This window comes from Nitrospirota bacterium (assembly GCA_040757335.1).
GTDB lineage: Bacteria > Nitrospirota > Nitrospiria > 2-01-FULL-66-17 > 2-01-FULL-66-17 > JBFLXB01.
Genome location: JBFLXB010000030.1, coordinates 1 through 47,755, shown reverse-complemented (window position 1 = coordinate 47,755; position 47,755 = coordinate 1). Strand labels below are relative to the sequence as shown.

Sequence of the window (47,755 nt, the reverse complement as noted above, 5' to 3'; positions counted from 1 at the left end):
TCAAGCTCTTGACCACCTGTCGCTTCTCCTTTAACGAGTGCCGGTCCGGCAAATGAAGCTCGATCCGACAGACTCCAATGATCATTCCCATCCGAGCGGGGCCACCCCCTCCCTTACCCTCCCCCCGTGAGGGGGAGGGATGGGTGGGGGGGTCAGAGTTTCGCCGCGATCTTCTCCATCGAGAACGCCTCGATGATGTCGCCGACCTTCAGGTCGTTGAAGTTCTCGACGCCGATGCCGCACTCATACCCGGACTGCACTTCACGCACGTCGTCTTTGAAGCGCCGGAGCGACCCCAGTTTCCCCTGGTACACCACCACGCCGTCGCGCACCACGCGGACGCCGGAACTTGCGCGGGTAATGACGCCCTGCGTCACGTACGAGCCCGCCACCGCACCGACGCGCGGGATCATGAACACCTGGCGGACCTCGGCACGCCCCAATGACTGCTCTTTGAGGGTGGGCGCAAGCAGTCCTTCCATCGCCGCGCGGACGTCGTCCACCGCCTCGTAGATGATCCGGTAGGTGCGGATGTCCACGTGCTCGCGTTCGGCCACGGCTTGCGCCTTGCTCTCGGGCCGCACGTTGAACCCGATCACCACCGCGTTGGAGGCCGCCGCAAGCAGGACATCGCTCTCGGTGATCCCCCCGATCGCGGTGTGCAGGACGCGCAGACGGACTTGATCCGTCGACAGCTTCTCCAACGAATGTTTGAGCGCTTCCAGGGAGCCCTGCACGTCGGCCTTGAGCACGATGAGCAGTTCCTTCGCTCCGTCCTCGGCGGTTTTGCCGTAGAGATCTTCGAGCGTCATCTTCCGCGGAGCCGCAGCCCCGACCTGGCCGCTCGCTCGGGCTTTCTCGACGCGGGCAGCCACGATCTCCTTGGCCGTGCGGTCGTCCTTTACCACCTGGAAGAGATCGCCCGCCAGCGGCATGCCCTCGAGCCCGATCAGCTCCACCGGCGTCGACGGGCCGGCCTTATCCGTGCGGCGGCCCATATCATCGAGCAAGGCCCGGACTTTCCCGGACTGCACGCCCGTGACGAACAGGTCGCCGATCCGCAGGGTGCCGTCCTGAACCAGAACCGTGGCGACCGGCCCGCGTCCCTTGTCCAGACGCGCTTCGATGATGGTCCCCACCGCAGGCTTGTTGGGGTTGGCTCGCAACTCCAGCACATCCGCCTGTAACAGGATCATTTCCAACAAGGCGTCCAACCCCGTTTTTTTCTTGGCCGACACCTCGACGAAAATCGTCGTGCCTCCCCACGCCTCGGGTATCAGCCCATGTTCATTCAGCTGATTCTTCACCCGATCCGGCTGGGCGTCGGGCTTGTCGATCTTGTTGACGGCCACGATGATCGGCACCTCGCCGGCTTTGGCGTGGTTGACCGCCTCCACAGTTTGGGGCATCACGCCATCGTCCGCCGCGACCACCAGCACCACCAGGTCGGTCACCTTCGCACCCCGGGCCCGTAAGCTGGTAAAGGCTTCGTGTCCCGGCGTGTCGAGGAACGTGACGGACTTGCCGTGGACCGAGACCGTATAAGCCCCGATGTGCTGCGTGATCCCGCCCGCCTCCTCCTCGGTCACTTTGGTGGACCGGATGGCGTCGAGCAACGACGTCTTGCCGTGGTCCACATGGCCCATGATCGTCACCACCGGCGGCCGGGGGACTCGCATCGCGGGCTCGTCCGGGACGGTCTCGATGAGATCCTCCTCGGTTCGCTCCGCCACGCCCTCGGCCTTCACGCCGAAGTGTTCCGCGACCAGTACCGCGGCCTCGAGATCAACGGTTTGATTGATCGTGGCGACCGTACCCATCGCCATGAGCTGACCGAGGACCTGGGCGGCTTTTACGCCCAAGAGATCGGCGAGATCTTTCACGGTAAGGCCGGCGTGCAGTTTGACCGTCTTTTTCCGGGGCTTGGTGGGCTCGAGGTTGGTGGTCCCTTGGTGCGCCCGACGCAACTGCGCGCGCAGGCGTTCATCCCGGCGGTGCAGGGGTTTGAAGTCCTGCCACACCAGCGCGTCCTGCTGGAGAGGGACCGCGGCGGTATCCTCGCCCTTGTCCCGCTTGACCCCCTTTTTGAGTTTCTTGAGTCGTTCCCGTTCCTTCTCTCGCTCTTTGACCCCCACATCGCCCGTCACGGGGCCACGAGGCGGGGAGACGGGAGCGGTCGGCGCCGCGGCCGCGGGCCTGACAGGCTCCGGCTGCGGCTGGGGAACCACCACCGGAGCGTGGGGACGGAACACCTCCGGCCCGGGGCGCACGGGCGTGGACGGTAGCGGCGCGGCCTCCTGTACCGGCGCAGCCGGCGATTCCATCGCGACTTCCGGCGCCGCGACTTCCGGCTGCGGACGCTTCTTGATCAAGACGTGCCCGCGTTTCGGCGCGGTGCTCGCCGCCTCCTTCTTGGGACCGTGTTTCTTCAGCAGGGTCTCGACCACGTCGTCGTCGATCACGCTCATGTGGTTCTTGAGCGCGACGCCTTGTTTGGCGAGGTCCGCCAAGAGTTCTTTACTGGTCTTCTCCAGTTGTTTCGCCAGTTCAAAGACTCTCATCGCCTAATCCTTCTGATCCGACTCACCACGTCTCCTGTCACGACCCAGATCCGGCATCGGGACTCTGGGCCTGCTCACCCTCGGCCGGAGTCGTTGTGGACTCGGTCTCGCCCGACGGAGAAGCCGCCGCGGCCAACCGCGCCTGCTGTTCGTCCTGCAACGCCTGCTCGTGGGCGATCGCCGCGCTGATCTCTTTGTCGCGCTCCTTGATGCGCTCCTTTTCGTATTCGCTCTGACTGATGATATCGATCTTCCAGCCGGTCAATTTCGCCGCCAGCCGGACGTTTTGCCCCTTCTTGCCGATCGCCAGCGACAACTGGTGGTCGGCGACCACGGCGATGGCGGATTTCTCGGACTCGGTGATCCCGACCTTCTCCACCACCGCGGGACTCAGCGCTTCGCCGATGAAGGTTCGCGGGTCTTCGGTCCAGGTGATGATGTCGATCTTTTCGCCGCGCAACTCGCGGACCACCGCCTGAACGCGAACGCCTTTGACGCCGACGCAGGCGCCGACCGGATCGACCGCCTTATCGCGCGACGACACGCAGATCTTGGTCCGATCGCCGGGTTCGCGCACCACCCCGCGGATCTGGACGATTCCCTCGGCCACCTCGGGCACTTCGAGCTCGAACAGTTTCTTGACGAACTCGGGACAGGCCCGCGAGAGAATCAACTGCGGGCCCCGCGAGGAGGGTTTCACCTCCAACAAATAGGCGCGCAGTCGGTCGCCCCGCCGAAAGCCCTCGCGGGGAATCTGCTCGCTGACAGGCAGCAGCGCCTCGGTCTTGCCCAGGTCCACGATATAGTTGCGTCGCTCCTGGCCCAGGATCATTCCGCTGATGATCTCGCCCTGACGCACCGAGTATTCCTTGTACACCGTCTCCAACTCGGCTTCGCGCACCCGCTGAAAGATCACCTGCTTCGCCGTCTGCGCCGCGATCCGCCCGAAATCCTCCATCGGCATGAGGTCCCCGATCTCGTCGCCCAACTCCGCTCCGGGATCGATTTCCAGCGCGTCTTCCAGCGCGATTTCGGCCTTGGGGTTGCTGACCGTCTCCACGATCTTCTTGAGCGACACGACTTCGATTTCCCCGGTCTCCGGGTCGAGCCGGACCTGGATGTTCTCTCCCGCCCCGTAGCGCTTGCGCGCGGCGGTCTGCACGGCGAGTTCCACCGCCTGGAGAATCTTCTCCCCCTTGATCCCCTTCTCCCGTTCAATCTGCCCGATGACCGACAACAATTCACGATTCATGGACTACCCCTTCCCAACCGCGCTTGCGTAGCGCAACGTAGGCGCGGTTTCCAGCGCCGAGGCTGCGAGATGCTGTTGATTCTCGGCTTCCTCCCGCCGAGCTTGCTGAACGCAGCCGTTCACCACTCGACTTCCAACCGGGCGTGGGCGATCGCTTCCCACGGTACGTTCCACTCCCGGTTTCCCTCCCCCTCTTCGAGCCTGACGCCCGCGGCGTCTTGTCCCCGCAGACGCCCGATCAGCAGTCTGGGGCCCTCCCAGGACGGCGAGGTCTTGACGCGGACCAGTCGCCCCACGGCTTGTTCAAAGTCGCGGCGATCCTCCAACGGCCGATCCAGCCCCGGCGACGACACCTCCAGAGCGTACCGATGATCGATCGGTCCCTCCACATCCAACGCGTGCCCCACCGCCCGGCTCAACCGGGTGCAGTCGTCCAGCGTGACCCCGCCCGGCTTGTCGATGGTCAACCGTAACGCGCCGTGGGTTCTGGTCCCTTGGTAGCGCACCTTGATCAGACTCAACCCCATTCCCGACGCAATCGGCTCCGCCACCCGTGCGACGCGCGCTTCAACCTCGCCCTGCACCATCGCCTTCATCCGATCCCGTCTGGTCCTGAAACAAAAAAAGTGGGCCAACCACTGCCCACTTCGCTCCGCCACGCCGTGGGCGTGGGACCCGTCGGATGCCAAAGCTGGCAGACTATACCACACTGAATTCGTGGGCTGCAAGCGAACACGCCCTCACCTCGAGCGCTTCCGTCGACGCGTCGCGGGAGGCGACACGTCGCGCGCGCCGCATTCGGCCTCCACCATGGCGGCAAACCGTCCGGCGAGGCGCCGGGTCACCGGACCGGGCTCGCCCGTCCCGATTTTCTCTCCGTTGACCGACACCACCGGGACGATCTCGATCGTGGTCCCGGTCAAAAACACTTCCTCGGCCGCGCGCAGTTCGTCCAGCGAGAACGTCCGCTCGACGAGCGGAAGCCCGTCGGCCCGCACGAGATCGAGCGTGGCCGCACGCGTGATCCCGGGCAGGATCGACGGATCGGTCGGCGAGGTGGTCACGGTCCCCCGGATCACCGCGAACACGTTACTGATGGCCCCTTCGGTCACGGAACCCTCCCGGACCAGAATCGCCTCGAACACTTTCGCCGCCCGCGCGTCTTCCCGCGCCAGGACGTTCGCCAGCAGGTTCAACGATTTGACGTCGCACCGCCCCCAGCGCAGATCCGGAACCGTGATCACACTCACGCCGTCGCGTCGCAGCGCGGGGTTCAGCGGCTCCAGTTTGCGGACCGTGATCACGGCCGTGGGCCGCACGGTCGTGGGAAAACCGTGTTCGCGCGGCGCGGGTCCGCGAGTCAGTTGCAGATACACTTTGGCGTCGGGGAAGCGGCTCATCCGGTGCGCGCGAACGATCAGGCGCCGCCACTGAGCCAGCGAGTAGCGCATCGGCAACCGAATGGCGCGCGCGCTCTGAACCAGCCGGTCGAGATGCTCGTCGAGCCGGAAGAGCGTCCCGCCATAGCTGCGCACGACTTCGTAGACCCCGTCCCCGAACTGAAACCCGCGATCCTCGACCGACACCGTAGCCCGCGAGATGGGGAGGAACCGTCCGTTCACGCACGCGATCGCGGGCATAAATTCAGGCGCTCCCCCGACCCGGCCGGCTGCCGCGTGAGGTCGCGCGCTTGCGCATCAGCACGTTATGGAACACGTACAACCCGTCCCGATCTTCGGTCAGCTCCAAGAGGTCGAACCACCGGCCGAAGATCGCCGGGAAGTCCGCCCGACGGAAAAAGCGGTCGTAGTGACCCGCGTGCACCAACCAGTCACGGGTTCGACGCTCTCCGGCGTGATGTTTGAACTTGGTGGAGAAACAGGACAGGAGGTAATACCCCCCGGGTTTGAGCAGCGGCACGACCTGATCCAGGTATCGCCGCGTGTCCGGCCGACGTATGTGGTGCAGGCAGCCGTAGTCCACCACGACGTCGAACGTACCTGCGGAAAACGGAAGCGCAAACACGTTGGCCTGAAGGAACGTCGGCCCGTCGGCCGCGCCGTTGAGGGCGGCGCGGGCCCGCGCCAAGGCCTTCGGCTCGAGATCCACCCCCACGGTGAGAAAACCCGACTGTGCGAAGGCCGCGCTGTGGCGGCCTTCGCCGCACCCGATGTCGAGCGCGCGGCCGCCGCGCCCCTTCACCGACCGCAGAAATCGCGCCACCATCGGCGAGACGCCGACGGTCGGCCATCCGTGCCGGCCGGTCTCATACGCGTGCGAGAAATACGCTCGCTGCGCGCGGTAGATGCCTGTCGATTGCCCGCTCACTGCGCGGTAGTCTACTCTCGCGTGCGACTCGAATCAAGCCGTTGACACGCGGCCTCCCCACGGACAGATCGGTGCGTTATACTCGGTCGCGGACCCTATGACACCGAGCCTCGTCATTCTCGACTGCGACGGCACGCTCGTCGACAGCGCCGCGCATATCGCGGTGGTGTTCAACGAAACCATTGCCAGCTTTGGGTACGCGCCGCTGAGCACCGACCGCGTCGCAAGGGTGATCGGGTTGTCGCTCGACGACGCGCTGGGGCGTTTGCTTCCCGACTGCCCCGAGGCGGTCAAACCCCGTATCATCCACGCGTACCGCGCTCGATACGCGGTCGAGGCAGCGGGCCGCGATCCGCTCTTCGCCGGCGTTCGGGACTTTCTCGACGCGGTGCGCCGCGAGGGCCGATGGATGGCGATGGCCACGGGCAAGAGCCGCGCCGGCGCGTTACGGGTCATCGCCGAACACCAATTGGGCGACTATTTCGCGACGATCAGAACCGGGGACGTGTGCCGTCCCAAACCTCACCCCGAGATGCTGTTGCAGATCCTGGACGAGTTGGGGCTCTCAGCCGATCGCGCCGTGATGGTGGGCGACACCACCTTCGACGTGGAAATGGCCCGCGCGGCCGGGATCCGCGCGATCGGCGTGGGTTGGGGCGCCCATGAAGCCGACGAGTTGACCGAGGCCGGCGCCGACCTCGTGGTCCCTCGCCTCCCCGACCTGGGATCGCACCTGCCCCGCCTGCTCCCGGACTGACGCAACTGGTTATACCGCAGCGTGGACGAACTTCGTCCGCACTGCGGAGGCTGTTCAGAAGCGGGCCGGATGCAAGGCGCCGCGAGCGCCCGCAGCGCAGCGTACTGGGTCGTACGTGAGCAGCGGACGCGCAGCGGCAACGCCGCAGACGGCCCCTTATGAACAGCCTCACCCGGAGAAGTCGCGGTCGTCGGCGCGCGCGCCCATCCCCTGCGAAAACTCAATGGTCGTCGTCACCGGCAGGTGATCCGATCCCAGGTTGGGTCCCACGCTTCGGCGAACCACGCGGATGCCCGCAGACACGAGCGTCTGATCGATCGGAATACCCAGCCATCTCCCGAAGGGACTGGGCCAACTCCCGCCCAGACCGAACCCCTCCTGCCCGTCCCGCACGCCCGCGATCGTGGTGAGTTGGGCGAAGAGCGGCGACCAGCGCGTGATGTTGAGATCACCCACCACGATTTTCTGGAGCGCGGGTTCGGCCGCGACGCGCTGGACCAATGCCCTGAGCTGCCGATTCCGAGCCACCGCGTCGCGCGGCGTCATCGGACTCCTCAGATGGGTGGCAATGAGCGCCAGGGGCGACGGCCCGGGCGCCTCGGGGAAATCCAACACAATGGCCGGACACCAGGCGTCGACCAACGGCTCCAACCGCAAAGAGGGTTTGGGGCCCTTCGCGAACACGGCGATACCCGACCCGTCGGGAGGCATACCGACCAACATATGGGGGTACCGCTCCCGCAACGCGGTCAACGATGCGGACCAGGCCCGGTTCACCTCGATCAGCACCGCGATGTCGGGATCCTCCGCGATGACCCACTCGACCACGCGGCGCGGATCCTGATGACGGATGTTGACGTTGAGCTGCGTGATCGTGAGCCGCTCCGGCGCGATTGCCAGCGTCGGCGGATCGGGGTGCGTCCAGAGCGGGGCCAGACGAGCCAGTTGCACCAGACAAATCGCCAGGGCCACTGCGGCCAACCACGGTCGATTCTTCAATGCCAGTCCGAGCGCGAGGATCGCCGCGGCCGCCGCGTACTGGGCCACGAAATGCGAACTGAGTTCCGCCAACCACGCCAGGCGCCCGATCAGGGGGAGACCGATCGCTGCGAGCGCCAACGCCGCCACGGCCCAACCCGCAGGCCCCATCTTGGTCGCGAGACGCGTCACGCCCCGGCTCCCTCGATACAGGTCACCCCGTCCGGGCCGACGGTCGCGCCGTGGCGCGTGCCGGCCGGAAGGATCAGGCGATCGCCGGGCGCGAGCGGCACGTTCACGTCCGAATCGGGAAGGGAAAACGTGATCGTCCCAGCGATGCAGAAGAGCGTCTTGCGATAGGGGTGGTGGTGCACCTGGTAGACGCTGCCCGGCGCGTTGGTCCACCGAGTCGCCGGCACGCCGCGCGCCTCGAAGAACGCCAGCACCTCGCGCTCCGGCAACGCGTGACGGTGGGGCCAGCGCAGGATCTGTACGCCGTCGGCCAGCGTCTCGTGCAACAGCCGTTCAGCCATTGGGTCACTCATTGGGCCCGCGACCCCGGCTGCGCGGCCGGACCTTCCACCACCTTCACCAGCGCCGCAAAATCTTCTTCCCCCAGGCCCTGGTCGAGCCCGGCCGAAAAGAGCATGTCCAGGACATCGCCGACGGCGTGCGGGGCATTCCGTTCCGTCGCTTCGGCGCGCGCCAATCGGATGTCCTTGGCCATGTGTTTGAATGAAAAGTGGGGTTCGAAATCACGGCGCCGAACCGCCTCGCCCTTGAGCGTGAGGAGCGGCGACGCCAACGCGCTGTTGGTCAGCACATCGAGCATCTTCTCGTCGGCCAACCCTGCGCGGCGCCCCAAGGTCAACGCCTCGAAGAGGGCCGCCATGGAACCGGCGATAGCCAGATTGTTCACGAGTTTCATCATCGCCCCCGAGCCCACCGGTCCCACGTGCACCACGTGCTTGGCCATCGGCGCGAAGACCGCCGCCAGCCGGGCCACGACGTCCGCGGCGCCGCCCACCATCAGGACCAATTCGCCCTTTTCCGCGGCCAGTTTGCTGCCGGTTACCGGCGCGTCCACAAACGCCACGCCGCGGGCTCGGCAGGCGCAGTCCAACCCTCTTGACGTGGCTGGATCGACCGTCGTCATGTCGATATAGATCGAGCCCGGCGCGAGCGCCTCGATCAGCCCGCCAGCGCCCAGCGCCACGTCCCGCACGGACGCGGGATCACCCAGCATGGTGATGGCGACGTCGGCGCCGGAAGCCGCCTCCGACGGAGACCGGGTCACCACCGCTCCCTTCTGCTCCAGGACCTGGACGCGGGCCGGCGTGCGGTTCCACACACGCACGCCCCAGCCGGCCGCCAACAGCCGCGCGGCCATTCGGCTCCCCATGATGCCCAGTCCCAAAAACGCGATCGTCCGCATGTCCGAAGCCTCGGTGACGTGGTTCAGCATAGCGAGGTCTTTCTCGTCCCGCAACCGTGATTTGTTATAATTTCGTTCACCGTGACCGATCCCGCCACCGACTTCACCAACGCCGTCCGCCAAATCCCGAAAACCGAGCTCCACCAGCACGTGGACGGGTCGATACCGGTCGAGCTCACCTGGGAGCTGATGACCAAGCACGGGTTGTCCCCGGTCGAGACCATCGCGGACATGGAACGGTTGCTCACCCTCCAGTCCGAGGAAGAAGGCACGTTGATTCGCTACCTGGACAAGTTCCACTACCCGGCCTGGATCACTCAGTTTTACGACAACATCACCCGCGTCGTCGAGGCCATTGTCGGCGAGGCCGCTGGCCACGGCGTGACGGCGCTGGAGTTGCGCTACTCGCCCGTGATCCACACATACGCGGGGCTGACCCTGCGCCAGGCCACCAGCGCCGTGTTATCGGGCCTCAACCACGCGGAAGACCGCTACGGCGTTCGGACCGGCCTGATCATCATCGCCATGCGCCAGCAGGGCCCCCACATCGCCAAGATCCTGGCTCGGCAGGCGATCAGCGAAGCCCAGCACTTGCATACTCGCACCGGCGTGGTGGGCTTCGACCTCGCCGGCGCGGAGCGCGGCAACCCTCCGCGGCTCTTCCGCGACGCGTACGACATCGCCCGCAAAGGCGGACTCGGGCTCACCGTGCACGCGGGGGAAGACGAAGGCCCGGAATGTATCTGGCAAGCGCTGGACGTGCTGGGCGTGACGCGGATTGGTCACGGCTGCTCGGCGGTGCAGGACCCCGCGCTGATCAAGCGCCTGGCTGCCGACCGGGTGCTGGTGGAGTGTTGCCTCACGTCCAACTACCACACCGGCGCGGTCAAGAACGGCCGGCCGCACCCGATTTATACGTTTCTCGAGGCCGGAGTGCCGGTGGCGGTCTGCACCGACAACACCACCGTGTCGCGGACCCACCAAACCGCGGAGAACGTCAGACTCGCCGAGAAGCTCTCGCTCATCGAGATCGCCGACATCCACGACCGGGCGCGCGCCCACTCGTTCTTGCGGGACGTGCGTCCCGCGTCACCCGCCGCGGTCTAGAGCCCGTCCAGGACCGGCCATCTGCGGCGTTGCCGCTGCGCATCCGGTGCTCACGTACGCACCCAGTACGCTGCGCTCCGGTGCTCGCGGCGCCTTGCATCTGGCGCGCTCCTAAACGGGCTCCGCTTTCGCGGCAAGTCCGAGGGTCATAGCTGCTCCAGAAATCCAACCATATAATGGAACAGCGTCGCCTTATGATCGGTCAGGCGATGATCGCCCCCCGCGATGGCCATGAGCTCCAGCGGCCTTGCGGACGATCGCGTGGCAAATTCCACACTGCCGGTCAGCGGCACCGTGGCATCCTCCGTGCCGTGAAGAATCAACGTGGGCGTTCGGTACGCGGCCAGCAGGCGGTCGAGCCCGTAGCCTTCGGCGTCACTGACCAGATACCGGCCTATGGGAGTGGTCACCCATTCGTTGCGCACGATGGCGTACCCCTCGGCCCGCAACCGCGCCATCCCCTCGGCTCCCAGATCGCGCACGCGGTTCTCGTAAAAGGAAAACGCGGGGGCGATCAGCAGATTGGCCGTCACCCGCTTGGGATCGCGCGCCGCGGCCCACGCCGCGAGCTGCCCGCCCAGCGACGACCCGATCACCACGAGTCGGGCGAACCGCGGCTGCGCCCACGCCAGGATCGCCTCCACGTCCGCCAGTGCGCGGGTGACGGTCAGATCGACCATCGACCCGCTGGATGCGCCGTGTCCTCGCAGGTCGAAGGCGAGGTACGCGTCCCCGCGCGCGACAAACCGCTCGCCGAAGTACAGTGCTTTCTCCCCGCGCTGGTGCGAGGCAAAACCGTGGACGTAGATGACGACCGTATCTGGATTCTCACAGGACGGGGGGCAGGCCAGCGTGTAGTCCACGTAGTCGCCGCCCGACCCCACCGTAAGCCGGGCCATGACCGCATCATACCGTGGGAGCCTGGGGCGTGCAATCAAGAGAAAAGCTTGACTCCGCGGCAGAACCGGCATATACCGGGGCCATGTCCAGCCTGGAGGCGCCATGAATATCGTCTTTGATCTCGGTCGAGTGGTGGTCCGGTGGGAACCCGATGTCATCATCGCCGGCGCGTTCGCTGACCCGGCGGTGCGGACCGCGGTGCGCACCGAAGTCATCGATCATCCCGACTGGCTCGCGCTGGACCGCGGCGTCCTGTCTCAACATGACGCAATCGTCCGCGCGGCGGAACGAACCGGACTGCCGATCCAGGACGTCGCGGGCTTCCTCACAGGCGTCCCACACGCGCTGGTGCCCATTCCCGAGACCGTGGATTTGATGTATCGGTTGAAGGCCGCCGGACACCGCTTGTATTGCCTCTCGAACATGCAGGTCGCTTCGATCGAGCACCTGGAACGGGCCTATCCCTTCTGGGACGTGTTCGACGGGGTCGTGATTTCGTGTCGCATCCACCTGATCAAACCGGAACCCGCGATCTACGCCTATTTGTTGGAGAAGCACGGACTCGACGGGGCGGACACAATCTTTGTCGACGACACGGTGGTCAATCTGGAAGCCGCAGCTCGATTCGGAATCCGCACGATTCAGTTCGAAAACACCGCGCAATGCGAACAGCGTTTGACGGCGTTGGGCTGCCTGTAACCGCTCTTTGCAGCAAGGCTCGTTCCGCGAGCGAGAAGGCCCAGCGGTTGCAACAACCTCGCGCGGCCCGATATAGTACGGCCGTGCTGCCCACGGGACTGGTCACCGACCCCGGATTTCTCGCCCACGACACCGGGCCGACGCATCCCGAATCGCCCCGGCGTCTGGAGGCGATCACGCGTCGTCTGAACGAGTCGGACCTTCAGAAACGGATCACTCGTCTACCGGCTCCGCTGGTGGATCGGAAATGGCTGGAGACCGTCCACACGGCGCGACACGTCGACCGGATCCAGTCCGACGCCCCCGATCAAGGGTATGTGTATTTGGATGCCGACACCCCCATGTCGCCGGGCTCGTACCGCGCGGCGCTGCAAGCCGTGGGCGGCACACTCGCTGCGATCGATGCCGTCATGAAGGGTCGCGTGGCCAATGCGTTCTGCGCGGTGCGGCCGCCGGGACACCACGCCGAACCCAGCCGCGCCATGGGGTTCTGTCTCTTCAACAACGTGGCGGTCGGCGCGCGGTACGCGCAGCAACGGTACGGCCTCGCGCGCGTGCTGATTTTGGACTGGGACGTGCATCACGGGAATGGAACCCAGGCGGCGTTCTACGACGATCCCAGCGTACTCTACGTCAGCCTTCATCAATATCCCTGGTATCCCGGGACGGGCGGCGCGGAAGAAGTCGGAGCCGGCCCGGGCGAGGGCTACACCCTGAATGTGCCGATGGCCGCCGGACGCGGAGACGACGAGTATCTCAGCGCGTTCGAGCTGCGAGTTCAGCCCGCGGTACGCGAATTTTCCCCGGACTTTGTGCTCATCTCGGCAGGATTTGACGCCCATCGGGACGACCCCTTGGCGATGATGAACGTCACGGAAACGGGCTACCGCGCCATGACCGAATCGGTGAAGGACTGGGCGTCGACGACCGCGCGGGGAAGGATCGTCTCCTGCCTGGAGGGAGGGTATAACCTGACGGCGTTGGCTGATTCGGTGGACGCGCACGTCCGGTGCCTCGCCGGGTTCGCCGCGTGACGACAAGAACGGATGAAACCGACACATCGGGACTTCTGAACGAATCCAGAGAGGAGATCACGTGATGTCAGACCTGCAGGAGAAGGGCTACAACAAGGAAGAAGAGTATTTCTACAAACAGAACAGAGAACTCATCGAAAAACGGCGGCGGGAACTCGACGCGAAACGCAAGGCCCAACAACAGCAGGTTCACCCGCACTGGATGAAGTGCCCCAAGTGCGGCGCGGACATGACGGAGATCGAGCGCCAGGGCATCAAGGTGGATCAATGTGGTCAGTGCGGAGGGATTTATTTTGACCGCGGGGAACTCGAACTGCTGCTCGATGCGAAGGAGCAGAGAGGGTTTCTCGGCGGGCTGAAGTCGTTGTTCAAATAACCGCGGGCGCTACGGCAGGAGCCGTTCCTTGTGGGTGACGATCTTGGCGCGCCCCTTGAGTTCTTCCACGCGTTTGTTCAATACGCTGCGCTTGATCCCGTTCAGCGATTGCGGATCCAGCGCGTCCAACGGCTCCGGGTCCTTGATTTCAGCGACCTTGATGATGTGGTAGCCGAACTCCGTCTTCACCGGGTCGCTGATTTCATCGACTTTCATGGCAAACGCCTTGTCGGCGAACGGTTTGACCATCTGATCTTTGCGAAAGAATCCCAAGTCACCGCCGTTCTCCTGTGCCGACGGATCGGTCGACACTTCCTTGGCCAGCGCGGCAAAGTCGGGGCTCCCGACCGCGCGTTTCTTCACGTCTTTGGCCTGTTGCTCGGTCTCGACCAGAATATGGCTCGCGCGAACCTGTCGAAACTCCTCCTTGTGGGAGTCGTAGTAGGCTTTGACCTTCTCGTCGGTCACGTCGGTTTCCACGATCTTTTGAAGGACGGATTGGACCAGGATCTGCCGGCGTGCGTCTTCCAGCCGGCTCTTCACCGCGGCATCTTTCTCGACCCCCACCCGGCGACCTTCCTGCATCAGCACTTCCTGGGTGACGAGGTCGTCCAGTAACGCCTCCCGCCCCTCCTGCGTGGTCATCTGACTCTGCATCTGGGGCGGAATCCCGGCCAACGCTTCCTCGAACGCGGCCTTGCTGATGGGTTGGCCGTTCACCGTCGCCACCTCGTCACCAGCCCACGCCGACGCGATCCCCACTCCAAGTACTGCGACCCCGAGAAACGCTTGTTTACGCCACATCTGATTTCCCCCCTGTATCCCAATGCGCGATCTCATCATGCCGTCTTTTTGACGATCGAAGATTGCATCAACCCATCGGCCTGCTCGGGCACAAACCCTTCGTACCCGTTGCGTTCGGCCAACTCCAACACCGTAAATGCCTGGCCGTCGCGCACCTCGGCGGCCGTGAAGATCTGGCGCAAACGCGTGCCCCGCGGCCCCACGATCGATCCGGAGAACTGGATGCCGGCTCGTTCGAGCTCCGCCTTGGCCGCCTCGATATCCGGCACTCGGATCGCGATGTGGTGGAGCACCTGGTCGCCAAAGCGGTCGACCCACGCAGGCAGCAGGCTTTTCCCGCCGCGGGCGTCGTCGTACGCCTGATCGATGAACACCGCCGGCATCCCGGCCTTCCGATACACCTTGGCCCACCACCCTTGATCGGGATACTCGATCAGTTCGTCGCGGTATTGGAAGCCCAGGCGGTGGAATTCCTGAGCCCGCTCATCGACTCGCCGGGTGCGGATAGTGATGTGATCGATCACCAACTCCCGTCCGGCTCGGTTGGCCAGATCCAGCGCCGCGCGAGCGGCCTCATTGTCCTCAAAGTATCGCTCGACCAGCCGCGCCACCGGCGCATCGTACGTTCGGACCAAATCAGCGACGGTCTGCATCAGAGGGACCCTCTCCGTGTATTCCGCAATCGGAGCCTGTTCAGGAATGCGTCAGATGCAAGGCGCCGCGAGCACCGCACCGGAGCGTACTGGGTCCGTACGTGAGGAGCGGATGCGCAGCGGCAACGCCGCAGATGACCATTCATGGACAGGCTCATAGGGCGAACTCCTGTTCGGTGTACCCGAGCAAGCATAACACGGCCGCCAGGTCTTTGACGCTGACCGTGACGGGTGCGGCTTCGCGCACCGCGGGTTTGGCGCAGAAGGCCACCCCCAGCCCCGCACGATCAAGCATCGCCAAGTCGTTCGCCCCGTCGCCGACGGCGACCACACGATCGCGGTCCGTTTGATACAGGTCGGCCAACTCGTCGATGACCAGAGCCTTACGGGACCCGTCGACGATGTCGCCCAGCAGCCGTCCCGTGAGCCGACCGTCCCGGATCTCGAGGCGGTTCGCAAAGGTGTGATCGAGAGCGAGGCGGGTTTTGAGTCGGTCGGTAAAGTAGTCGAACCCCCCGCTCACTACGGCGATGGCGCATCCGACCTTCCGGAGCGTGGCCACCAGGGTCTCGGCTCCCCACGTCAACCGCGTCCGCCCTTCGACGCGCACAAGCGCGTCAGCCGACAGCCCTCGCAGCAACCCCACACGCTCCGTGAGCGCTCCACGGAAGTCCAGTTCGCCGTTCATGGCCCGACGCGTGATCGCGGCCACCTGTTCGCCCACCCCCGCCTCCTTCGCGAGTTCGTCGATCCCTTCGCTCTGGACGAGCGTGGAGTCCATATCCATGACCAACAGTCTGGGAGCGCGGCGCGCCGGGTCCGCGGGGAGGACCGCCAGGTCCGCGCCGAAGCGGGCCTGCAGCGGCCGCAACGCTCGCGTCGCGTCGCGCCACACCAGCGGAGCTGACGCGCGTACGTCGCAGGCGACCCCCTGGAACCGACCGGCCCCGATGGATCGCCGGTCCAGCACCCGGACTCCCTGGCCGCTCAGCACGGCCGTCGCGGCGTCGATGGCGGACGAGGGATCGGACTCAGCGAGAGCGGTCAGGACGAATTGATCGCCGTGGCTCACGTGGGGGAGAGATCTCCCATCCCCATGATGTGGTAACCACAGTCCACATACAGGATTTCCCCGGTGACGCCGGCCGCCCACTCGCTGCACAGGAACAAGGCCGCGCCCCCGACGTCCTGCAAGGTCACGTTGCGGCGCAGCGGCGCACTGCTTTCAGCCCGATGTAACATCTCGCGAAAACCGGCGATACCCGCCGCGGCCAGGGTCTTGATGGGACCCGCCGAGATCGCGTTGACCCGGATGCCCTCCGGTCCGAGATCCGCGGCGAGATAACGGACCCCGGCTTCCAGCGCGGCCTTCGCCACGCCCATCACATTGTAATTGGGGATCACCTTCTCAGCCCCGTAGTACGACAGCGTCACGATGCTGGCGCGGCGGCCCTTCATCAGCGGCAACGCGGCGCGAGCAACGGCGATGAGCGAGTAGGCGCTCACGTCCAGCGCCACGCGAAACCCGTCCCGCGACGTGTCCACAAACCGCTGTTTGAGGTCCTCGCGAGTGGCGAACGCCAGCGAGTGGATCAACAGGTCGAGTCCCCCCAACTCGCCGCCGATCATGTCGAACGCTCGAGCAATCTCGTCGTCGTTGGTGACGTCGCACGGCACGACGGTCTTTGACCCCAGCGATTCCGCCAACGGCCGAACCCGCCGCTCCATCGCCTTACCCGCGTAGGTGAACGCGAGTCGAGCACCTTCTTGGTGCAACGCCTGAGCGATCCCCCAGGCAATGCTGCGTTCACTGGCCACTCCCATCACGACGCCCGTCTTGCCGTCCAACACGCCCATCGCGGTCCTCCACCCCGGTGGCCGATGATACCGGAAGCCCAGCTCGTTTTCAAACGCGCAACGCGCCAAGGGCGCGCCGAGAACCTGATGCCGCGGGCTCTCTGCGCGTAGCGCAGCAACCAGCGTGCGTCTTCGCAGACTTGGTGACGTCGACCTCGTGTTTGTGGTATGATGCGCGCAACGTAAACAAGATGGGGAAGGGGCCATTGGTTACGACGCAGCAGCACTCGGCGAAAACGCTCGACGCCACAGCAGGAGACACCTTCGAGATCACGTTATGGGAAGACCGGACCGCTGGTTACAGTTGGACTCCTCGGTACGACCCCGTTGCCTTTGATCTCATCGATGACGACTATCAGCGCACGGTAAACGTGGATACCGCCGATTACGGACGGCGAACCTTCACGTTTCTCGCCAAGACCCCCGGAGAGCACGCCCTTGACTTGGAATACCGCGTCGGTTGGAAGTTCTCTGCGGGAAATCGCCGCCAGTACCTGATCAGAATTCGCCCAGCCGCCCCATCCAGCCCCCACCCGCTCAATTGACGATCCAGCCGGCTGCGTTAATACTTAGGGCCAGGCGGTTCGGAACGGTTCGGCACGCTTGACAGCGAAGACGGGGTCCCTTATATTCGCCGGAATTTACGATGACCTTGGTCGGTAATCGTGGTCCGGGATCGCACGACTGAACGATTGGAGAACAGAGTGATGAAGGCTACGGAAGCGGTTGAGACTGCGAATACTACACCAACCGGTCGTCAGACCGTGGATTGGGTGAACACCCTGTTTCTGATCAGCACGTTCGCGGTCGCCGTGGTGGGGGTTCCCCTGCATCTCGCGACCGTCGGTTTTTCATGGCCGATCGTGGCCCTTTTTGGTTTCTATCTGGCGGCGACTGGGCTCTCGATCACGGCAGGCTACCATCGCCTCTTCTCGCATCAGGCCTACCAAACGATTGCCCCGGTGCGAGCGTTCTTCTTGGTCTTCGGAGCAGCGGCGTGCCAGAACTCCGCCCTGAAGTGGGCGTCCGACCACCGCGTCCACCATTTGTATGTCGACAAGGAGCAGGACCCCTACAACATCAAGCGGGGATTTTTCTGGGCGCACATCGGTTGGATCTTCTTCAAGAAGCCGAGTTACGACTTCAGTAACGTCCAAGACCTGCAGAAGGACCCCCTCGTCCGATGGCAGAATCGGTACTACGTTCCGATCGCGATTGGCGTGGGCGGCGTGCTGCCGCTGCTTTTCGGGTGGACCGTCGGGGACTGGTGGGGAGGATTCCTGCTGGTGGGCGTCGCACGGACCGTCATCGTGCACCATTCGACCTTTCTCATCAATTCCTTGTGCCACTTCCTGGGCAAGCAACCCTATTCGATCGAGGACTCGTCACGCGACAGCGGGCTCGTGGCCCTGCTGACCTACGGCGAGGGCTACCACAACTTTCACCATCAATTCCAATACGATTACCGAAACGGCATCAAGTGGTACCACTGGGACCCCACCAAGTGGCTGATCAACGCGCTCGCATTCATTGGTTGGGCGCAGCGGTTGCGAACCGCCAAAGCGGCGCACATTTTCCAGGCGAAACTTGAGGTTCAGCGGGTGCTCGCTCAGCGTCAACTCGCGCGGCGCTCGCACGAATTCCGCACCGCGATGGAGCACAAGCTGCACGCCGCGCACGAGGCTTTGGTGGCGGCGCGCTCGAAGTGGGAACATTTGAAAGTGGAATACGCCGCTGCGAAGCGCTCCATGGATGAACGACGCCGGCATCTCGCGGCCGCCCTGAAAGAGGAACTGGCCACCGCTCGCCGCCAGTTTCTTCACACCCACGCGTCGTGGGTCTTGCTGCTCGAAGCCGCGGCGGCCTAGGAGCCTGTCCAGAATAGTCATCTGCTGCGTTGCCACTGCGCTTGCTTCGCCAAGCAAGAGGAAGTGGCCATTGACAGCGCGATAAGTCTGCGCGAAGCGCTTTCCGGTGCTCCAACAGCCAGGGAGTGCGGAGGTCACCGACGCCGGTGGCTCGACTCCCTCCGGGTCTCGTGGCGCCTTGCAGCTGACGCATTCCTGAACAGGCTCCGATCTCGAGGCGTACTGGGCATGTACGCCCTTGTCGGCGTCTCCTGCTAGGCCGGCTCGCAATCCACTCCCACCACGGATCCAGCCGGCAAGCGCGCGATCAGGAACTCGAACGCCGCGTCTACCGTCCCGGCGTCTTTCGACTCCAGGGTGAGCTTGGTTCGGTACTGGGGTCGGGCGATCACTGGGTAGGACCCGAGCGCCACGTTCGGGAAACGGTCGGCCACGTCGTACAGCATTGCGGCGATCGGTTCTTCCCCGACCCGAAGGTAGATCGTTCGCAGATGGAACGGGGCGCTGCGAAAGCGTGACTTGATCGCGTCGAATTTTCTCCGCAAGATCTCCGGAACTCCCGGGAAGATGTAGATCTTCTCCACCGTGATCACCGGGACCCGCATCCCCGCGGCGGTCAGCAACACCGCCCCCTCCGGCACATCAGCCAGGCGATTCACGTGCGGGTTGTCCGAGACTCCGTAGACTTCGCGAACGAGGTCCGCCAACCCAGGGTGGCGCACCAGGGGACGGCCGAGGCCCTGGGCGACACCGGCCAAGGTCACGTCGTCGTGAGTGGGTCCCACGCCCCCGGTCGTGACGATCAGATCCGCCCGATCCCACGCGTTCCGAACGGCGTCTGCGATGACGTCCACCTCGTCCGGGATCACGACCACCCGCCGGACATCCACCCCGAGTTCGCGAAACTCCCGGCACAAAAACGCCGTGTGTTCGTCGGCGACTTTTCCGGAGAGAATCTCGTTGCCGATAATGAGGATTTCGGCTCGAATGATAGGAGGCACGGGGGATGAGTTGGGTGCGGACGCATCACCCACCAGACCTTTGTCGAATGGCAACATCGGATACCCGGATAGCGCCGCGAGTCTACCACCTCGGCGCTGGGACGGACAAGCCGGAGGTTCCAGGGCCGATGAAACGTCGGGTGCGGCCGCTGTCCTTGGCGTGCTAGAATGGGCCATGCGGTACGCACGTTGGTCGGTGTTCGTCGGTCTCATGAGCGCGCTGTGCGCGTGCGGAACAGCCGGAACCGATCTCCCGGAGCAGACCCGCCTTCCTGCGCCAGCCAATCTCACGATTCAGACCGCCGGTCTCAGCGTGACCCTCTCGTGGGAACCGGTTGCGGGCGCCTCATCGTATCTTGTGTATTGGGCGCAAGCCCCCACCGTCACGACAACATCTGGCACGCAAAGCAGAACATCCGCCCCCCCGTATGTTCACCAAGCGTCTGAATTCGGCGCGACTCTTGCCTACGTCGTCATTGCGGTCGACGACCGAGGAGTGCCTGGTCGGCCTTCGCCGGTCGTGACCATCACGCCATCAGGCCCGGATCCGGAAGCGCCCCAGAATGTCCGGGCCATCGCCGGGGATCGCCAGGTCACACTCGATTGGGATCTTGTCGAAGGGGCCACCGGATATCAAGTCGAGGTAGTCAGCGAGTTCGGTAAGTTTTCGGTCCCCGATCCCGTCATGCCCCCGTTCGTCCATAGTTCCCTCCTCAATTGCGCCCCAACCTCGAACCCTGCCTGCGCCGGGTATCAGTACCGCATTCGCGGTCAATTCGGTAATTCCTTCGGACCCTGGTCGTCCGCCGTCACTGCCGTGCCGATGCCGGCCACGCCTGGAAGCCCGGTGTTTACCGATGTCCGGGCCCGGATCGTTATCGTGAAGACCGAAGCGAATCCGATCGGGACGCCCCAAGGAGCCGTCCAGCTGTCATGGTCGGAGACCGAACATGCGCGGGAGTATCGGATTTACGTGAAGACACTCCCGGACGGGCTGGAGCAACAACTCAGCGCATCTGATGGTTCCCCACTCCGAGAGAACCGCTACGTCCACATGCCGGCGCAATTTGGAGTGACCTACGCCTACCGGGTCGAAGCCATCAACGACGGCGTGGCGAGCCCGCGCATCGATGAAGGAACCGAGTCAGGGCGCCCGCTCCCCCCGGACGAATCACTCGCGTTCGTTCCCGTCCCGCATACGCCTGGTGCGGTCTACCCTTATGTGATCCGTGGATTCGATGGTTCGAGTGAATCCGCCGATATTCAGGTAGCGAGCATCGAACCACCTGACTCGCCCTACGCCCGGGACTTGTCCTGGACGCCGCCGACCGGCGGAAGCCTCATGGGCCAGCGGCTGTATCGCGCCCCGACATCCACGAGCCCGTTTGAACTGATTGCGACCTTTGCCGATCTCACGACGTCGACCTACCGCGACGAGGTGCTTGCGCCAAATCCCGCGCCGACCGGACTGGCGGTGACCCTTCAGAATGCGGAGGTGCTCGTCAGTTGGAGCCCGATCAGCCCCGCACGGTCAGGGTACCGACTCTACTGGTGGGAACAGGACGGGGGGGGTGCGCTCCGGATGGGATCGACGCCCGTTCTTGCGACAGCTTACCGATATGGCGAGTTACAGAGCGGAGTACGGTACACGTTCGCGGTACAAGTCGAAGGCTCCCCCGCCGTATCACACAGCCTCTCGGTGCCCTGATCGATTAGGGCGGCTGGACGCGCTCCCACAGCGCGAGAAACGCGTCGAGTACGTCGTCGGTCAGGGGTGCATATTCGCACGGAGTGAGCGCAACGCGGGCCACGGCCAGCCGGCCGTCGGCGTCGCGTCGGAGGTGCACGGTGGACGGTCCGGGCAGTCCGAACGCCTGCGCGGTTCGAACCGCCAACTCCTCGACCTCGGGCTCCCCTTTTCGGCGCTCGACTCGCGGCGCGGAGGCAGGGTCGCCGACATCCAGCTCGTGCACCGCGCAGACGAACGACTCGTAGGGCATCCTTCCATCCCGACACACCGTGACCTCGAACCATTGCACGCCGTGCATCGGGGGTGGTGGGAAGACCGCGGACTCCCACACGTCGATACCCGCACGTCGTAGCAGGGAGGTCATCTGCCGCGTGCTGACGATGTCCTCGACGATGACGGGTTCCGGAATAAAAACTGCGGCGCCAAGCCGGCGGAAGTCCTGACTCCGCCGCGCGATGGGCAGCCATTCAACGTCTCGCGTGGGAACCAGGAGAGTGGTCCGCTCTCTCCCAACCAACATCAACAACTCGTCGACGAATCCGGGGTGATCTCCACGCGACACGATATAGAATTGATTGACGTGCTGCGGGTGAAATTCCTTATCCGCCCCGACCACGAGCCAGCCCCGCCGTTTGAACGCGTCCACGGCATGGCCGGCCGCCCGTGTGCCCACACCCGTGATGACCACCCTTTTGATCAACCGTCTAATCACCCACCGGTCCCGCGTTACGGTTTTCGCGTATCAATCCAAATAATTCAAAAGATATGCCCACCCTCAGACACCACGTTTTCACTCGGTCGGATACGTGCCAGATTCCTGGTTCCACGGGGATGATCCGACGCCGGGTTTCCGGCAACCTTGAACCCATACACAGCTCTTTCCTATAATGATCTTACATTGTTGCAAAGTCCCGGAGCAAAGAGTGTAAGATGGAACCGATCGAGCTAAATGACCCCGAAGCCATCGAAGAGCTGCTCGGCAAGATTTCACTCCACGGCAAGGGGTTTCGTACCGACTGCTTGCTCGCCGACGTGTACGAGGCCGGCCTGACCTATCCCGACTTCCTGAAGGCCCAGGGAACGGACCCCGACGCGAGATACGGGGATCAGAGTCCCGCGTGGGCCAACTACCACGTCCGCCAAGGCAAGAAAATCTTCGCGGTCTACGGCGGCACGGGATCCGTTCGCCGGATCCACACCACCGACACCCCGTAACGGAGAACCGTGTTATTCGACCGGGACAACCAATGGCGATTTACCACGATCGCCAAAAAGCGCGGACAAGCCGCGCTGGAAGGCGAGGAGGCGTTGATCGCCCAGGCCATGGATCTCCACCCCGAACTGGACCCGCTGTGGGAGCTCGGCGAGCTCTCCGCCACGCCCCAGGAAATCAACGGCACCGTGGTGAATCCGTTTATCCATACCGCGTTGCACGTGCTCATCGAAAAACAATTGACCGAAAAATCGCCGCCTGAAATCACCGATACGCTGGCCACGCTGCTCCGGCGCGGGGTGGATCGCCACGAAGCGGTGCACGCCATCGCGTCCGTGTATGCCGATCTGTATTTTACGAGTTTCCGGCGCGGGCAACAGTTTGAAGAAGGCACCTACGCCGAGTTGCTCAAGCAGCTCGCACTCCCTCCCGAGTAGGAGAAAGGTTCCCGACGGAGTTTATTCCGACTGCCCGGGTTTGAGGGGCTCGTGGCAGCGCTCGCAATGCTGGTTGTCATACGAGTTCTCGTACCGACATTCCGGGCAGATCAAGCGTCGCGACTCCCACGCCTCCGACGGAAATTCGTAGAGGCATCCTTCGCAAAAGCTCGACCGGGTGACGTTCTCCCGGCCGCAGCGTGGACAGACAACGAGCATCACCCCGCGCCTCGAAAGGCAAAAGGCCAGCCCCCTTCCCGGGTGGCCGGCCTTTTCGCGTCCTTCGCGTCCCCTAAAACTTGTGGAAGCCGAGCTTTGAAATCTCGTAGCCCGCCACAACCTCCGTGATCGGCACCATCTTGATCGCGTGATGTTTGGCCAGGTTGTCGCAGATGCCCACGCAAATTTCGCATCCTTTGCAGCGATCCACCGCCACGTACGCGGTGTTGCGCTTGACGTCGTAGTTAATCGTATTGGACTCTGGACAGAACTGGGTACAAAGCCGGCAACTCGTTTTTGAACAGATATCGACATCGATCTGCGCCACTGCGTACATGCGTCACTCCTGTCTCAAGGTACTGCCGACTAACGACCAGCCGCAGCCAGGGTATTCGCCGCGGCCGCCTGAGTCGCCGTGAGTTCGTTCCATCTGTGATCCAGCGCGTACTTGTGCGCCGCCTTGATCACATCCATGTTCTTCTGAATCAACTCCACTTTCTTGCCGAATTTCTTCTCGATCACGTTGTCGAGCGAGGCCGTGCCTCCCGACACCACGAAGCCCTTCCCGAGGAAGCGCTCCTTGACCGACTGTTCGAGCGAGGCCAAGTCGGGCAGGCCGATCGTCCCAGCAACCGCGCCCACCATACCCATGTTGGTGGCCAGCTCGGTGCCGCCGATCTCCGCCGCCAGCTTGCTGGCCGGGACATAGAATACTTTGGCCCGTTTTTCGCGAAGCTCGCGCTCCTGATCCGGTTCGAGTTCCAACGGATGTTCGGAGTTGATCAACACCACGCCGTCGTCTTTCAGGCCCGAATAGAACGGCATGGTATACGACTTCCCGTGAGTGATGACCTGGGTGTGGAAGATCATAATGACGTTCGGGTAGATGATTTCGCCGATCTCAAAAATCCGGCCCTCGGCGACGCGCACGTAGCTTTCCACCGGCGCCATGCGCTTTTCCGACCCGAAGAAGGGCACGAGGGTGCTTTCTCCCCCCGCGATGATGACCCCGTTGCTCATCACGTGCGACGCCGTCACCACGCCCTGCCCGCCGATGCCGGCCATCCGGATGTTATACCGCTTCATAACGCCCGCTCCTGTTGTCCTCGACGCTGTCGTCCAACCACGTTTACGCCTTCGGCCCTGCCACGGCTTTCGCCTTTTTCTCCTGCTCGATCCGTTCCAAGTAGGCCTTGGCTTCGTCGGAGATAATCTCCATGAAGCCGTAGCGATCCTTCTCCACCGCCCGTGCGTCGTCCATCACTTTCGGGGTCGGGATCGCGTATTCGATGTTGCACGACGTGTAGGCCTGCACGTAGGTCGGTCCGACCTCGCGGGCGATCAAGACCGCCTTGCGGATGGTATTCGCGATTCGGGTCGGATTGGTCGGAGCGAGACGGGCGATGTACGCCACGCCGGCCGTCTTCGCGAGACCGATCATGTCCATCTTCTCAAACTTCTTCCCGTGGGGCGCCATCTTGAGCACCACGCCCTTATTGGTCATGCCGCTTTCTTGGCCCCCCGTATTCCCATACACCTCGTTGTCGAGCATCACGGTCGTGAATTTTTCCTTGCGGAACCAGGAGTGCATTACGCAGCTAAACCCAATGTCGGAAAGTCCGCCGTCGCCGGCCATCACCACGACGTCCTTTTGTTGGTTGGGGAACCGGATTCCCAATCCCCGCTTCAGACCGGACGCCACGCCGTTGGTGTCGCCGTAGTTGCCGTAGATGAAGGGAATCGACGCCTGCGACAGCGCGAGACGGCCGCACCCGGCGGTGCCCAAAATGACCGTATGCTCGGGAGCCGGCAGGCCGATCAGCGCCGTTCGGATGAACAAGGTCATGGCGCACCCCGCGCACATCGGGTGCTCTTCAAGGATCTCTTTGAATGTCCCCATCTCGCTGACCTTGACTTCACGGCCGTAAGGTCCACGCTCGACCAGGTCAACGTACTCCTTGGGCATATAGGACTCAAAGCCGGGCGAAATCTTTAGTGTCTCGAGTGACATGAGTCTTCTCCTCTTGGCTTTCGCCGGTTCAAATCGACAACGGCTTGTCCGTCAACCGAGCCTCGTTGGGCGTCTTGTAGAGGTACTCCAAGATCAGCTCCGTCGGCATGGACATCCCGCCGAACACCCTGGGCCCCGAAACAATCTCGGCCTGGGTGTGCCCGTACAACGTCGACCGGACTTCTTTGGCCAGCCAACCGACACAGTTAAACTCCGGAACAATGATGCGCTTGGCGTGCCGACACGCCTCGATCAGCTCCTGAGTCGGCCAGGGCCGCAGCGACCGAATCTTCACCAGACCGATGCGGTCCCCCCGTTCAGATGCCTGTCGGACCGCCTCGCGGGACTGCGACACCGCGCTGCCCGACGCCACGATCATAGTGTCCGCGCCCGGATTGACTACTTCGATCAGCCCGCCCATATATTTCTTCACCCACGGCCGCGCACGGTCGACGGCCGCCCAGATCTCCTGCTGCCAGGACGCGTGCATCTGATAGCTGATGAAGTTGCTCTTCTGGATCGGCGCGTCGCGCGAAAGGCGGGCCGGGGGGTTCTCGTTGTCCATCATCGGCACCGCTTCGTGATAACAGTCGCGCGGAGGCAGCTTGATGTCTTCCGGAGGCAACTCGACCCACCCACGGGCGTGCGTCACGAAGAACCCGTCCACCGCCACCGCGGCAGGCAACGTCACCTCGCACTTCTCCGCGATGACGTACGCTTTGAGCGGAAAGTCGTAGAAATCCTGCTGGTTTTCTGCGTGAAAAACCAGAATGCCGCAATTGAGGAGATACGACAACTCAACGTTGTCCGGCTGGATCGCCAATGGCGCGTTGATGACGCGGCACATCACCATGAGGAGGAGCGGCATGCGGCCCCCCGGCCACGAGGTGATCACCTCCATCCCGCGCATCAGCCCCGGTCCCGCCGTCGCGGTCAGCGCGCGCACGCCGGATCGCGAAGCTCCCGCCACCGCGGACATCACGCCGTATTCTTCTTCACCCCGGTAGTAGTCCTTGAGATACCCTTCGGCGTAGAGGTACCCGACCTGCTGCATGGTTTCGCTCTGCGGCGTGATCGGATACGAGATCGCGATATCAACGTTGGCCCGACGAATGGCTTCTTTGGCGGCCTCGCTGCCGGTAATAAAGGTCTTGGTGCGGGGCGCTTCGAAAAAGAGATGTTCGGGGGTCACCACCCGTTGTTTGGCGGCCTTGCTTTCCTTTTGTTCCTTCTTGGGGGCTTCGGTCGTGGTAATGACGTCGCCCTGGGGGTTCGTTTTGACTTCGGTCTCGAGCCCTTCAGCCATGACTCACTCCTCGTTTTCGTCCAGCCCCGCCACGAGTTCGTGGGCGAAGTCCGGCGCCGCCGACGCAATCGCCTCGCGCTGTTTTCTCCGCTGGTCCCGCTCCGCCTCTAGTTCGCGCTTGCCGTTCGGCGTCAGGGCCCACGGCGTGATGCCCTCTTTTTTGACCTGCCGCAACGCCTTGACCATCTTCTGCAGCTTCTCGGTCCCGCATTTCGGGAGCGAGACCATCGCGTCTTCGTGCCCGGCTTCCGCGCACAGCGCGATGGTGTAACAGTTCGTGCCCGCGCGGACCATTTTCAGGGTCACGTTCGCAAAATGACAATGCACCCCCACGAAGATGCACGCCTCGATCTTGTTGTGCCAGATTGTCAGGTTGGGATGGCAGGGATTAATCACGGCTTCGGGATCGATCTTGGGGTAAATCGGCCGGTAGTCCGGCATGGGGATGATTTTGACCCCCGGGATCTCGGCTGCGATCTCCAGGACCACGCTGGCTTTTTCCTGCGTGTGCTTGTTCCATCCCCAGACCACGAGCGGACCCGGAAAGAGCGTCGGATTCCGGCGCGTGAGCATGGCCCGCGCCGCCGCCTTCAGGGCCAGGTCTTCCGCGGTCAGGACACCTTCGACCAATCCCTCGCCGTCCTGGGGGAGCACCACCCCCATTGCGGACGCCGAAGGAGGCAGCAGCCCCTCAGGACCGGGTAGGACTTGATAACGCAATTGACTTGTCGCACTCGACATGGGGGACGGCTCCTCTCACCTCGCGTGTTCCGACCAAACTCACTGATTCACAAACGCAAAACCCGGGGTTATCTCGGGGTACAATATCGAATTCTTAACCCCGCGTCAATTCTGCAGAAGACCTAACGAAGAGCTAGGACTTTCGGCCCCATGCCTCCAAGGCAAAGGAGGACCGGAGCCCCACTATAACGACCCAGCCAAAACCTTGTCAACGTGAACCGCCTCGGCGTTCGACTCCGTGATCAGGGCCGCTTTTTAAGAAGTTCTCCCGCGAAGCGGAGGCTGTTCAGGAGTGGTCAGATGCAAGGCGCTGCGAGCACCGGACCGGAGCGTACTAAGTGCGGACGCGAGGACCGGCTGCGCAGCGGCAACGCCGCAGATGGCCGCTCTTGGACAGCCTCGCTAGTAGCTTTCGCGCTCGGAAGGAAACTTGCCCGCCATCACTTCCTCACGATAAGCGGTCAGCGCGGCGACGGCGGCCTCGCGGAGATTGGCGTACCGCTTGACGAATTTGGGGCTGAACTCGTCGAACAATCCCAGGAGATCGTGCAGCACCAGGACTTGGCCGTCGCACCCGGGACCCGCCCCGATGCCGACCGTGGGAATCGAGAGCGCCCGCGTGATCTCTCGCGCCACCGCCGTGGGCACGCCCTCGATGAGCACGGCGAACGCGCCCGCGTCTTCCGCGCGTTTGGCGTCGTCAAGCAACCGTTGCGCCGTCCCCGGCGTCTTGCCCTGCACCTTGTAGCCGCCCATCTTATGGACGGATTGCGGCGCGAGCCCGAGGTGCGCCATCACCGGAATGTCGGCGGCCGCGATCGCCGCCACCCGCGACATCATCGCCGGCACGCTCTCCAGCTTGACCGCGGCGGCTCCGCCTTCCTGGAGGAACCGGCCGGCGTTGCGCACCGCTTCCTCGTCGGAGACCTGAAACGACATGAACGGCATGTCGCCGATCACGAGCGCACGCCGAACTCCGCGCGAGACCATGCGGGTGTGGTAGATCATCTCGTCCATGGTCACGGGCAACGTGGTCTTATGCCCCTGGATCACGATCCCGAGGGAATCGCCCACGAGCACCACGTCGATCCCCGCGTCGTCGACGATACGCGCGAAGGGATAGTCGTACGCGGTCACCATCGTGATCCGCCGCCCCTCGGATTTCCGGCGTTGGAGATCGGGGATTGTGACCCGGTCGGACACCGTCATCCCAGACGCGCGCGGTCGAGAATTTCGGGAATGGCTTGATCCGCGCCCACCGCCATGATGTGCACGCCGTGACACGCGTCGCGGATCTGCGCGATCAAGCGGACGGCGATTTCGATCCCGACCCCGAGCGCCTGCTCTTTGCCGGCGGCCGCCAGTTCGTCGATCAGCGCTTGGGGCACCGAAATACCGGGAATGTTCTTGTTCATGTATTCGGCCATTTTGGCCGACTTGAGCACCACGATCCCCGCGAGGATCCGCGCGCCCAGCGGGCGCGCTTTTTCCATGAACGCCGTGAAGCGATCCGGGTTGTACACCGCCTGGGTCTGGAAAAACCGGGCCCCCGCGCGAAGTTTCTTTTCGAGGCCCGCCAGTTGCCCATCGGGAGGCTGCATCTCGGGGCTGACCGCGGCCGCGGGGAAAAAATCCGTCGTGCCCTTCAAGGCGTTGCCCGCAAGATCCTTCCCGCCGTTGAGACCGTTCACGACTCCGAGCAGTTGCGCCGCGTCCAAGTCAAACACCGGCTTGGCATCCTTATGGTCCCCCACCGTGGGGTCGTCGCCGCGCAGGCACAACACGTTGCGCACGCCCAACGCGTGCGCCCCCAACAGATCGGACTGGATGGCCAGGCGGTTGCGATCCCGCGTGGTCATCTGCAGCACCGGGTCGTGCCCCTGCTCATAGAGCAACCGACACATCGCGAGCGACGACATCCGCATCACCGCGGCCTGATTGTCGGTCACGTTGATGCCGTGGACGCGGCCCAACAGCCCCTTGGTCCGGGCCAGCACCGTGGTGACGTCCGTCCCCTTGGGGGGCTCACATTCTACCGTGACCGCGAAGTCCCCGGCCTCGACCACTTCACGCAATCGCCGCATGCTCCCTCCTTCGGAGGCCGTCCAGGAAAGGCCATCTGCTGCGTTGCCGCTGCGCTTCCGGTGCTCACGTACAACTCAGTACGCTGCGCTCCGGTGCTCGCGGCGCCTTGCATCTGGCGCTTTCCTGAACGGCCTTAGCTGGTCAAATCTCCGATAGTCTCCTAGACCATCCGGCGCGTTTCGCGGCCGGACACGCCATCCTCAATGGCGATGGGACCCAACGTCCGCGGCCATCGACGCTGCCAGCAGCGTGTTCTGCATGAGCATCGCGATCGTCATGGGGCCCACCCCCCCCGGCACCGGCGTAATCCACGACGCCTTCGGCGCCACCGCCTCGAAATCCACGTCACCGACCAACCGACCGTCGGGTAGACGGTTGATTCCGACGTCGATCACCACGGCTCCGTCCCTGACCATCTCGCCGGTGATGAACCGCGCCTTGCCCATGGCCGCCACCAAGATGTCGGCCCGTCGGCAGACCTCCGCGAGATCCGGCGTCTTGGAATGACAGACCGTGACGGTCGCGTGCCGGTGCATCAACAGGAGGGCGGCCGGCTTGCCGACCAGATTGCTGCGCCCCACCACGACCGCCGTCTTCCCTTCGATCGGCAGTTTGTAATAGTCCAGCATCGTCAACACGCCCGCCGGGGTGCACGGCACGAACCGCGGTTCCCCCATCAGCAGTTTGCCCATGTTGAACGGGTGCAAGCCGTCCACGTCCTTGTGCGGAGACATCGCGCTGAGAATGGGCTCGCTCCGAAGGGGTTTCGGCAACGGCAACTGAACCAAAATGCCGTGAATCGAGGGGTCGTCGTTCAGTCGATGGATTAGGCCCAACAACTCGTCCTGCGACGTGGCGGCGGGCAGATGGTGGCCGATGGTGTGCATGCCGAGTTCTTCACACGTCCGCTGCTTGTTGCGCACGTAGACGTGTGACGCCGGGTCGTCCCCCACGAGTACGGTCGCCAGTCCGGGCCGAATGCCCTTGGCTTTGAGCGCTTGGACGCGCCCGGCCACGTCCTCTTTGACCGCCTTGGCCACGACCTTGCCGTCAATCAATCGCGCCGCCACCCGTCCCTCCCTTCTTGCTCACTTTCATCGATCAATGATCAATTCGCCCCCCGAGCGGATGACTCGCTGCTCCGTGACGATCACCGACATCCTCACGTCGTGGCCGAGCGATGGAATCGTCGGAACGATCTGACATTCGAACGCGAGCGCCACGACCGGAATACCCGGTCCGACGCCGGCCAGCAGCCGGTCATAATAGCCGGCACCCCAACCGAGCCGATTGCCGCGTGGGTCGAACGCCACCCCCGGGACCACCACCGCCCCAAGGGCCTCGATCGCCACGGGGACCCTCGCCTCCGGAGGGGGTTCGGGAATACCGAACGGGCCCGGCACCAGGGTCACGCCGTCCACGAGTTCGGTCAGGAGCAAACGCCGCTCAGCCGGAACGGTCACGGGCACCACCACCCGGACACCCCGGCGGCGGGCTTCGGTCACCATGCCTTGGGTCGAAACTTCGCTGCCCACGGACAACGAGAGATGGATCGTGCCCGCCTCGCGGAGTTCCTCCAGGTTCCAGAACCGTTCGCTGATCGCCCGGCTGAACTCCGTGCGGGTCTCGGGCGCGAGTTGGTCTCGTCGAGCCAACACCGCCCGGCGCACACGTTCGCGCTCTTCAGCGGCACCCACGGCGGCGCCAGGATAGCAAGCCCCTGGGGAACAATCAAGCGGGGCACGGCACGACCAGCGGACGACTCACTCCTCCGGAGGCTCTTTTCGCCAGGCTCGGAGGCGGCGTTGGATGTCTCGTTCGTGGCCTTCGTCGCTCGGGTCGTAGTAGCGACGTCCCACCAGTTGATCGGGGAGATACTGCTGCGCCACGACGTGGCCCGGGAAGTCGTGCGGGTACCGGTAGCCTTCCGCGTAGCCCTCGGCCTTCATCAGCTTGGTGGGGGCGTTGCGAAGATGGAGGGGGACCGGGAGCGTGCCGGTCTCTTGGATTTCAGCGGCCGCCCGGCGGTACGCGACGTAGCTGGCATTGCTTTTCAGAGCGGACGCCAGGTAGGTGGCCGCGTGGCTCAACGGGATCCACCCCTCGGGCAGGCCCACCGCGTGAAAGGCCTGCAACGCGGCCACGGCCACGACCAGACCTTGCGGGTCCGCATTGCCCACGTCTTCGGACGCGAAGATCACCATGCGGCGCGCGACGAACAACGGATCTTCCCCGGCCTCCAGCATCCGCGCCAGCCAATACACCGCGGCGTCGGGGTCGCTCCCGCGCAGACTCTTGATGAACGCGGAAATCACGTTGTAGTGCTCTTCGCGTCCGTGGTCGAACAGCAGCACGCGATGCTGCGCGGCTTCACGCACCTCGGCCGGATGGAGCACGCATCGACCGTCGGTCATCGGACACAGGGCGACCGCCTGTTCGAGCAGGTTCAGCGCGCGCCGCGCGTCGCCCTCGGCCCACTCCGCGATCTCGGCCAACAACGCGTCGTCGCACACGACGTGAAAATCCCCCAACCCGCGCTCCCGGTCATGAACCGCCCGACGCAGCACCGCCACCACTTCCTCGACGCGCAGGGGTTTGAGCGTGAGCACCTTGCAGCGCGAGAGCAACGGCGCATTAACTTCGAAGCTGGGGTTTTCCGTCGTGGCGCCCATCAGCACGATGGTGCCGTCCTCCACGTGCGGCAAAAACGCGTCCTGCTGGCTGCGGTTGAACCGATGAATCTCGTCAACGAAGAGGATCGTGCGCTCCCCGCGTTGCCGCCTGACGCGCGCCTCGGCCACGAGTTCACGGACTTCTTTGACGCCGGACAACACGGCGGAGAAGAACACGAACCGGCACTTGGTGCTGGTGGCGATCAGGTGCGCGAGCGTGGTCTTGCCGGATCCCGGCGGCCCCCAGAAGATCAACGACGGCGGCTGGTCCGTCTGCAGCACCATGGACAAGAACTTTCCTTTGCCCACCAGGTGCTCCTGCCCCACGAATTCTTCCAGACTCCGGGGCCGCATCCGCTCGGCAAGCGGCGGGCGGGGCTCAGCGGATTGCGGTGAGTCGGCGGCGAACAGGTCCATCGAGACGGGATGCTACCACAGAATCGCACTTGATTATACGGGGCGTTTGACGTGCAATATGTCCTGGTCGGGTTGGAGTGATCGAGGAGGGCGAGATGACGGATCTATTTCGATTCGCGGACGAGTTGGGGCCGATGAAGATCATCCACGTGTACGAGCCGTCGATTCGGTTGAAGGCGATCTTGGTTGTCGACAACGTGGCCGCGGGACCGTCCATCGGCGGGCTACGAATGGCCCCTGACGTGAGCACCGAAGAGTGCGTCCGCCTCGCCCGAGCCATGACCCTGAAGAACGCAGCCGCCGGGCTTTCCCACGGGGGCGGCAAGGCCGTGGTGTTCGGAGATCCGAAGATGCCCAAGGCCGACAAGGAAACGCTGATACGCGGCTTGGCCAAGGCCTTGCGCAACGAGGAAGACTATATCTTCGGACCCGACATGGGCACGGATGAAGACTGTATGGGCTGGGTGAAGGATGAGATCGGACGTGCGGTCGGCGTGCCCCGCGAGCTTGGCGGCATCCCACTGGATGAAATCGGCGCCACGGGCTGGGGGGTCAGCCATGCCGCCGACGTGGCGCTGGAATTCTGCAAGATCGCCGCGAAGAAACGAGCGCGGTTTGCAGTCCAGGGGTTCGGCGCGGTGGGCCAACATGCGGCGCGCTTTCTGGCGGACAAAGGCGCGGTGTTGGTGGCGGCATCGGATTCAACCGGAGCCGTTCACGATCCGGATGGGCTCGATCTCAACGAATTGTTTGGGTTGAAACAGCGAGGGAAAAGCGTGTCGGAGTCTGCCAAGGGCAAGGCCATCGACCGCGACGCGATCATCGACGTGGAGTGTGAGATCTGGATTCCCGCTGCCCGCCCGGATGTGATCAACGAAGACAATGTTCACCGCTTGAAGACCAAGCTGGTGGTCGAAGGCGCCAATATCCCCATCACGCTCGGCGCGGAAAAGATCCTGGCGGAGAACGGCATCGTGTGCGTGCCGGATTTTATCGCCAACGCGGGAGGCGTGATCTGCGCGGCGATGGAGTACCGGGGCGCCGGCGAGTCCACGGTGTTTCAGATCATCGAGGACAAACTGCGACGCAACACGCGCCTGGTGCTGGAAACCGCCGCGCGGAAACGGATCTTGCCGCGAGAGGCCGCAACGGAACTGGCCCTCCAGCGGGTCAAGAAGGCGATGAGCTTGCGGCGGTTCTCCCTGTTTTCATCCGCCCCGGGATTTGCGTAGAAGGGGTCCCGACAACGTCGTGTGCGACCTCGTGTCGCACGCTTTCCCTGACAGATCCCCGCGGTCACGCCCACCCCCTCGCGAATCTCGTGCGGCGTGAGACTCTGGCGGTCGCGAAGTAATCGACGCAACGGCTAAACCCTCAAGGCAAGCGGTTCCGCGGCCGGGGCGACGGCGTGCCGCGAAGACAGGTGCCCAGCTTAGCTCCTTGCGGATTTCAAGCGTCAAGGAACCCCTCCGCGGGATGAGGCTGTGGGTACGTGTTGACAGGTTGTCGCAGCAAGCTAGACTCCTTCTCCATGCGCCGACGGGACAAGGGTCCCGCTCGCGTCATGCGCTTTCGACAAGGAGGGATTCAATGAAGCAGGCCAGGGTGAGGTTGGAGAGCCTGGGAGCATTCCTGGGACTCATACTTCTCGCGGGCTGCAATGGAGGAGGAGGTTCTTCCTCCCCGGCGGCCACCACGGTCACCGGCACCGCGGCCACAGGGGCGGCGATCGTCGGCGCCACGATCTCGATCAAGGACGCCGCTGGGGACACGGCGACGGCGACCACGGGGACCGACGGCACGTACAGCCTGGACGTGACCGGCATGACACCGCCGTTTCTGTTGCAAGTCGACGTGGGCGGCGGCTCGTTCCTGTACAGCGTGGGCGAGACGGCCGGCACGGTGAACGTCCATCCCCTCACCGATCTGATCATTCGGACCTGGTACGAGGTACAAGGCGACACGATCGACGCCGCGTTTGCGGACCCGACGGCCGCACCGCCGCCTTCGGATACCGAATTGCAGGTGATCGTTTCCGTCGTCGAGAACTTAGTGAAGAAATGGCTGGTCGACGCCGGTTTGGACCCGGCCCAGTTCGATATGCTCACCACGCCCTTTGACGCCGACAGCAGCGGGTTCGACGGGGTGCTGGACGTGCTCCAAGTCGACACGACCACGCACGTCATCTCACTCGACGACGGGACCAGCACGCAGCAAACCGACCTGACGATCAGCGGCGGGACGGTCACGGCGAGCACCACCGTCACCGAGAACGGGATCACGAGCACCAGCTTTACGTCGGCCTACATCCCCACGACCCCCGAGGAGCAGGCCGCCTTGGACGGCGTCCTGGCCACGTTGCAGGACCTGGCCAACACGGCGAACACGAAGGGCGACGCATTGACAGCCGCCGATCTCCTCCCGTTCTACGACGCGGACTACCTCAGTCGGGGCCTTGACGAGAATCAGGACGCAGAGGGTTTTGCCCAGGACTTTGCCGGCGTGACGTTCAACGCGTTCCGCGTGGACCACGTGGTTGATTTCGACGCGGCCAACAACATCATCGGCGTTGCGGGCGCGGCCAGCTTGAGCCAAGGCGCAGTGACGGTTGACGAAATCGTGGATGAAGACGGCGACGGTCTGATCTTCAAGAAACAATCCGACGGACGCTGGCTCTTCTACGGCAACCAAGAACGCGCCAGGGCCCAGGTGGGACTGATCACCGAACGGCGCATGCTGGGCACCACCTGCCAGACCGGTTGCGACGGCGTGTACTACGCGCTGAAAGTCCAGGTCGGAGCGCCCGTCGGCGTGGTCCAGTCGGCCGCGATCACCGGGCCCATCGGAGGAACGACTCAAACGATCGCCCTGACCAAGAACGCCGGCACGTTCACGGACGGGGGCGTGACCACCGAACACTTCGATCTGGTCGACGCCAACAGCTGGTGGTATCAGGTGAGCCCCGACGCGTTTCCGCCGGCGGGCACGGAGTATACCATCGAGGTGACCTTCTCGGACTCGACCACCCAGAGCTACACCCGCGTCCTCGAGGCTTCGACGACCGAGGCTTTTGATGTTCAGGCCGGCGTCGAAACAACCGTGGGCCACAGCGCCAGCGCGACCCTGGGCAGCCCCGTGACGCTCGCGTGGAACCTCCCGGTCACGTTCCCCATCGAGGAGGTGTCTATGTACGGCTTTGTCAAATCGGTGACTGGAGACGGCTGCGACATCGAGGGCCCGCTGCTCTCCCCCACCGCGACTTCGGGCACCATCACGCTCCCCACCACCTGTAACGGCAACGCGGTAGAGGTGAACCCGTCCTACCCAAGCATCAACGTCGTAGTGAGTGGGACGAACGGCGAAGAGACCGATATTTGGTACGCGTTCCAGTGACCGAGTAATCGCGACGCCGAAAACGAAGGGGGCGGCGCCATAGCGGCGCCTCCCCCTTTTTTTGGAGTACGGCGTCGACCCCGCGTCGAACCAATGCCCCACCCACGGAGGGCCGCCGGCATCACGCGAAGGATATTGCAGTTTTCATGGCAACGGGAGTGCCGGGGAAATCGCCGCGCGTGCCGCAGGTCGCGCGCCGTGCTATACTCCACGCCGCTCCAACGGGGGTGACGATGTCTCGGTACCGGTATCACATCTTCATGTGCATCAACGAACGGTCGGCGGAAGACCCGCGCGGCAGTTGCACGGCCAAGGGATCGGCCAAGCTGCAGGAATTGTTCAAGTCCGAAGTGAAGCGCCGCGGCCTGCAGGCCGAAGTGCGGGCCAACAAGGCGGGGTGCCTGGACGCGTGTGAATACGGGCCCACGGTGGTGATCTATCCCGATGGGGTGTGGTACCGGGTGAAGACCGAAGCCGACGTGATCGAGGTAATGGACCGTCACATCGGGCGGGGCGAGGTCGTAACCCGCCTGTTGATCCCGTTCGACGCCAAACCCGCCGAATCTCGGAGCGGGGCCAAGTAATCGCGTGTTGGAGCCTGTTCAGGGAAGGCCAGATGCAAGGCGGAGGGACGTCCTTGCGCGCGGAGCGTACTGGGTTGTACGTGAGCACGCAAGGCCGACCGACAATCCGCTCCGCTCCGAGGGAGTGGCTGGAAATCGACGCCCTCCGCCCGGATCGCGAAGCAACGCCGCAGATGGCCTTTCATGGACAGGCTCCTAGCCCATACGGTGCGGGCCGCGCTTGCGCTGATCGCCGTTTACTTCGGATCGTTCGCGGCCCTCGGCGTCTACCTCCCCTACTTCAATCTGTACCTCCTGCACCTGGGGTTCACCCCTTGGCAGATCGGCGTGGTCGCGGCCATGCCGCCCCTCTTCAAAATTCTTGTCCCCGCGGCCTTCGGGCTCGTGGCCGATCGCACGGGACACGGGCGGCTGCTGATCATCGCCACGTCCGCCGCCACCACGCTCTCGTTCGCCGCGTTTCTGGTCTCGACCACCTTTTTGAGCGTCTTGGCGGTGATGGTGGTGTTCGCGGTGGCGTGGGCCCCGGTGCTGCCGTTGGTCGAAGCCACCACGCTCGAAACCCTGGATCGACTCAAACGCTTCGACTACGGGCGTATCCGGCTCTGGGGATCGTTGGGCTTCATCGTGGCCACCCTGTTGATGGGCGTCTGGCTCAAAACCGCGTCGTCCGATCGGGTCATCTTGTACGGCATCCTCGGCGGGTTCGCGGCGGCCACCGCAGCCGCCTGTGCGATCCCCACCACGCGCCTCCCCGCGTTGGCGTCTCCGGTCTCCACCCACGCTGTGCGTGGATTACGCGCATTGTCCGGGTTCTACCTCGCATGCCTGCTGATGCAGTTCAGCCACGGCACCTACTACGGATTTTTCTCCATCTGGCTGGAGAGCCGGGGCTGGGCGCCGTGGTCCCTCGGCGCGCTCTGGACCGCCAGCATCCTGGTCGAAGTGGTCTTCATGTTTTGGTCGGCGCGTGCCATGGGACGGATCGGCGCCGAAGGCTTGTTCGTGGTCGCGTTCGCCGCCGCGGTCGCGCGGTGGGCGGTGATGAGCAGTTCGCCCGGGCTGGTGGGCCTTGTGCTGGCGCAGGGGCTGCACGCGCTCACATTCGGCGCGTTCCACGTGGCCGCGGTCACGCTCGTGCACCGGACCGCGCCGCCGTCCCTGCGGTCGACCGGGCAGACGCTCTACAGCAGCCTCGCCTACGGCGTCGGGTCGGCCGGCGGCTCGTTGCTCAACGGCGCGCTCTATGCCGCGTGGGGTGCCGCGCCGTTGTTCGGCCTCAGCGCGCTCGCCGCGTTCGGCGGTCTGGTCTTCGCCGTCGGATTTCTGCGCGCGGTGCGACTGGAACCGCGCTAGCTCTGTAGTCCGACTGGTGCAGCCTGCGGCTCCGGGCTCGGTGCCGGCGGCGTTGGGACCCGGCGCCACACCGCGGTGAGGGTCCACCACGCGGTCAGCAGCCGCCCCAGGACGGGATCGAGCAACGCGGCAAGGAACAGCCGGCACACGTCCCAGGGCGTGGGATACCGTTTGGGCGTCAGATCGTGGAGCAGGATGGCGGCCGACGACACGGCGGTGCGGCCCACCAGCACGCTGAACCACACCGCGAGCAGCCACGAAAAATCCACCAGGCCTCCGCCGAGCCCCGCGGTCGCAACCGCCAGGGCAGCCACATCGAGCACCGGCGTGACCGTGCGCACCCCGCGCGCGAGTGGGATCAAGCGCCAGGCCGGGCCCGTGTGCGTGATGCGGCCGCAGGGCCTCCACAGTCCCCGGAGCGCGTCCAGCGCCGCGGCCGCGTCGGCCCGATGCCGCTCGGCGACACCGGCGAGCGTGAGCGGGACTGGCGCCCACGCCACGGGCAGGGACACGATAGCCGAGCGCAGGCCGGGCCGGCTCCAGGCCAGCGCAGCGAGATCTCTCGCGCCCCCGTTCGGCGGAACCCCTTCCACGCGGAGCATTTCCCGTTTCTGGACCAACACGCACGATCGGGGCGCGACGCCCGCGCCGAGCAAAGGCCCCGCCCCGATCGCCAGCATGGCGCGTCGGAGTCCGTCGAGGACCTGCCACGCGACCGCGGGCCGACCCGGGCACGCGGCCACCACGACATCGCCGTCACGGAACTCGCACCCGTTCATCACGCGCTCAATGCCCGCCGTGAGCACGACCCGCTCGGGGTCGTCCATGACCGGAGCCATGAGCCGCGTGAGCGCCGCGCGATCCAGCCACGCGCCGAGTTCGACCAGGCACACATAGGGACTCCGCGACGCGTTCAACCCGGCGTTGAACGCGTCGGCCGCGGTTCCTCGCTCCTTTTCCAACACCGTCAGGTTGAGCGGGGCGGCGCTGTGGTAACACGCGGTGACGCGTCCGGTTTTGATCAGGGGACGGTAGATCAGATCGACCGGTTTGGTCTGTAAACGGCTCATCACGCGGGCCAGTTGCGGGCTGATGGGCCCGTTGGATACCACCACCACCTCGAACGCGGGGTAGTCGAGCGCGCCGAGCGCGTCCAACCGCTCGCCGATCAACGCGTCGTCGTCCGACGTCGCCAGCACCACGGACACCGGGGGCATCGTGCGTCCGTCCGGCGGGCCGGCGTCCGGGCTCAACTCATACTCGCGGCGATGGCGAAACACCAGCCACGCGGCCGACGCGGTGAGCGCCAGCCCGCCGATCGCCGCCGCCACGGCATACCATGCCAACGCGTACGCGATGGGCGAGAGCACCGAATCGATCACGCGGCTTGCTCCCTCGCGGTCGGTCCGCCGGCCGCGAGGTCCGAGCGGCCCGTCAGGGCGCGCCGTGCCGCCTCACGAACGCCCGCATCCCGATCGTGTTCGGCCAGGTCGTGCAGGACCGCGATGACCCGCGGCACGTCCACCGTGCCCAACGCCAGAGCGAGCCTCCGGCGTACGGTGACGCGCCGGTGGGTGCGCAGCGCGTCGAGCAACACCGTGATCGCGCCGTGCCGCGCCACTGCGCGCAGAAAGCGCTGCGCCGCAAACACCGCCCCGGGAACCTGGCTGTCGAGCGCTTCGACTTGCTCGTGGAGAAACGGCGTGCGCTGGAGCTCTTCGACCACCTGTTCTTTGACGTAGCGGTCGCGGCTGGTGAACAGACACTCGGTCAGCGCGGGCACGGCCGGTTCTCCCAGCCGACGCAACGCGTCCGCCGCAGCCGCGCGGACCTGCCACGACTCATCGGTCAACGCCGACACCAGCGGGCGGAGCGCGCGCTGGAGCGCCAGCGTCCCGAGCGCCCGAGCGGCCTGGAGACGAACGAACCAGACCGGATCCGACAGGGACTTGGCCAACAGCGCCACCGCACTGGTGTCGTTGACGTGCCCGATCGCTTTCGCGGCGGCGGCGCGCACCTCCGCGTCGCGGTCTTCCAACGCGGACAACAGGGCGCCTCGGACGCGAGGATCGGACTCGGGCGCGCACGCCAAGACCTCGACCGCGATCTTCCTGACCACACCCGACCGGCTCTGCATGCGCGGCAACAGCGCGGGCACCGCTTCGGCACCCTGGCCCACGAGCGCGCGCGTCAACACATCGGGCGGCACCGCGCGACGATCGAACGCCGACGCGATCTCGTCCAGGCACCTCACGAGCGCGTCGCACGCCTCGGGATCGCGCAAGGCCCCCAGGGCGCCGACGGCCGCCGATCGCACGCGGGCCGACCGATCACCCGTGAGCCGGATCAGATGCGGGAGACCATCGCGCTGTCCCAGGCGCCCCAGCCACCGCGCCGCGTCCATGCGGCGCCACGCCCAGGGACTGCAGGTCAACGCGCGAAACCGTTCGCCGTAACCGAATCGTCCGCAGTGCCCGATGAGCCGCGCGCGGAGCTCGGGAGACGCGCAGTCGAAGGCTTCGGCCAGGCAGGCCAGGAACACGTGGTCGGTCAGAACCGCCGCGGGCAACTCGGCGGGGGCGGTGGGGACGCCCAGTCTCGCGTCCGACAGGTCGTCAACGATCGCGCGATACCCGGCGCGCCTGGCGTCGCGTCGCTGCAGCGCGGCGCGGCGCACCAACCGCCGCGTCAACGCATAGCCCGCGCCCGCGGCCGCGAGCGCGGCCGACGCAGCCGGCGCCCAGATCGCCGCCGACCACCACGTGTAAGGATCGCTCAATTGGACCATTATCCCGGATTATTCATGAGCGTTCGTCGCGAAACCGCGCAAACGCCAGCGAGCCGGGCGCTCGGAGCCGCGAAGGAGGGAGGCGTACTCCCTGCAGTCCGTTGACCGACTGAGCGGCGAGACCGCCCGGTGCAGCGGCGGATCCGCGGTTGCAGCAGAAAGATTCATGAATAATCCGGGTTAAGTGCGCCGCGCGCGATCCCTGCGCACGACGCGTAGCAGATGATACCCCCCCGACCTCACCTTGACAACCTTGAGCACCGTGCTTAAGATGTCGCCGGGTCTCAACCGCTCGGAACCGACCGTCCACTCGTGATGATCGATCAAATCCGCCGCTCGTTCAAAGACAGCATCTCGGTCAAAGAGGCGTTCCTGGCGCAATACGAGAACCAGATCGCCGACGTAGCCAAAAAAATCGTGACGGCGTACAAGAAAGACCACAAGGTGCTGCTGTTCGGCAACGGGGGCAGCGCGACCGACGCCTCCCACATCGCCGGCGAGTTGGTCAACCGCTTCAACCGCGACCGCGACGGGCTGCCGGCCATCGCGTTGGCGTCCGACCCCTCGGTCGTGACCAGCATCAGCAACGACTACGACTTTCAGGACCTCTTCTCCCGGCAGGTGCGGGCATTCGGGCGCAAAGGCGACGTGGCGATCGCGTTGAGCACCAGCGGCAATTCGCCCAACGTGTTGCGCGGCGTCGACGCGGCAAAGCCCCTGGGGATGGTGACGATCGCCTTCACGGGCAAGGACGGGGGAAAGCTCGCGTCCCTGGTCGATCACGCCTTCATCGTGCCGTCCAACAGCACCCCGCGCATTCAAGAAACGCACATCACGCTGGCACACGTGTTGTGCGAGCTGGTGGAAGACGCCCTGTTCCCACCGGGCCGGTGACCCCCGTCCCGTCGGGATTCGGCGCCACCGACCCGAATTCGCTCACCCTGCGTTGAAGCCCCGCCGCCGCAGTCCACGGTTCCCGCCCCTCGACTTCTCGAGGGTCAAAACCTATTCCACGCAATCGCGCCCCAGCAAAGTCCGCGTCGAAGACATCGGCCGGCCCCACCGCAAGGGCCAAAGCCTCGCGAGCTTCCTCGACACCCTGCCCGATATCCTCGCGGCCCGCACGCTCAAGGCCGTGATCGCCGACATCGCGCGTGCCACCCGCACCCGCCGCCCCGTGATCGTGGGCATGGGCGCCCACCCCATCAAGGTCGGGCTGAATCCGATTCTGATCGATTTGATGAAACGCGGCGTGGTCTCATGCCTCGCCATGAACGGCGCCGGGATCATCCACGACCTGGAGCTGGCGTTGGTAGGCAAGACATCCGAGGAAGTGGAGGCCGGGATCGACGACGGCAGCTTCGGCATGGCCCGCGACACCGCGGAGTTGCTCAACGCCGCGATCAGCGCCGGCGCGAAGCGCGGCCTCGGCATGGGTCAGGCCGTGGGCGATGCGATCCTGCGCGGCAAGTTTCCGTACAAGAACATGAGTCTGCTGGCCACCTGCAGCCGCCTGGGCATCCCAGCGACGGTGCACGTGGCGATCGGCACCGACATCATCCACATGCACCCCTCGGCCGACGGCGCCGCAATCGGCGCGACGTCGCTGGAAGACTTCAAGCGCCTGACCGCCGTGGTCGCTCACCTCGAAGGCGGCGTGTATCTCAACTTGGGATCAGCGGTTCTGCTTCCGGAGGTGTTCCTCAAAGCCGTGACCATTGCCCGCAACTTGGGCCATCGCGTCGTCAACTTCACCACCGTGAACATGGACTTCACCCAACACTACCGCCCCGTCACCAACGTGGTCCGCCGCCCCACCCAAGCCGGCGGTCGAGGCTACACGCTGACGGGACACCACGAGATTATGTTTCCGTTATTGGCGGCGGGGGTGATCGAAACCCTGGAACGGGACAGACCGAAGAAGTCCTGAAGGCGATCTCTCCTGATACGTCATTCCCTCGGGGCGGGAACCCAGAAACCGATTGTCGCCTGTTCGCATCAGAATGTCGTTGGACCGACGTCCTCACTGAATCGTGGCTCTCAGCAGCCCCGCCCCCGCACCGAGATGCCCTCCGCCCTCCAGGCTACCGCTGCCTTTGTAGGCGTCGCCGAAGAACAGATTGAAGCCGAGTAGCCCGGTCGCGTACAGAGAGACCGAACCCACGAGTGGAAACAGGCGCGCGACCCCGTAAATGGGAAGGGCAATTCTTGCAACCCCGCCGGGCAAACGGTTATAGTTTCCAGCAGCGACTTGTTGACAACGCCCAAGCTCAAGAGGGTTTCTGAACTCGCCCAACTCACGGCGGCTGCCAGGAGAGATGGTCGCCGTGTCGTCTTTACGAACGGCTGTTTTGATCTCCTTCACATCGGCCACACGCGTTACTTGCAGGAAGCCCGTTCGCTCGGTGATCTCTTGATCGTAGCGATCAACAGCGATGCCTCGGTCTCCGCGCTCAAGGGGCCGGAGCGGCCGCTCGTGCCGGAGCAGGAGCGGGCCGAGGTGCTGGCTGCGCTCGCGTGCGTGGATTTTGTCACGATCTTCGACGCGCCGGACCCCGGCAACGTGATCGCGGCACTCCAGCCGGACGTGCTGGTCAAGGGCGGCGACTGGCCGGTGGACCGGATCGTGGGGCGCGAGGTAGTGCAGGCCCGCGGCGGGAAGGTCGTCTCCCTTCCCCTCGTGCCCGGCGCGTCCACCAGCGGGCTCGTGCGCCGCATCTTGGACCGCGCGACCGCCAAACCGACCAGGACCTGACCAGCCGAGTGCCTCTCACCAGCCCGTCCGTGACTGTTCCCTTGATCAGCGTGCCGTCGATCGACCTGCGCGAGGCGCTTCGTTCCGGGGAGGCCCGCGTTCACGTGTCAGGGCTTCGCCCGCCGGCCAAGTCCGCGGTGGTGCGTGAGGCCGCTGCCGCGGGCCCGGTGTTGGTGATCACGGGGTCGCTCGACGCCGCGGATACGTTGGCCGGCGACCTCCGATTCGTCTCGGCGTTGTCCGGTGAGCGGGCCTCGGTGCAGGTCATCCCAGACTGGAATCCCTCGCTCCCCCCGCCCATCGACCTGGAAGCGCGACGGGTCGCGGCGCTGGCCGCGTTGTTGGAGGGATCCGCCGCCGTCACGGTGGCGCCGATCGACGCGCTCCGGGCTCCGCTCATCGCGCCGGCCGCGTTCCGCGCATACACCCGAACCATTGAAGTCGGTCAGACCGTCGCGCGCGAGGAGCTGTCGCACTTTCTCGTGAGCGCAGGCTACGACGTGGTGTCGACGGTGACGCTGCCAGGTGAGGCGGCGATCCGCGGAGGGATCGTGGATTGTTTCTCGCCCTTGGCGGAGACGCCTATTCGCATTGAGTTGGACGGGGACGAGGTGTCGTCCCTACGACTGGTGGATCCCTTGACCCAGCGCTCGCAACGACATGTGGAGCGCGTGGTGGTGGGCCCGGCCCCCGCGTTTGTCCACGCGGACGCCGACTCCACCCTGCCCTCGTACCTTCGACTCGATACCCTGTTGGTGCTGGACGAACCGGACCTGTTGACCGATCCGCCGCTCGACGGTTGCCTGGCGGCCCCGGAAGGCGCGCTGCACCTGGGACGCGTGGTCACCCTCCACTCGCTGGCCATCGCGGCACCGCGCGGCTGGAGCGCGTTGTCGGTCGAGCACGGCGCGCCGGACCGATTCGGACCCGGCGCAGCGAGACCATCCATTGCCGAGGCGTTCCAGCGCTTGGACACGTGGCGCCGCGAGTGTATCGCCGTGGTCGTCTGTCGGAGCGCCGAGCAGGTCGGGCGATTCAAGACCTCGGCCGCGGATCACGGAGTGCCCGTTGCCGAGCTTCCACCCGACGGTTTGGCTGACGCGACCGCTTCAAGCCCCGTGTTCGTCACGGTCGGGGAACTGTCCGGAGGACTGATCGACTCCGCCTCGCGGCTTCTGCTGACCACCGAGGAAGAGTTGCTCGGCAAGGAGCGCCTTGCCAGGCCTGCACGTCGCGCCCGCCTCGCGCCGTTCCTGTCGTCCATCGACGAGCTGCGGCCCGGGGATCTCGCAGTGCACGCCGAATACGGGATCGGCCGTTACGAGAGCCTGAGCCGCATGACCATGGGCGGCACCGAGAGCGAGTTCCTGGTCTTGCGCTACCTGGGCGGCGACAAGGTATACGTCCCCATTGATCGGCTCGACCTGGTCCAGAAGTACGGCGGCGTGGAGGGCAAGACCCCGCGATTGGAGGCGCTGGGCGGAACCGGCTGGGTCAAGACCAAGCAGCGCGTCAAACGCGCGATCCAGCGAATGGCGGCCGATCTCCTCTCGCTGTACGCGGAACGCGAAGTGGCCAAGGGCCATGCCTTCGCACCCGACGGCATGGAGGCCCGGGACTTCGCCGCCGGGTTCGAATACGAGGAGACGCCCGATCAAGCCCGAGCGATCGCGGAGGTCACGCTGGATATGGAGAGACCGCGGCCCATGGACCGACTGGTGTGCGGCGACGTGGGGTACGGCAAAACCGAGGTCGCGCTGCGCGCCGCGTTCAAGGCTGTCATGGATCACAAGCAGGTGGCGGTGCTGGTCCCGACCACGCTGCTCGCCGAACAACACGGGCGGACGTTCGCGGCGCGTTGCGCGCCGTTTCCGGTGCGGGTCGAGGTACTGAGCCGGTTCCGGCCGCCGACCGAGCAGCGCGAGGTGCTCGCCGGTCTGGCCGACGGCCGCGTGGACATCGTGATCGGCACCCACCGCCTGCTGCAGAAGGACGTGGTCTTTCACGACCTCGGTCTCGTCATCGTCGATGAAGAGCAACGGTTCGGCGTGCGCCACAAGGAACGGTTCAAGGAACTCCGGAAAAACGTGCACGTGCTCACGCTGACCGCCACGCCCATTCCCCGCACGCTCCAGATGGCGTTCGGCTCGATCCGCGACCTGTCGTTGATCGAAACCGCGCCGGCTGATCGGCTCGCGATTCGCACCACCCTGGCCCGGTGGGACCCTGAGATCATCCGCGACGCGGTGCGCCGGGAACTCGCTCGCGGCGGTCAGGTGTTCGTCGTCCACAACCGGGTCGCCGACATCGAACGCGTGGCCGAGGAACTGGGGCGCTTGGTGCCGGAAGCGCGGATGGTGGTCGGCCACGGCCAACTCAGCGAACGACAGCTCGAGCGGATGATGGCGAAATTCCTGGCGAAAGAAGCCGACCTCCTGCTCTCCACCACCATCATCGAATCCGGGCTGGACATTCCCTCGGCGAACACCATCCTCATCAACCGCGCCGACCGGTTCGGCTTGGCGGAGCTCTACCAGCTCCGCGGACGGGTGGGGCGATCGGGCCGCCAGGCCTATGCGATCCTTCTGGTGCCGCCGGAAACCGCGTTGTCCGAAGAGGCGCACCGGCGACTCGAGGCGTTGCAGGAGTTTACCGAACTCGGATCCGGGTTTAAGATTGCGGCGCGGGACCTTGAGATTCGAGGCGCGGGCAACCTCTTGGGAGCGGAACAGTCCGGGCACATCGCCGCAGTGGGGTTCGATCTGTATCTCAAGATGATTCAGGAGGCCGTGGACGCCTTGCGCGGCGCCGACCACGAGCCGGAGATCGATCCGGTGCTGACCCTGCCGGTCTCGGCCTTCATCCCGGAAGAGTACGTCCCCGACGCGTACGACCGACTCGCCATCTATAAGCGGATCGGTTCTGCGGAGACCGCCGAGCGGCTCACCGCGCTACGGACGGAACTCCAGGATCGCTTTGGACCGTTGCCGGAGCCCGTCGTGAGGCTCTTCGAGGCGATGGAAATCAAGCGTCTCGCGCGTACTTTGCGGATTGCGAAGGTCGAAGCGGACGAACGCCGAATCGTGGTGGCCGCCACCCCGCGCGCCCCGTTGCCCAAGGAGGCGGTGGACGCGCTACTTCGCGCCTACCCGCGTGCGGTCCGGTTCCTGTCCGACTACGCGTTCATGATCACGCACCAGGGCGGAGGCTGGAGCCTCGTGTTCGAACGCCTGGTCGAATTGCTCAATCGTCTTGGTGCATCGTCCCCACTGGAGACCACGGCGCGGACATGAGTCGGCTGCACCCCCAGCGCAGGAGTGGCAGGCTGACCCGCGTCATGGCGGCACTGGTCGCGGCCGTGGTGATGGCGACGCCGCTTGCCGGCGCCGCCGCGGACCGGCTGGTTGCCGTGGTCAACGACGAGCTCATCACCGCCAGCGAAGTGGACGCCTCGCGGTCGCTGGCCGCGCTCAATCTCCTGGCTGAAATCCTGCCCGGAGTGGACGGCCGGCGGGAAGACCCGACGTTCCGCGACGCGCTCGAGTCGCTGATCGACCAACGGTTGCTGCTGCAGGAAGCCCGCGCGCTGGGCCTCACCGCCACGGACGACGAAGCCCGAGCCGCCGTGCAGGCGCTCACGGAGGAGCGTCGCCTGGACGGCTTGAACGGCGCGTCCTCCGAAGAGATCCGGCGACGGGTTCAAGACGAACTCACGATCGTGAAGCTGGTCAACCGCGAAGTGCGATCGCGACTCATGATCAATTCATCCGACGTGGACGCGTACTACCGCGCACACCCGGATCGGTTCACGCGTCCCACCCGATACCGGATCCGGCAAATTTTTATCAAAGCGCCGGCCGGCGGCGATCCCGCGGCAACAGCCTCGGCCCGAGCCGAAGCCGACGCCGTTCGCGCCGAAGCCGCTCACGGGGCGGATTTTGGGGAACTCGCGCGCCGTCGGTCGCAAGGTGCGGAGGCCGCCCGCGGCGGCGATCTGGGGTTCGTCCGGCTGGGGGAACTGCTTCCGGAGATCGACACGGCGTTGAAGAACATGCGCCCGGGTGACGTGAGCCCCGTCATAATCTCGCCGGTCGGCTTCCACGTCATCAACGTCGTGGACATTGAGTCCGGATCGGTTCGGCCGCTGGAGGACGTCAGGCGTCAGGCCGAAGAGTTCGTGTATCAGGAGCAGGCCACCGACTTCTACCACCGCTGGCTGCGGCAGCTCCGCGGGCGGGCGCACATCGACATCAAGCTTTAGCAAGTTGCTGAAAAAGTCCATCCGCTGCGTTCTCGCTCGTCGGAAATCCTCACGTACGAACCAGTACGCTCCGGTTTCCTCCTCGCTGCGGCCTTGCGGCTGGAGCTTTTTGAGCAACCTGCGAGTCTGCGCAGTTCAGGACCCTGGGAGCGGGGGC

48 protein-coding genes are annotated in these 47,755 nt (G+C 64.9%); 19 read left to right on the top strand and 29 right to left on the bottom strand.

The annotated features are described in order from the left end of the window. From AB1451_14100 to AB1451_14075, 6 genes are all read right to left on the bottom strand, one after another. Positions 1-85 (bottom strand): DUF503 family protein (locus AB1451_14100; GenBank protein ID MEW6684027.1); only part of this gene is annotated, 85 nt, incomplete at its 3' end. 67 nt (positions 86-152) lie between these two features. Then, entirely contained in the window at positions 153-2,561 is a 2,409-nt protein-coding gene (infB, locus tag AB1451_14095; GenBank protein MEW6684026.1) for a translation initiation factor IF-2, read from the bottom strand. Positions 2,562-2,598: 37 nt separating this feature from the next. Further along, a complete protein-coding gene (gene nusA / locus AB1451_14090) occupies positions 2,599-3,813 on the bottom strand; it encodes a transcription termination factor NusA (GenBank protein ID MEW6684025.1) in 1,215 nt (404 codons plus the stop codon). Between the two features lie 119 nt (positions 3,814-3,932). After that, on the bottom strand, positions 3,933-4,409 hold the full coding sequence (rimP, locus tag AB1451_14085; GenBank protein MEW6684024.1) for a ribosome maturation factor RimP: 477 nt from the start codon (positions 4,407-4,409) through the stop codon (positions 3,933-3,935). Between the two features lie 144 nt (positions 4,410-4,553). Then, on the bottom strand, positions 4,554-5,453 hold the full coding sequence (gene dat / locus AB1451_14080) for a D-amino-acid transaminase (protein MEW6684023.1): 900 nt from the start codon (positions 5,451-5,453) through the stop codon (positions 4,554-4,556). 4 nt (positions 5,454-5,457) lie between these two features. Next, positions 5,458-6,141: a class I SAM-dependent methyltransferase gene (locus AB1451_14075; protein ID MEW6684022.1), complete on the bottom strand. Its 684-nt coding sequence runs from the start codon at positions 6,139-6,141 to the stop codon at positions 5,458-5,460. A gap of 97 nt (positions 6,142-6,238) precedes the next feature. Between AB1451_14075 and AB1451_14070 the strand changes: the two genes are divergently transcribed. Beyond that, a complete protein-coding gene (locus AB1451_14070) occupies positions 6,239-6,898 on the top strand; it encodes an HAD-IA family hydrolase (protein ID MEW6684021.1) in 660 nt (219 codons plus the stop codon). Positions 6,899-7,066: 168 nt separating this feature from the next. Here the strand turns inward: AB1451_14070 and AB1451_14065 are convergent, their stop codons facing one another. The 3 genes from AB1451_14065 to AB1451_14055 are packed head-to-tail and all read right to left on the bottom strand — an operon-like array spanning position 7,067 to position 9,341. Next, complete coding sequence (locus AB1451_14065) at positions 7,067-8,068, bottom strand: endonuclease/exonuclease/phosphatase family protein (protein ID MEW6684020.1); 1,002 nt, start codon at positions 8,066-8,068, stop codon at positions 7,067-7,069. Further along, positions 8,065-8,409, bottom strand: coding sequence for a cupin domain-containing protein (locus tag AB1451_14060; GenBank protein ID MEW6684019.1), 345 nt, complete (start codon positions 8,407-8,409; stop codon positions 8,065-8,067). Before AB1451_14060 ends, AB1451_14065 begins: the two co-directional genes overlap by 4 nt. A gap of 8 nt (positions 8,410-8,417) precedes the next feature. Then, on the bottom strand, positions 8,418-9,341 hold the full coding sequence (locus AB1451_14055) for an NAD(P)-dependent oxidoreductase (GenBank protein ID MEW6684018.1): 924 nt from the start codon (positions 9,339-9,341) through the stop codon (positions 8,418-8,420). A gap of 51 nt (positions 9,342-9,392) precedes the next feature. On the opposite strand from AB1451_14055, the gene add reads away from it, so the two are divergent. After that, entirely contained in the window at positions 9,393-10,418 is a 1,026-nt protein-coding gene (gene add / locus AB1451_14050; protein MEW6684017.1) for an adenosine deaminase, read from the top strand. A 146-nt stretch (positions 10,419-10,564) separates the two neighbouring features. Here the strand turns inward: add and AB1451_14045 are convergent, their stop codons facing one another. After that, on the bottom strand, positions 10,565-11,476 hold the full coding sequence (locus tag AB1451_14045; protein MEW6684016.1) for an alpha/beta fold hydrolase: 912 nt from the start codon (positions 11,474-11,476) through the stop codon (positions 10,565-10,567). On the opposite strand from AB1451_14045, the gene AB1451_14040 reads away from it, so the two are divergent. The 3 genes from AB1451_14040 (at position 11,421) to AB1451_14030 (ending at position 13,427) form a co-directional block, all read left to right on the top strand. Further along, positions 11,421-12,017, top strand: coding sequence for an HAD family phosphatase (locus AB1451_14040; GenBank protein MEW6684015.1), 597 nt, complete (start codon positions 11,421-11,423; stop codon positions 12,015-12,017). The two genes, AB1451_14045 and AB1451_14040, sit on opposite strands and share 56 nt — an antisense overlap. A 47-nt stretch (positions 12,018-12,064) precedes the next feature. Then, positions 12,065-13,051 (top strand): histone deacetylase, encoded by a 987-nt coding sequence (locus AB1451_14035; protein MEW6684014.1) that lies wholly within the window; start codon positions 12,065-12,067, stop codon positions 13,049-13,051. Positions 13,052-13,115: 64 nt separating this feature from the next. Continuing rightward, entirely contained in the window at positions 13,116-13,427 is a 312-nt protein-coding gene (locus AB1451_14030) for a zf-TFIIB domain-containing protein (GenBank protein ID MEW6684013.1), read from the top strand. Between the two features lie 9 nt (positions 13,428-13,436). Here the strand turns inward: AB1451_14030 and AB1451_14025 are convergent, their stop codons facing one another. The 4 genes from AB1451_14025 to AB1451_14010 all read right to left on the bottom strand — a co-directional run bounded on the left by AB1451_14025 (position 13,437) and on the right by AB1451_14010 (position 16,741). After that, entirely contained in the window at positions 13,437-14,231 is a 795-nt protein-coding gene (locus AB1451_14025; GenBank protein MEW6684012.1) for a peptidylprolyl isomerase, read from the bottom strand. Between the two features lie 35 nt (positions 14,232-14,266). Beyond that, on the bottom strand, positions 14,267-14,884 hold the full coding sequence (locus AB1451_14020; GenBank protein ID MEW6684011.1) for a VOC family protein: 618 nt from the start codon (positions 14,882-14,884) through the stop codon (positions 14,267-14,269). A 154-nt stretch (positions 14,885-15,038) separates the two neighbouring features. Next, positions 15,039-15,956 (bottom strand): phosphoserine phosphatase SerB, encoded by a 918-nt coding sequence (gene serB, locus AB1451_14015; GenBank protein MEW6684010.1) that lies wholly within the window; start codon positions 15,954-15,956, stop codon positions 15,039-15,041. After that, entirely contained in the window at positions 15,953-16,741 is a 789-nt protein-coding gene (locus AB1451_14010) for an enoyl-ACP reductase (GenBank protein MEW6684009.1), read from the bottom strand. The genes serB and AB1451_14010 overlap by 4 nt, the downstream gene beginning before the upstream one ends. A 191-nt stretch (positions 16,742-16,932) precedes the next feature. Between AB1451_14010 and AB1451_14005 the strand changes: the two genes are divergently transcribed. Further along, complete coding sequence (locus tag AB1451_14005) at positions 16,933-17,286, top strand: protease inhibitor I42 family protein (GenBank protein MEW6684008.1); 354 nt, start codon at positions 16,933-16,935, stop codon at positions 17,284-17,286. A gap of 162 nt (positions 17,287-17,448) precedes the next feature. Continuing rightward, positions 17,449-18,609 carry a fatty acid desaturase gene (locus AB1451_14000; GenBank protein MEW6684007.1) on the top strand — a complete coding sequence of 387 codons (1,161 nt, stop codon included), beginning with the start codon at positions 17,449-17,451 and terminating at the stop codon, positions 18,607-18,609. 254 nt (positions 18,610-18,863) lie between these two features. On the opposite strand, the gene AB1451_13995 is transcribed toward AB1451_14000, so the two are convergent. After that, positions 18,864-19,610, bottom strand: a complete 747-nt coding sequence (locus AB1451_13995; GenBank protein MEW6684006.1) for a competence/damage-inducible protein A — start codon at positions 19,608-19,610, stop codon at positions 18,864-18,866. A gap of 175 nt (positions 19,611-19,785) precedes the next feature. Here AB1451_13995 and AB1451_13990 point away from each other — a divergent pair, with 175 nt between their 5' ends. Further along, the gene (locus tag AB1451_13990; GenBank protein MEW6684005.1) at positions 19,786-21,318 is read left to right on the top strand and encodes a fibronectin type III domain-containing protein; all 1,533 of its coding nucleotides are present in this window, start codon (positions 19,786-19,788) and stop codon (positions 21,316-21,318) included. A 4-nt stretch (positions 21,319-21,322) separates the two neighbouring features. Here the strand turns inward: AB1451_13990 and AB1451_13985 are convergent, their stop codons facing one another. Continuing rightward, on the bottom strand, positions 21,323-22,072 hold the full coding sequence (locus AB1451_13985; GenBank protein ID MEW6684004.1) for a hypothetical protein: 750 nt from the start codon (positions 22,070-22,072) through the stop codon (positions 21,323-21,325). A gap of 218 nt (positions 22,073-22,290) precedes the next feature. Between AB1451_13985 and AB1451_13980 the strand changes: the two genes are divergently transcribed. Both AB1451_13980 and AB1451_13975 read left to right on the top strand, forming a co-directional pair. Then, a complete protein-coding gene (locus AB1451_13980; GenBank protein ID MEW6684003.1) occupies positions 22,291-22,575 on the top strand; it encodes a hypothetical protein in 285 nt (94 codons plus the stop codon). A 9-nt stretch (positions 22,576-22,584) separates the two neighbouring features. Continuing rightward, positions 22,585-23,010, top strand: a complete 426-nt coding sequence (locus AB1451_13975) for a DUF1841 family protein (protein ID MEW6684002.1) — start codon at positions 22,585-22,587, stop codon at positions 23,008-23,010. Positions 23,011-23,302: 292 nt separating this feature from the next. Here the strand turns inward: AB1451_13975 and AB1451_13970 are convergent, their stop codons facing one another. The 10 genes from AB1451_13970 to AB1451_13925 form a co-directional block, all read right to left on the bottom strand. Then, the gene (locus tag AB1451_13970) at positions 23,303-23,566 is read right to left on the bottom strand and encodes a 4Fe-4S dicluster domain-containing protein (GenBank protein ID MEW6684001.1); all 264 of its coding nucleotides are present in this window, start codon (positions 23,564-23,566) and stop codon (positions 23,303-23,305) included. 29 nt (positions 23,567-23,595) lie between these two features. Continuing rightward, positions 23,596-24,315, bottom strand: coding sequence for a 2-oxoacid:acceptor oxidoreductase family protein (locus tag AB1451_13965; GenBank protein ID MEW6684000.1), 720 nt, complete (start codon positions 24,313-24,315; stop codon positions 23,596-23,598). 43 nt (positions 24,316-24,358) lie between these two features. Further along, a complete protein-coding gene (locus AB1451_13960) occupies positions 24,359-25,240 on the bottom strand; it encodes a thiamine pyrophosphate-dependent enzyme (GenBank protein ID MEW6683999.1) in 882 nt (293 codons plus the stop codon). A 28-nt stretch (positions 25,241-25,268) separates the two neighbouring features. Continuing rightward, positions 25,269-26,546 (bottom strand): transketolase C-terminal domain-containing protein, encoded by a 1,278-nt coding sequence (locus tag AB1451_13955; protein MEW6683998.1) that lies wholly within the window; start codon positions 26,544-26,546, stop codon positions 25,269-25,271. Positions 26,547-26,549: 3 nt separating this feature from the next. Continuing rightward, positions 26,550-27,287 carry a carbon monoxide dehydrogenase beta subunit family protein gene (locus AB1451_13950; GenBank protein ID MEW6683997.1) on the bottom strand — a complete coding sequence of 246 codons (738 nt, stop codon included), beginning with the start codon at positions 27,285-27,287 and terminating at the stop codon, positions 26,550-26,552. A gap of 402 nt (positions 27,288-27,689) precedes the next feature. Further along, on the bottom strand, positions 27,690-28,490 hold the full coding sequence (gene panB, locus AB1451_13945) for a 3-methyl-2-oxobutanoate hydroxymethyltransferase (protein MEW6683996.1): 801 nt from the start codon (positions 28,488-28,490) through the stop codon (positions 27,690-27,692). A 2-nt stretch (positions 28,491-28,492) separates the two neighbouring features. Then, positions 28,493-29,371, bottom strand: coding sequence for a methylenetetrahydrofolate reductase (locus AB1451_13940; GenBank protein ID MEW6683995.1), 879 nt, complete (start codon positions 29,369-29,371; stop codon positions 28,493-28,495). A 201-nt stretch (positions 29,372-29,572) separates the two neighbouring features. Beyond that, positions 29,573-30,442, bottom strand: a complete 870-nt coding sequence (gene folD / locus AB1451_13935; GenBank protein MEW6683994.1) for a bifunctional methylenetetrahydrofolate dehydrogenase/methenyltetrahydrofolate cyclohydrolase FolD — start codon at positions 30,440-30,442, stop codon at positions 29,573-29,575. Positions 30,443-30,466: 24 nt separating this feature from the next. After that, the gene (locus AB1451_13930; protein MEW6683993.1) at positions 30,467-31,069 is read right to left on the bottom strand and encodes a 5-formyltetrahydrofolate cyclo-ligase; all 603 of its coding nucleotides are present in this window, start codon (positions 31,067-31,069) and stop codon (positions 30,467-30,469) included. 66 nt (positions 31,070-31,135) lie between these two features. Then, positions 31,136-32,461 carry a replication-associated recombination protein A gene (locus AB1451_13925; protein MEW6683992.1) on the bottom strand — a complete coding sequence of 442 codons (1,326 nt, stop codon included), beginning with the start codon at positions 32,459-32,461 and terminating at the stop codon, positions 31,136-31,138. A gap of 95 nt (positions 32,462-32,556) precedes the next feature. Between AB1451_13925 and AB1451_13920 the strand changes: the two genes are divergently transcribed. The 4 genes from AB1451_13920 to AB1451_13905 all read left to right on the top strand — a co-directional run bounded on the left by AB1451_13920 (position 32,557) and on the right by AB1451_13905 (position 37,794). Beyond that, the gene (locus AB1451_13920; protein ID MEW6683991.1) at positions 32,557-33,693 is read left to right on the top strand and encodes a Glu/Leu/Phe/Val dehydrogenase; all 1,137 of its coding nucleotides are present in this window, start codon (positions 32,557-32,559) and stop codon (positions 33,691-33,693) included. 358 nt (positions 33,694-34,051) lie between these two features. Further along, positions 34,052-35,854, top strand: coding sequence for a hypothetical protein (locus AB1451_13915; protein MEW6683990.1), 1,803 nt, complete (start codon positions 34,052-34,054; stop codon positions 35,852-35,854). A 233-nt stretch (positions 35,855-36,087) separates the two neighbouring features. Beyond that, the gene (locus AB1451_13910; GenBank protein ID MEW6683989.1) at positions 36,088-36,438 is read left to right on the top strand and encodes a (2Fe-2S) ferredoxin domain-containing protein; all 351 of its coding nucleotides are present in this window, start codon (positions 36,088-36,090) and stop codon (positions 36,436-36,438) included. 183 nt (positions 36,439-36,621) lie between these two features. Next, on the top strand, positions 36,622-37,794 hold the full coding sequence (locus AB1451_13905; GenBank protein ID MEW6683988.1) for an MFS transporter: 1,173 nt from the start codon (positions 36,622-36,624) through the stop codon (positions 37,792-37,794). Here AB1451_13905 and AB1451_13900 read toward each other — a convergent pair. Then, positions 37,791-39,176 carry a hypothetical protein gene (locus tag AB1451_13900; protein MEW6683987.1) on the bottom strand — a complete coding sequence of 462 codons (1,386 nt, stop codon included), beginning with the start codon at positions 39,174-39,176 and terminating at the stop codon, positions 37,791-37,793. The genes AB1451_13905 and AB1451_13900 overlap by 4 nt on opposite strands. After that, positions 39,173-40,582, bottom strand: coding sequence for a HEAT repeat domain-containing protein (locus AB1451_13895; GenBank protein MEW6683986.1), 1,410 nt, complete (start codon positions 40,580-40,582; stop codon positions 39,173-39,175). Before AB1451_13895 ends, AB1451_13900 begins: the two co-directional genes overlap by 4 nt. Before the next feature lie 315 nt (positions 40,583-40,897). Here AB1451_13895 and AB1451_13890 point away from each other — a divergent pair, with 315 nt between their 5' ends. Both AB1451_13890 and AB1451_13885 read left to right on the top strand, forming a co-directional pair. After that, on the top strand, positions 40,898-41,476 hold the full coding sequence (locus tag AB1451_13890) for a D-sedoheptulose 7-phosphate isomerase (GenBank protein MEW6683985.1): 579 nt from the start codon (positions 40,898-40,900) through the stop codon (positions 41,474-41,476). Positions 41,477-41,528: 52 nt separating this feature from the next. Further along, positions 41,529-42,512 carry a hypothetical protein gene (locus AB1451_13885; GenBank protein ID MEW6683984.1) on the top strand — a complete coding sequence of 328 codons (984 nt, stop codon included), beginning with the start codon at positions 41,529-41,531 and terminating at the stop codon, positions 42,510-42,512. 93 nt (positions 42,513-42,605) lie between these two features. Here the strand turns inward: AB1451_13885 and AB1451_13880 are convergent, their stop codons facing one another. Beyond that, positions 42,606-42,956 carry a hypothetical protein gene (locus tag AB1451_13880; GenBank protein ID MEW6683983.1) on the bottom strand — a complete coding sequence of 117 codons (351 nt, stop codon included), beginning with the start codon at positions 42,954-42,956 and terminating at the stop codon, positions 42,606-42,608. On the opposite strand from AB1451_13880, the gene rfaE2 reads away from it, so the two are divergent. Genes rfaE2 through AB1451_13865 form a run of 3 tightly spaced genes read left to right on the top strand, consistent with a single transcriptional unit; the run spans position 42,837 to position 47,598 of the window. Then, positions 42,837-43,337: a D-glycero-beta-D-manno-heptose 1-phosphate adenylyltransferase gene (gene rfaE2, locus AB1451_13875; GenBank protein MEW6683982.1), complete on the top strand. Its 501-nt coding sequence runs from the start codon at positions 42,837-42,839 to the stop codon at positions 43,335-43,337. The two genes, AB1451_13880 and rfaE2, sit on opposite strands and share 120 nt — an antisense overlap. A 29-nt stretch (positions 43,338-43,366) precedes the next feature. Then, positions 43,367-46,630: a transcription-repair coupling factor gene (gene mfd, locus AB1451_13870; protein ID MEW6683981.1), complete on the top strand. Its 3,264-nt coding sequence runs from the start codon at positions 43,367-43,369 to the stop codon at positions 46,628-46,630. Continuing rightward, the gene (locus tag AB1451_13865; GenBank protein ID MEW6683980.1) at positions 46,627-47,598 is read left to right on the top strand and encodes a peptidylprolyl isomerase; all 972 of its coding nucleotides are present in this window, start codon (positions 46,627-46,629) and stop codon (positions 47,596-47,598) included. Before mfd ends, AB1451_13865 begins: the two co-directional genes overlap by 4 nt. Positions 47,599-47,755 lie beyond the last annotated feature (157 nt).

What these genes read in the sequence shown, in the direction of transcription:
- infB (MEW6684026.1), bottom strand. Translation starts at nt 2,561, where the DNA reads ATGAGAGTCTTTGAACTGGCGAAACAACTGGAGAAGACCAGTAAAGAA.
- nusA (MEW6684025.1), bottom strand. Translation starts at nt 3,813, where the DNA reads ATGAATCGTGAATTGTTGTCGGTCATCGGGCAGATTGAACGGGAGAAG.
- rimP (MEW6684024.1), bottom strand. Translation starts at nt 4,409, where the DNA reads ATGAAGGCGATGGTGCAGGGCGAGGTTGAAGCGCGCGTCGCACGGGTG.
- dat (MEW6684023.1), bottom strand. Translation starts at nt 5,453, where the DNA reads ATGCCCGCGATCGCGTGCGTGAACGGACGGTTCCTCCCCATCTCGCGG.
- AB1451_14070 (MEW6684021.1), top strand. Translation starts at nt 6,239, where the DNA reads ATGACACCGAGCCTCGTCATTCTCGACTGCGACGGCACGCTCGTCGAC.
- AB1451_14060 (MEW6684019.1), bottom strand. Translation starts at nt 8,409, where the DNA reads ATGGCTGAACGGCTGTTGCACGAGACGCTGGCCGACGGCGTACAGATC.
- AB1451_14055 (MEW6684018.1), bottom strand. Translation starts at nt 9,341, where the DNA reads ATGCTGAACCACGTCACCGAGGCTTCGGACATGCGGACGATCGCGTTT.
- AB1451_14040 (MEW6684015.1), top strand. Translation starts at nt 11,421, where the DNA reads ATGAATATCGTCTTTGATCTCGGTCGAGTGGTGGTCCGGTGGGAACCC.
- AB1451_14045 (MEW6684016.1), bottom strand. Translation starts at nt 11,476, where the DNA reads ATGACATCGGGTTCCCACCGGACCACCACTCGACCGAGATCAAAGACG.
- AB1451_14030 (MEW6684013.1), top strand. Translation starts at nt 13,116, where the DNA reads ATGTCAGACCTGCAGGAGAAGGGCTACAACAAGGAAGAAGAGTATTTC.
- AB1451_14025 (MEW6684012.1), bottom strand. Translation starts at nt 14,231, where the DNA reads ATGTGGCGTAAACAAGCGTTTCTCGGGGTCGCAGTACTTGGAGTGGGG.
- AB1451_14020 (MEW6684011.1), bottom strand. Translation starts at nt 14,884, where the DNA reads ATGCAGACCGTCGCTGATTTGGTCCGAACGTACGATGCGCCGGTGGCG.
- AB1451_14010 (MEW6684009.1), bottom strand. Translation starts at nt 16,741, where the DNA reads ATGGGCGTGTTGGACGGCAAGACGGGCGTCGTGATGGGAGTGGCCAGT.
- AB1451_14005 (MEW6684008.1), top strand. Translation starts at nt 16,933, where the DNA reads ATGGGGAAGGGGCCATTGGTTACGACGCAGCAGCACTCGGCGAAAACG.
- AB1451_14000 (MEW6684007.1), top strand. Translation starts at nt 17,449, where the DNA reads ATGAAGGCTACGGAAGCGGTTGAGACTGCGAATACTACACCAACCGGT.
- AB1451_13990 (MEW6684005.1), top strand. Translation starts at nt 19,786, where the DNA reads ATGCGGTACGCACGTTGGTCGGTGTTCGTCGGTCTCATGAGCGCGCTG.
- AB1451_13980 (MEW6684003.1), top strand. Translation starts at nt 22,291, where the DNA reads ATGGAACCGATCGAGCTAAATGACCCCGAAGCCATCGAAGAGCTGCTC.
- AB1451_13970 (MEW6684001.1), bottom strand. Translation starts at nt 23,566, where the DNA reads ATGTACGCAGTGGCGCAGATCGATGTCGATATCTGTTCAAAAACGAGT.
- AB1451_13965 (MEW6684000.1), bottom strand. Translation starts at nt 24,315, where the DNA reads ATGAAGCGGTATAACATCCGGATGGCCGGCATCGGCGGGCAGGGCGTG.
- AB1451_13960 (MEW6683999.1), bottom strand. Translation starts at nt 25,240, where the DNA reads ATGTCACTCGAGACACTAAAGATTTCGCCCGGCTTTGAGTCCTATATG.
- AB1451_13955 (MEW6683998.1), bottom strand. Translation starts at nt 26,546, where the DNA reads ATGGCTGAAGGGCTCGAGACCGAAGTCAAAACGAACCCCCAGGGCGAC.
- AB1451_13950 (MEW6683997.1), bottom strand. Translation starts at nt 27,287, where the DNA reads ATGTCGAGTGCGACAAGTCAATTGCGTTATCAAGTCCTACCCGGTCCT.
- AB1451_13940 (MEW6683995.1), bottom strand. Translation starts at nt 29,371, where the DNA reads ATGCGGCGATTGCGTGAAGTGGTCGAGGCCGGGGACTTCGCGGTCACG.
- AB1451_13925 (MEW6683992.1), bottom strand. Translation starts at nt 32,461, where the DNA reads ATGGACCTGTTCGCCGCCGACTCACCGCAATCCGCTGAGCCCCGCCCG.
- AB1451_13920 (MEW6683991.1), top strand. Translation starts at nt 32,557, where the DNA reads ATGACGGATCTATTTCGATTCGCGGACGAGTTGGGGCCGATGAAGATC.
- AB1451_13915 (MEW6683990.1), top strand. Translation starts at nt 34,052, where the DNA reads ATGAAGCAGGCCAGGGTGAGGTTGGAGAGCCTGGGAGCATTCCTGGGA.
- AB1451_13910 (MEW6683989.1), top strand. Translation starts at nt 36,088, where the DNA reads ATGTCTCGGTACCGGTATCACATCTTCATGTGCATCAACGAACGGTCG.
- AB1451_13905 (MEW6683988.1), top strand. Translation starts at nt 36,622, where the DNA reads ATGGACAGGCTCCTAGCCCATACGGTGCGGGCCGCGCTTGCGCTGATC.
- AB1451_13895 (MEW6683986.1), bottom strand. Translation starts at nt 40,582, where the DNA reads ATGGTCCAATTGAGCGATCCTTACACGTGGTGGTCGGCGGCGATCTGG.
- AB1451_13890 (MEW6683985.1), top strand. Translation starts at nt 40,898, where the DNA reads ATGATCGATCAAATCCGCCGCTCGTTCAAAGACAGCATCTCGGTCAAA.
- AB1451_13865 (MEW6683980.1), top strand. Translation starts at nt 46,627, where the DNA reads ATGAGTCGGCTGCACCCCCAGCGCAGGAGTGGCAGGCTGACCCGCGTC.